Genomic DNA, 57,671 nt, shown 5'->3' with positions numbered 1-57,671 from the left:
TTACCAGCCCCTCGCCAACCTTAGACTGGAAGCCGGTGTACACCTGCTCTACTACAGCGGAGCCAAACACTACCCTTCGGGCGGATACCAAGGACTGCCCTACTGGCAGGACGCCAATGAGAGTAACGGGAAAGGACTCCACGCCCGACCTTTCTTCCGGGCACAACTCAGCGGATTCGACAACAAACTGAACCTGGTATTGGGCAACCTCTACGGAGGTGCCAACCACCGGCTGATCGAACCTCTGTACAACCCGGAACTGAATCTCAGTGCCGACCCGGAAAGCGGACTCCAGGTGCTGTTCAACCTGCCCTGTTTTGATTTGGATGCCTGGATAGACTGGCAGAACTTTATTTTCCGACAAGACAACCAGCAGGAACAGTTCACGCTGGCACTCTCTTCGCGCATCAAGTTCAAGGACAGTGGCTGGTACATCCCCGTCCAACTGGTTGCCCAGCATTGGGGAGGAGAAATACAACAAGGGCAATACCACGGCATATCCAGCCTGCTGAATGCTGCCACAGGTATCGGCTATAACCGGACATTGAACCGCCCCATACTGAAACGCTTCTGGGCAAACGCCCACATCCTCTGCTACAAACAGTTGTCCGGCTCTCACATGCCCTTCGAAAACGGCTATGGACTTCATGCCACGGCGGGCGCCAGTCTGAAAGGATTCTGTCTGCAAGGCGGCTACCTCTATGCCAATAAGTTCATCACCCTGCTTGGCTCACCTTATTTCGGTACCATCAGTGCAGATACGGAAAATACGCTATATCCTCAATCACAAATGGTCTATGAGAAGGCAGAATACACGCACAGTTTCGGCAACGTGTGTTCCGTAGGCATCAACGTAACCCTTTACCACCGACTTTCAGGCCAAGGCACCGATGCATCCGGACAAACATTCACAACCCGGACCTCTACCAGCGTACTGGCAGGAATCTACCTGCGCACCAGTTTCTCTGTACTGCTGGCACGCCTCAGCGGGAAACAACAATAAAAAAGGGTTGTGCCGGTCAGGAAAAGTCACGTAGCTTCAGATAAAACTAAGGTTTAGCGCGCTAAACCTTCATGTTAGCGCGCCAAACCTTTATGTGAGGAATGCTTATTGTGAGGAATCTCAAGATTACCCAATTTTCCCTTTTCACTTATGGTAAGCGTTTCCTCATCATTAAGTTCGCCACAGCCCCTATACCTACCGAAGCAAGAATGTCACCAGCACCCCCTTATGATCTGAAGGCCACACACCCAGCGGGGTCAGAAAGACATCGGAAGTGTGTTCTTCTACCCGCTCACCACGCACAATGGAACGGGAAGGTCCTACAACCTTGGCCGATAAAGGCTGTATGGCAACTCCAGCGTAATAAATAAAGTCAATACGGTCACGCTCGTCGGCTTCCGGAGCCCAAGCTAACTTGTCTACCGGCACACGGTTGTTGTCTGAAGGAAAAGTAAAGCCCGGATGGGTTACAGGATTCGGATAAATCACCCGATAGGCATCCTTATATCCGGCGTTCTGCAACAGGCTGGAACAGTCCCAGTTGACTACTACGCCACGATGGTCCCACAAATGACGCGTGTCTTCCTGCCAGTCCAAATGGGAGGGTTCATTGAAGTCACCGCCCAGAAGCACTACAGCAAAGCGCTCACGGTCTTCTTTCGCCTTCTGCACAAAAAGCCGGATAAGTTCCTCCCGATAAGCAAGACTGTTGGCCTGCAACACCGAATCGGCATCTGTCACCGGAGCATCCATCTTTTTCCACGTAGCCCCATCATAACCGCGGGGCAAGTAGCAGGCGTAATTCTTATAATCTAAATGGGCGGAATAGACAGCTACCTTGCGGTTGCCTACCTGCAACAAAGCCCGCAACAACGAACCGCTGCCTTCTCCCTTATCCGTGGCACGCACATCTTCCTGCTCCAAAATCGGATACCTGGAAAGAATGCCCACGTCCAACGGACTGTATTCACCATAATAGACCACACCTTTCTGCCGCAACGCCTCTATCAGACGGGGCACAAAAGGCACTCCCTCGTAGTTGCGCACCTCGCTAAGAAAGGCTACATCTGCCTCCGCATGTATAATCTCGTCCACAATGGCCTGAAAACCGCCCTCTACCTGCGTACCTTCATGCCAGATATTCAACTGCAACACTTTCAGAGTATCTGTTTCAGCCCTCACTACAACAGTCCAACCAGACAGCAGGACTGCCAGCAAGATAATCGCTATTTTCTTTTGTTTCCACCACATAAGTAAATGTGCAAAATTAAATGAAACAAAACATATTTGATATAAGCTAAATCGAAGAATCTGTTTAATTTTTCCGCTTTTAAGATTTATATTCAGCTTCCTTTGAGCCTCTTTCCGGTCTCTTTTCCCGGCATACTTCGCCACGTAACCCGCTACGCTCCTCAGTACACCCCCAAAATATCCCCGAAACAGCACTCAAAATAAAGCTGAGCAAAATTTAAACAGACTCTAATTGATTACTTATACATTTTCTAAGAAAGGAACACAGAACCTTTCAGCGCTTACAGGCCTTTCGCCCGACACAGTCATCTTCTTCCTTCAAAAAGAAAAAGGGCACACCGAGATTCCGATGTACCCTCACCTTTCTATATTCTCAGATAGACAGACTGTCTGCGCTGTTTACTCAGCACGCAGTGTGTAACGCTTGAAATCGAGCACAGTCAGTTCCTTATCTTGCGCCTTCAGATAGTCGGCAATCGTCATCTTGGCATCCTGGATGTATTCCTGGTTCAACAGGCAGTTCTCCTTGTAGAATTTAGCCATACGTCCCTTGGCGATGTTCTCAATCATCTGGGCAGGCAGGTTGGCAGCCTTCTCGGCAGCAACCTTCTCTTTCAGGTCGCGAATCTCCTGAGCCTGTGCTTCAGTGATGTTGCCTTTCATAATGCCTTCATTCAGATGCTCTTCGTTTTCAGCGATGTAGAGGTTGAAACCGGCTTTCTTCAGAGCAGCCTCCACAGCCTTCTGAATCTGCTCGGCCTTCGTCTTTTCAACTGCCACCTGGAGTTCATTGTTCTTCACATCCTCGGGCACACCGGCTTCGTTCACAGCAATCGGGTTCATGGCAGCTACCTGCATGGCAACCTCATGACCAATCTTATCGTCAACAGCCTTGTTCAGCAGTACCATTGTGCAAAGGAAGTTCTTGTTCTGGTGATTATATACAGAGATAGCGGGACCTTCTACAGTCTGGTAGCCGTCCAGTTCCATCTTTTCGCCCGTGATGCCGCTACGGTCGGTTACAGCTTCAGCCACCGTCATATCGCCCAGTTTGAGCGCCTTCACTTCGTCCAGCGTCTTACACTTGTTGGCCACGGCAGCATCCAGAATATCCTGAGCAAGTTTTACGAAATCAGCGTTCTGAGCCACAAAGTCAGTTTCGCACTTCAAGGCAATCATTGCGCCGAAACCATCTACAGCCTTCGCCAGCACACAACCTTCGGAAGCTTCACGGTCCGAACGCTTAGCAGCCACGGCCTGTCCCTTCTCACGGATAATTTTAATTGCTTGGTCGAAATCGCCTTCTGCTTGAGTCAGGGCGTTCTTACAGTCCATCATACCAGCACCCGTCATTTTGCGGAGCTTGGTTATATCAGCCATTGTTACAGCCATATTCGTCTTCTTTTAAAAGGGTTATTAAAAAAATAAAAGTAGTTAGCAGCATGTAAGACGAGTAGTAAGTAGAGATTACGGCGACATGAGTCCCCCTCCTACCAGGCTACTGACTACTGACTACTAACTACTTTCAGTTATATTTAAGCTTCTTCGTCTTCTTTGATGAAAGCAGCAGCTTTTTGAGCATTGATTGCGTCCTCATCCGACTTGTCTAAGCGGGCCTTAGAAACACGCTTGCGGCCTTTGTTGGCAGCGACAGCCTCACCGGCAGCTTCCATATCCACTTTTTCTGCCTTACGTTCTTCCAGACCTTCCTGCATAGCAGCGCAGCAAGCATCAAGAATCACCTCAACAGATTTCGTGGCATCATCGTTGGCGGGAATCACAAAATCTACATTCGACGGATCAGAGTTTGTATCCACAATACCGAATACGGGAATACCCAAACGATTAGCCTCGCGAACAGCAATGTTCTCCTTCATCACGTCCACTACAAACAGCGCAGACGGCAGACGAGTCAGGTCAGCAATAGAACCGAGGTTCTTGTCCAACTTGGCACGCTGACGGGAAATCTGCAGGATTTCACGCTTAGAGAGGTTAGAATATGTACCATCGTTCATCAGTTTGTCGATGGTTGCCATTTTCTTCACAGCCTTGCGGATTGTGGGGAAGTTGGTCAACATACCGCCCGGCCAGCGCTCGATTACATAAGGCATATTTACAGAGGCAGCCTTGTCAGCCACCACTTGCTTGGCTTGTTTCTTAGTAGCAACAAACAGGACTTTCTTTCCTGATTTAGCGATTTGCTTCAAAGCTTCAGCAGCTTCGTCAATTTTGGCAACCGTCTTATTGAGGTCGATGATATGTATACCGTTGCGCTCCATGAAGATGTAAGGAGCCATTGCAGGATTCCATTTTCTCTTCAAGTGACCGAAGTGGCAACCTGCTTCCAACAGAGTATCAAAATTTGTTCTTGACATAGTCTTTTGTTTCTTTTAATTCGTTTACTTTCTTTTTTGTTTTTCTTCTAAACCAACTGCCGGGTAGCCTTTCCGCTGGGGAAAAGAGTCCCAGTAGTTTAGATACTAAACGCTGTTCAGTTGACGCAGTTATCAGTTGACTTGTCAACAAGGAGAATCTTGTTAACTTGCTAACCTGTCCACGTGTTAACTTAAGTAACTGATTAACGTTTACTGAACTGGAATCTGCGACGTGCTTTGGGACGACCCGGTTTCTTACGTTCAACAGCACGCGGGTCACGCGTCATGAATCCTTCGGCACGCAAAGCGGGCTTGTCCTCCGGATTGATTTTTACCAATGCGCGGGCAATAGCCAAACGCAAAGCCTGTGACTGTCCGGTAAAGCCTCCCCCGCAGAGGTTGACTTTAATGTCATATTTCTCGGCAACGCCCAATTTGTTCAGCGGCTGCTTCACTACATACTGGAGGATGCTGGAGGGAAAGTATTCTGTCAAGTCTCTCTTGTTTATCGTAATCTTGCCGGTACCTTCGCTGACATAAACACGCGCAATGGCGCTTTTACGTCTACCTAATGCATTTACTACTTCCATTATCTATCAATTAAGTGCGTTAATATCAATCATTTTAGGATTTTGAGCCTGATGTTTGTGCTCACTGCCGGCATACACATACATATTACCCAGCAATTTAGCACCCAACTTATTCTTCGGCAGCATACCTTTCACTACTTTTCTCAGCAGTTTGTCTTCGCCGTTGGGTTTTGCCATCAAGCGGGCAGGAGTCATTTCACGCTGACCACCGGGATAACCCGTATAAGACAGGTAGACTTTGTCCGTCCACTTATTTCCAGTCATTTTCACTTTGTCGGCATTGATAATGATAACGTTATCGCCGCAATCTACGTGAGGAGTAAAGTTCGGTTTGTACTTTCCTCTCAACAGTTTCGCAACTTTAGCAGCCAGACGACCCAATACCTGGTCCGTGGCATCTACGATGACCCATTCTTTCGTCACCGTAGCCTTGTTGGCAGAAATGGTCTTGTAACTTAAAGTATCCACTCTTGAAATGTTTTTTTAAATTGTTACTACTAAAAAATATCACCGCAAGCAACGGGGTTGGACAATTCCCGTTAACTTACTATGAATTAATCGCTTATACTTATATGATAATAATCGGCTTGCAAAGGTACTGATTTTCTTACAAACAACAAACGTTTTACGTTTTTTTTTGAGCAGCACAGCCTGTTGCACACCAAGCTGATACACAAGGAGAAAAAGGTTTGTTATCCTACGAAGCCGACAGACAAACAAAACAAAAGAGAGAATGCCACAAATCCTGCCCACCCAAGAAAGACAGACAGCATCTGTGACATCCACACTCAACGGAGCTGTTTCAAGCCCCGGTTTTAGAAATCGGCATTGCGCGGTGTGCGCGGGAAAGGAATCACATCGCGTATGTTGGCCATGCCAGTCACGAACAACAGCAAGCGCTCAAAACCCAGACCAAATCCGGCATGCGGACAAGTGCCATACTTGCGTGTATCCAGATACCACCACATATCTTTCATAGGAATATGCAATTCCTGGATGCGTGCCATCAACTTGTCGTAACTTTCCTCACGGACACTGCCGCCAATGATTTCGCCAATCTGCGGGAACAGCACATCGGTACCCTGCACGGTCTTGCCGTCTTCGTTTTGCTTCATATAGAAAGCCTTGATTTCCTTCGGATAGTCTATCATGATGACCGGCTTGCGGAAATGTTCTTCCACCAGATAACGCTCATGCTCACTGGCAAGGTCGCAACCCCAGTAAACGGGGAATTCAAACTTACGGCCATTAGCCACGGCTTCCTCCAGAATCTTGATGCCTTCGGTATAGGGCAAGCGCACGAATTCCGTATCCACCACGCCCTGCAAGCGTTCAATCAGCCCCTTGTCTACCATCTTATTGAGGAATTGCAGGTCGTCCTGGCAGTTATCCAAAGCCCAGCGCACACAATACTTAATGAATTCCTCTTCCAAATCCATCAACTCGTGCAAGTCGGCAAAAGCGACTTCCGGCTCGACCATCCAGAATTCTGCCAAGTGGCGCGGTGTATTGGAATTCTCGGCGCGGAATGTCGGTCCAAAGGTATAGATGGCCCCCAAAGCCGTGGCAGCCAATTCGCCTTCCAGCTGGCCCGACACAGTCAGGCTGGCCTGCTTGCCAAAGAAGTCATCGTCATAGATTATGGAACCGTTTTCGTCTTTCTTCAAGTCATAAAGGTTCATCGTTGTCACCTGAAACATCTGTCCAGCGCCTTCACAGTCCGAGGCCGTGATGATGGGCGTATGGAAATAGAAGAACCCTTTCTCGTGGAAGAACTTATGGATAGCAATAGCCATATTGTGGCGGATGCGGAATACGGCTCCAAACGTATTGGTGCGGGGGCGCAGGTGAGCCACTTCACGCAGAAATTCCATGGAATGTCCTTTCTTCTGCAACGGATAAGTATTGTCGCAGGCACCCAACAGTTCAATCTCGCGGGCCTGAACCTCCACCTTCTGTCCGGATCCGACCGATTCGGTCAGCACACCGTTCACGCTCAGACAAGCGCCCGTAGTGATGTCTTTCAGCAAGGCTTCGTCAAAATTTGCCACATCCACCACAATCTGCACATTATTGATGGTAGAGCCGTCGTTCAAGGCAATAAAGCCAACTTGCTTGCTACCGCGACGGGTACGTACCCAGCCCTTTACATTGACCATCGTCCCAAAGTCATCGCGCTTCAGGAGATCGCCTATTTTTGTTCTGTTTATCTTTTCCATTGTTGTCTATACATATTTATATATGTCATTCAAACGACCCCATGCGCAGGAAGTTCACCTCCTGTTCTGTGAGGAAACGCCATTCGCCCCGGCGCAAGCCTTTCTTGGTCAGTCCGGCAAAATACACGCGGTCCAGCTTCACCACCTTATAGCCCAGCGATTCGAAAATGCGTCGCACGATGCGGTTCTTGCCCGAGTGGATTTCGATGCCGACATCATTCTTCTTGGCCTCATCCGTATAGCTGATGGCATCGGCGCGGATTTCGCCATCGTCCAATTCAATGCCGGCGGCAATCTTCTCCATATCACCTTTCGTCAGGTTCTTATCCAGACGCACGTGATAAATCTTCTTCTTCAGATACTTGGGATGTGTCAGCTTGGATGCCAAGTCGCCATCGTTGGTCAGGAGCAATACACCGGTAGTATTGCGGTCCAGGCGTCCCACAGGATAGATACGTTCCGGGCAAGCTCCCTTCACCAAGTCCATCACCGTGCGGCGGGCCTGCGGGTCATCCGAGGTAGTCACCGTGTCCTTCGGTTTGTTGAGCAAGATATAAATCTTACGCTCGATGCTGACGAGTTGGTCGTGGAATTTCACCTCGTCTCCCCGTTTGATTTTCGTGCCCAACTCCGTGATTACCTGTCCATTCACCGATACCACGCCTGCCGTGATGAACTCATCGGCTTCACGGCGCGAGCATACACCGGCATTGGCCAGGAATTTGTTCAGACGAATGGGTTCGTTGGGGTCAACAAACTGCTCCTTATACTCTATCTGTTTCTTCTTATTATATTTGGCATTGGGGTCGTAACCGGCAGGACGGCGGCGGGGCGCATTCCCATAAGACGGCCGGCCACCATTGTTCGCATTGAAACGCGGACGCCCCTGGTTGTTGCCGTAAGAACGCTGCGGATGCTCGCCATAGCTGTCATTATTATAACTGTTATAACGCGGACGCAAAGAGCGGTCTGCATTACCATACGCCGGCCGATCGCTGTTATACGAACGCTGCGGGCGGTCGCCACCATTATCGGCATTCGGATTAAAACGCGGACGGTAAGAGCGCTGTTCATTGCCGTAAGGACGCTGTTGCGGACGATACGGACGTTGCGGACGCTCATTCCCGTTTTCGCTATTGGGATTGAAGCGCGGACGGTAAGGGCGATCGCTGTTGAAGGAACGGTCGCTGTTGTAAGAGCGGTCATTGTTGTAAGAACGCTCGTTGTTGTAAGAACGGTCATTGGTATAAACCCGCTGCGGGCGGTCGCCACCATTATCGGCATTCGGATTAAAACGCGGACGATAAGAACGGTCACTGCTGTAAGCTCTCTGCGGGCGTCCGCCATTTTCATTGATAAAACGCGGACGGTACGGACGCGAGCCGCCGTCCCGGTTGTAAGATGCACGCGCAGAACCATTTTCGTTATTCGACTGATTTTCCTCACGTTCGGCGCCCGAGTTCTCTGCTGCAGAAGAAGCATCGCGCCAAGTTTCGTTGTCTGTAGTCATTGTCTTATTCAGATAAAATTAAACCATCGGCCTCACGGCCCTGTAGAATTGTAATTTGAAAAATTAAAGCTTAAGTTTATTTCTGTCATCCCGAGCCTTATGCCCCTGTCACGTCACTTCCTGAAAAGTCCCAGTCCGTCCCGTTCGAAGAGCAGAGGGGGATTCCGGGAAACAGTTCCCGACAGCCCCCTTTTCCGCTCCAGGCTGATATGTCTATCTTCAAAATCATGTTAAGATTCAAATTCCCGTATAATTGTGCGGTGTGATGGCGCGCAATTCGTTTTTCACCTCCTCGCTCACCTGCAGGCCTCCGATAAAATCTCTGATGGAAGCCTCCGTGATATGTTGGTTGGTGCGCGTCAACGCCTTCAGCGCCTCGTAGGGATGCGGGTACCCCTCCCGTCTCAGAATAGTCTGGACAGCTTCGGCCACCACGCTCCAGCAATTATCCAAATCGCTGTAGATAGCCTGTTCATTCAGCAACAGCTTGCGCAGTCCCTTCAGCGAGCTCTGGATGGCAATCATGATGTGCCCCAAAGGCACGCCCACGTTACGCAGCACCGTCGAGTCGGTCAGGTCTCGCTGCAGGCGCGACACGGGAAGCTTTGCAGACAGATGTTCCAGCAAGGCATTGGCCACTCCCAGATTGCCCTCGGCGTTTTCAAAGTCGATGGGATTCACCTTATGCGGCATGGCACTCGACCCCACCTCGCCGGCCTTGATTTTCTGCTTGAAGTATTCCATCGAGATATACTGCCAGAAGTCGCGGTTCATGTCTATCATAATGGTATTGATACGCTTCAGAGCATCGAACACGGCTGCCAGGTTGTCATAATTGGAAATCTGGGTGGTATACTCCTCGCGCTCCAGGCCCAGTTTTTCAGCCACAAACTTGTTGCCGAATGCCTTCCAGTCATACGCCGGATAAGCCACGTGATGTGCGTTGTAGTTGCCCGTGGCGCCTCCAAACTTAGCGGTAACGGGGCAAGCCTTCAGCGTAGCGAGCTGGCGTTTCAGGCGGTAAGAGAACACATAGATTTCCTTGCCCAGACGGGTAGGCGAAGCGGGCTGTCCGTGGGTCTTGGCCAGCATCGGAATATCGGCCCACTCGGTAGCATAGGTATCCAACTGGGCTATCAGTTCTTCCAACTGCGGGTAGTACACTTCCTCCAAGGCTTCCTTGAGAGAAAGGGGCACTGAAGTGTTGTTTATGTCCTGCGATGTCAGACCGAAATGGATAAACTCCTTGTAAGGTTCCATTCCTCCTATCTTGTCAAACTGTTCTTTCAGGAAATACTCTACGGCTTTCACGTCATGGTTAGTGACACCCTCTATCTCTTTGATGCGGGCTGCATCGGCTTCCGAGAAGTTGCGGTATATGTTTCTCAGGGTTTCAAACACACCCCGGTCCACTGTCGTCAGTTGGGGCAGGGGCAATTCACACAGCGCGATGAAATATTCCACCTCCACGCGCACCCGGTATCTCATCAGGGCAAATTCAGAAAAATAGGCGGCCAAGACATCCGTCTTCCCCCTATATCGACCGTCAATCGGAGAAATTGCGGTTAATACATCCAATTCCATACGTCGTATTTATGATGATAATTATCAAGGCGCAAAAATACGTTTTTTTTCCGACCTACAGAAGAAGTTTGCTTTTAAAAATTATGAACGAAATGATTCTATTTCTAAAAACCGGCAGAAACCCGTCTGCCTCTTCAATCACCATCTTCCTGTTAAACAACACATTACCGCAAACAGCAGCCGCATTCCGCTGCCAAGCACTTAGAAAGCCGTTGCCAAGACTTTGGAACGCCGCTGCCAAGCGCGTAGGAATCTGTTGCAGAAAGCAACGGCTGCGACCGGCCGGAATGCAGCAGGCCTGTTCTGCCTCCGAAACAGAGAAATAAAAAGGTCAGGCTGACCGGGACAGCCCGTGTCCGGGTCTTCGTGCCGGCTACCGGCAGCAGTGTTTCAGGAAAAATCTGAGAGCAGCGAAGCTTTTTATCGGATTTTGTATGGATAAGTTTCAAAAAAGCCGTATATTTGCACGCAATAAATTCCTAAAGTACATATTCTATGTCATTTATTGCAGATAAAGTAGTTATGGACGGGCTCACATACGACGACGTACTGCTGATACCCGCTTATTCCGAAGTCCTTCCCAAGACTGTCGACCTGACAACCAAGTTCTCACGCAACATTGAGTTGAAAATTCCTTTCGTAACGGCTGCCATGGATACCGTCACTGAAGCCAAAATGGCCATCGCCATTGCCCGCGAAGGCGGCATCGGCGTTATCCACAAAAACATGTCCATTGAGGAGCAGGCCCGCCAGGTGGCCATCGTGAAACGTGCCGAAAACGGTATGATTTACGACCCCGTCACCATCAAGCGGGGGTCTACGGTGTCCGACGCTCTGGCACTGATGGCGGAATATAAGATTGGCGGCATTCCCGTGGTGGATGACGAACGCCACCTGGTGGGCATCGTAACCAACCGTGATCTGCGTTTCGAGCGCGACCTGAACAAGCACATCGACGAGGTGATGACCAAGGACAATATCGTTACGACCAACCAGACAACCGACCTGGAGGCTGCCGCACACATTCTGCAGGAGCATAAGATAGAAAAGCTGCCCGTGGTCGACAAAGACAACCGACTGGTAGGCCTTATTACTTATAAAGACATCACGAAAGCCAAAGACAAGCCCATGGCCTGCAAAGACAGCAAGGGCCGTCTGCGCGTAGCTGCCGGCGTAGGTGTCACCAACGACACGCTGGAGCGTATGCGGGCCTTGGTGGAGGCCGGTGCCGACGCCATCGTGATTGATACCGCCCACGGACATTCCAAGTTCGTCATCGAAAAGCTGAAAGAAGCCAAGCAGGCCTTCCCACAGGTGGATATCGTAGTGGGCAACGTGGCTACCGGCGCAGCTGCCCTGGCACTGGTAGAAGCCGGAGCGGATGCCGTAAAGGTAGGTATCGGTCCGGGCTCCATCTGCACCACACGTGTCATTGCCGGTGTGGGCGTGCCCCAGCTGACAGCCGTGTATGACGTGGCCAAAGCGCTGGAAGGCACGGGTGTACCCCTGATTGCCGACGGCGGATTGCGCTATTCGGGCGATGTGGTAAAGGCACTGGCCGCAGGCGGATACAGCGTGATGATTGGTTCGCTGGTGGCTGGCACCGAAGAATCGCCGGGCGATACCATCATCTTCAACGGACGTAAGTTCAAGTCTTACCGTGGCATGGGTTCGCTGGAAGCGATGGAGAACGGCTCAAAGGACCGCTACTTCCAGAGCGGCACCACCGATGTAAAGAAGTTGGTTCCCGAAGGCATCACGGCACGCGTGCCCTACAAAGGCACCCTCTACGAGGTTATCTTCCAACTGGTGGGTGGTTTGCGCTCGGGCATGGGATATTGCGGAGCTGCCAATATCGAGAAACTGCACGATGCCAAATTCACACGTATCACCAATGCCGGTGTGCGCGAAAGCCATCCGCACGATGTGGCTATCACCAGCGAGGCTCCCAACTACAGCCGCCCGGAATAAGACATGATTTTTCCTGAATAACCACGGCCGTGCCGGGAGGGGAAAGCCGGTTTGTCCCCTCCGGCACGGCTATTCGTTTCATAATAGCCCGATGCGAAACATAATAAGACATCTTTTGGGCCTGCTGGCTTGTCTATGCCCCATGCTCGCACTGTCTGCCAAAGATGACCCGGTACTGATGCGTATCGGAGGACATGAAGTGCCGCTCTCTGAGTTTGAATACGCTTGCCGCCGTACTCTCCGGACATCTACCGCCGACCCGGTCCCGCTCAAAGAGTTGGCTAGGTCGTATGCAGACTTCCAACTGAAAGTGCAGGCAGCCCGCCGGGCAGGCTTAGATACACTGCCAGACTTCCGCCATAGACTGGAAACCTATCGCGCCCGACTGTCTCTGACTTACCTGACCGATTCTGCTACCTTGGACCGTGCCTTGCACCGACGCTACAGCCGACTGGCAGCACGGGGACCGCGCGTACAGGTAAGGCAAATATTCTGCCGCCTGCCGCAAAACGCAACGGGAGAATCCTTACGGGAAGCAACTGCCCGAATGGACTCTATTTATAAGGCTCTCTGCCAGGCTGGTCCCGATTCTTTCGACAGCTTCGTGGAGCGTTATTCCGACGATAAGGCTGTACGATGGCTGTTGCGCCTGGACGAAACTGCGGAGTTCGAAGACAGCGTATGGGCTATGAAACCCGGCACCTTTTCGCGCCCGTTCTTTACTCCGCGCGGACTGCATATTGTCAAACTGCTCCAACAACAGGCCGTTCCACCTTTCGAGGCGATGCGCGACTCGCTGTTGCAGGCCTGCCCGGAATGTTTGGAGGAAGCTGCCCGCAAGCAGGCTTCCCTCCTGAGTGCTACGCGCCAGACTGCACTGACCGACAAGCAAGTGCGCGAAGTATTGGCTACCGAATGCTCCCGGCTGGAATACCGGGAGGCTGATTTCCGTCTGGCCGTACAGGCATACGCCGACTCGCTGCTGGCATTGGCTGCCACTAAGCGCGAGATACCGGCACACCCCGACTCAACCACCCTGCAGCATTATTTTGGCCGACACCACGACCGGTACGACTGGGATATGCCCCGCTATCGGGGCATCGTATTGCTCTGCTCGTCACGCCGGGTGGCCAAACGTGCCCGCAAGATGCTGAAACACTTGCCGGCACAAGACTGGCTCGATGCTATCCGACTGCTGCTCAACAAAGAAGACACCCTGGTGCTGGCACACCAAGGAACATTTGCACCCGGACAAGATGCCTGGGTAGACGAGCATATCTTCAAGCAGGGCAAGGCTCCCGAAAGACCCGGATATGAGCATGTGGTGCTGTTGGGACGCAAACTGAAAGGACCGGAAAACTACCGGGAAGTGGAGCAGACTGTGGTGAGCGACTGGCAGATTGCCAGCGAATCACGTTGGTTGTCTGCCCTGCGCAACGCCAATAAGGTTGAAATAAACCAAGAGGTTTTAAAAACCGTTAATTATCACAGAAACAAGCGATGAAAGCCGTATCTTCGTGGCTTGTAAGTAAGAAGAAATGCAAGTGCCGATGCGAATAACCGGAATAGGACTATGTCTGAGTCTAAGTCTGTGCCTCTGTGCAGCATGCAGCCATACACCCGACCATCAGGGCAAAACCCCGTTGGTAGAGACAAAGGGGCGTTTCCTTTATCGGGAAGACCTGCAGGCTGCTCTTCCTGCAGGCTTGACGACAGACGACAGTCTATTGTTTGCCGACCGTTACGTGCGCCGTTGGATAGAAGAAACTCTGCTCTACGAGAAGGCCAAGGAGAACATACCCGACAATGCCGCTATCGAACGACAGGTAGAGAACTATCGCCGCACGCTGATTCTGCATACCTACCGCCAGGCACTTATTCACCAGAAACTTGCCGACAATGTCGGCGAAGAGGAAGTGGAAGCTTACTACCATAGCCATGCCGGATTGTTCAGAGTAGAGAGTCCCCTTGTCAAAGGGCTGTTCATCAAAGTACCGCTCAAAGCTCCCCAACTCTCTGAAGTACGCAGATGGTACAAATCAGACAGTCACGAAGCTGTGGAACATCTGGAGAAATACAGCCTGCGCAATGCCGTGAAGTATGAGTATTTCTACGACAAATGGCGGCCGGTTTCTGAAGTGTTCGCCTGGATGCCCCGGCAAGAAGGGATAGCAGCCGAAAACAGACTGCAGGGTAACAGACACATTGAACTGCAGGACACTGCTTTTCACTACTTCCTGCATATCACCGACTATCGCGCGGCAGGCGAAGAAGAACCTTATGAAATAGCTCGTGTCCGTGCCCGCGAACTGCTGCTCAACGAACGACAGGCGGCTTTTCTGAAACAGGCCGACGAAGATTTATACCGGGAAGCAATAGAAAACGATGAAGTGAAGTATTACCAATAAAAGTAAGATAAAGAAGGATATAGGAAATGAATAGGAACCTGAAGACAACTCTTTTATTCGTCTTGCTGCTCTGTTTGGGCACAACCGTCCGGGCACAAGACAACGTAGTGGACGAAGTGGTCTGGATCGTAGGCGACGAAGCCATCATGAAATCCGAAGTTGAAGAAGCTCGCCTGAGCGCCCTTTATCAGGGACGGCGGTTCGAAGCTGACGCTTATTGCGTCCTCCCCGAAGAAATCGCCGTACAAAAACTCTTTCTCCACCAGGCCGAACTGGACAGTATTGAAGTACCCGAAAGCCAGGTCATACAAGAAGTGGATTTCCAAACAAACCAGTACATTGCCAACATCGGTTCGCGCGAAAAGATGGAAGAGTATTTCAACAAGACTTCCAGCGAAATCCGCGAAACCTTGCGCGAGAATATACGTGATGGACTCAGGGTGCAGGAAATGCAAAGGAAACTGGTCGAAAATATCAAAATAACTCCTGCTGAGGTACGCCGCTACTTCCAGGATCTTCCACCTGACAGCATTCCTTACGTGCCCACTCAAGTAGAAGTGCAAATCATTACACAGCAACCTAAGGTGCCCATTGAGGAGATAGAAGCCGTTAAGACCCGCCTGCGCGAATTTACCGACCGTATCAACAAAGGCGAAACCAGCTTTTCCACCTTGGCCAGAATGTATTCCGAAGACCGGGCCTCGGCTATAAGCGGCGGTGAACTGCCTTTTTACGGACGAGGTCAGTTAGACCCTGCTTTTGCCAATGTAGCATTCAATCTTCAATCTCCCGACAAAATCTCCAAAATCGTAGAGTCGGAAATGGGTTTCCACATCATCCAGCTGATAGAAAAACGTGGTGACCGCATCCGTGTACGCCACATTCTGCTGAAACCCCACGTACCCGACTCGGCTTTGGTGGCAGGCATGGCCCGTCTCGACTCTATAGCCGACGACATCCGCAACGAAAAGTTCAAGTTCGAAGAAGCCGCTTCTGTTCTGTCTGACGACAAGGATACACGCAAGAACCACGGCTTACTTCCTAACCCCCGCAACAACACCTCGCGCTTTGAAATGCAGGACTTACCGCCAGAGATAGCCAAGGTAGTAGACAAGATGGAGGTAGGCGAAATATCCAAAGCATTCACCATGATTCCGCAGAGTACCGGTAAGGAGGTATGCGTTATCGTCAAACTGAAAAGCCGTACCAATGGACATAAAGCGACCATTGCCGAAGACTACCAACGGCTGAAAAACATCGTGCTGGAGAAACGTCAGGCCGAAGTGCTGGATAAATGGATACGCGAAAAACAAAAAACGACCTATGTCCGCATCAAGGAAAGCTGGCGCCATAACTGCAACTTCAAATACCCCGGATGGATTAAGGAGTAAAAAGTAGAGATTAAAAGAGCCGCAGACAGTCATCGCCAACTGACCTTTTACGAAAGAAAGCTAAAACGGCTTTCTCAACCAAGGGCAGTATAGCAGCGGAACGGTCTGAACAACTCTTTCTTAATCAGGAAAACGCTTATGCAGAAGAATAAAACGAGAAGTAAATGGTCTCTCAGGCACAGATTCCTCACAGTGGGGATTCTGTGCCTGTTTGGCTTTGCCTGGATGGGAGCGCAGGAACCGCAGCATCCCCAATCCGGGCAACCGCAAGAAAAGAAAAAGACCCGAGTAGACCTGCTTTACGCAGACTCGACTGTGGCCGATAAAGAATTCCGACCGGACGTGCAGGTTCTTTTGGGCAACGTACAGCTAAAGCATGACAGCATGTATATGTGGTGTGACAGCGCACTCATCTTTGAAAAAATAAACTCGGTAGAGGCTTTCGGCAATGTACGGATGGAACAAGGAGATACTCTATTCATTTATGGAGACTACCTTTACTACGACGGCATGTCGCAACTGGCTATGCTGCGCGAACATGTGCGCATGATTAACCGGGACACGGAGCTGACAACCGACAGCCTCAACTATGACCGCATACTCAACTTGGGCTATTACTTCGAAGGGGGCACGCTGGCCGACTCTGTAAATGTACTGACTTCCTGGTGGGGAGAATATAGTCCTGCCACTAAACTGGCCGTGTTCAACGAAGACGTAAAGTTGGTCAACCCGCGCTTCGTGCTTACATCGGACACCCTAAAGTACAGCACCTTGACTAAGATTGCAACCATCTTGGGACCGTCGGACATCGTGAACGACAACAACCACATCTACTCCGAACGGGGCTTCTACAACACCACTACCGAACAGGCTGAACTGCTCGACCGCTCCGTACTGACCAACCAAGGGCGCAAACTGACAGGCGACAGCCTCTACTACGACCGCCAGAAGGGTTACGGAGAAGCCTTCGACAACGTACAGCTCAATGATACCGTCAACCGTAACATGCTGACCGGAAACTACTGCTTCTACAACGAGCTGACCGATTGTGCCATAGCCACAGACCGGGCCGTAGCCATAGATTACAGCCAGGGAGACAGTCTTTATATGCATGCTGATACCTTAAGACTGGTTACATTCAACCTCAATACGGATTCTGTCTACCGGGAAACCCGCGCTTACTATAAGGTACGTGCCTACCGCACCGACGTACAGGCCGTATGCGACTCTATGGTGTACAGCACAATCGACTCCTGCCTGACGATGTATCGCGACCCCATTCTCTGGAACGGCAACCAGCAACTGCTGGGCGAAGAAATCAAAGTCTACATGAACGACAGCACCATAGACTGGGCACACATCATCAATCAGGCCTTAGCCATAGAACAGATGGACAGCGTGCACTACAACCAAGTGTCCGGCAAAGAGATGATGGCCTATTTCGACCACGGCGAAATGCGCAGGGTGGAAGTCAACGGGAATGTGCTGGTGGTTTATTATCCCATCGACGACAAAGACTCTACCATGATAGGAATGGACTATACCGAAGGGGGCTTCCTGCGCATGCTGCTGAAAGACCGGAAGATGGAACGAGGCTCTTTTATCGGCAAAGCCACAGGCACGATGTATCCCATGGACCAGATTCCACCCGATAAGTCACGCCTGCCCTCCTTCGTGTGGTTTGACTATGTGCGCCCGCTCAACAAGGAAGACATCTTCAACTGGCGAGGCAAACGCTCGGACCAGCGGCTGAAGAAAAGCGACCGCGGACCGGTTGTCTCTCCCCGTGAGATGCACATAGAACGGGCCAAAAAATAGCGGACACTATGGACATCAGAGCACTTCTGGGGCTGCGCAGGCCACGCGACTATCACCACACCTACATCTATGTGGATGAACGCCGCGAGCAACTGGAACAAAGGAAAGAGGCTATCCGCCGCGAATTAGGACTGGCAAAGCCATCGCCTCCCCGCCCAGAAGACATCCGCGGCAAGTTTGTAGAAGCCACCACCCACCTCCGACGGACCAAACAGAAAGGCCGGCACCCCACACACATAGCCGTGCTGCTGTTTTTCATAGGACTGCTGTCGTGGCTATGGTATGCCTTGGCAAACGGAAAGCTGTAAACAAAACGTGCAAATCAATAACAAGAACATTCAGAAAGGAAAGTTACATACTATGAGCGATATTATTCATTTGCTGCCCGATGCAGTAGCCAACCAGATTGCGGCCGGCGAGGTCATACAACGGCCCGCGTCCGTCATCAAGGAACTGGTGGAAAACGCCATCGATGCGGAAGCACACGAGGTACACGTACTGGTGACCGATGCGGGAAAAACCAGCATCCAAGTCATCGACGACGGGAAAGGAATGTCAGAAACTGATGCCCGCTTATCGTTTGAAAGACATGCCACTTCAAAAATCCGCCAGGCATCCGACCTTTTTGCGCTGCACACCATGGGGTTCCGGGGAGAAGCACTGGCCTCCATCGCCGCCGTGGCAGAAGTAGAACTGAAAACACGCCTGGCTGGCAAGGAGCTGGGAACACGCCTGGTACTGGCAGGTTCGAAAGTAGAGCTTCAGGAAACCGTGACCTGCCCCCAAGGGAGCAATTTCCTGGTAAAAAACCTGTTCTTCAACGTTCCGGCCCGGCGCAAGTTTCTGAAAGCCAACAGCACCGAACTGAGCAACATCTTGGCCGAATTCGAACGCATCGCCTTAGTACACCCGGAGGTGGCATTCTATCTTTACAGCAACGATACCGAAGTATTCAATCTGCCCGTCATGCCCCTGCGCCAGCGCATCATGTCGGTGTTTGGCAAAAAGATGAACCAACAGTTGCTCAGTGTAGAAGTAGAAACCAGCCTGGTGAAAATATCCGGATTCATCGCCAAACCTGAAACCGCCCGCAAAAAGGGAGCACACCAGTACTTCTTTGTCAACGGGCGCTACATGCGGCATCCTTACTTCCACAAAGCCGTCATGGACGCCTATGAACAACTCATCCCCGCAGGCGAGCAGATTTCTTATTTTATCTACTTCGATGTAGACCCTGCCAACATCGATGTTAACATCCACCCCACCAAAACAGAAATCAAATTTGAAAACGAGCAGGCCATCTGGCAGATTCTATCCGCAGCCGTCAAGGAATCTTTGGGCAAATTCAGCGCCATTCCTTCCATCGACTTTGACACAGAAGACATGCCGGACATGCCCGCCTACGAGCAGACCGATACTGCCGCCCCGCCCAAGGTGCACTACAATACAGACTTTAACCCGTTCCAAGCCTCAGCCCCCACCCACAGTGAACCTTCCCAGCCTGGCTATGCGCGCCGCGCGTCAAACGATTGGGAAGCACTCTATGCAGGGGTATCGCGCGCCAGCAAAATGAACGAACCGGACGACGACCTGCTTCCCGACGAAGAAGAAGTCATCCCGCCCCTGCCGACAGAGGAACCCGTAGTGGAAAAAGGTGCCCAGCACTTCCAGCTCAAAGGCCGCTTTATCCTGACGTCTGTCAAATCGGGGCTGATGCTCATCGACCAGCACAGGGCTCACGTTCGGGTGCTTTTCGACCGCTACATGGAGCAGATTCGTACCCGCAACGGGGTGTCACAAGGCGTGCTCTTCCCGGAAGTCGTAGAATTGCCCCCTTCGGAAGCCACCGTACTCGAAAGCCTGACCGATGACCTCACGGCCGTAGGATTCGACCTGACCCCATTGGGCGGCGGCAGCTATGCAGTGAACGGTGTCCCCGCCGGCATAGAAGGCCTCAGCCCGGTGGAACTGATACGCAACATGGTGCATACGGCTATGGAGAAAGGAGGCAATGTGCGCGAAGAAGTACAAACGATACTTGCTCTCACCTTAGCCCGCTCGGCCGCAATTGTCTACGGACAGGTGCTCAGCGAAGAGGAAATGGCCAATCTGGTAGACAGTCTCTTTGCCTGCCCCACCCCCGGATATACACCGGATGGCAAAACTGTACTCATCACCGTGAAGGAAGAAGATATAGAGCGGCGTTTTGCCTGACGGAACCCAAACTCGCGCCTATTCATATCCTACTGACGACCAGCACCCTACGTTCTAACATATAACGTCCCTGCTGCTTATAGCCTGGAAGCCCGCTCCTTATATACAAGAAGTATGCTTCCCAGAGCTTATGTCCACAACCAGCCGCCCAGACGTTCGGACATGCGGTATAGGGAGCTTCCCCCTTTCCCCTTCCCCCATCAAAAAAGCCATACTTGAACACGCGTCCAAGTATGGCTTTTTGAAATCAGGCTCTACCAATAAGAGCCTCTTGTCCTGACCGGTTGACCAGGCTCCGGGCCTCAAAGCAGCAGGCTGCATCAGGCCTGAAGCCCCGCTACTGAAAGCTGTTTTAATTCGCCATATCCGAGATAAACTTGATGCGCACCAGACGCACCTCCTCTTCCGTAAAGTCCTCGCCCAGTTCTTCCAGCGCTTCCTCTATGTCATCCGTAGTCGATTCTTTGAAATAATCATAGATGTCAAGCATGTGGTCCTCGTCCATAATGTCTTCCAGGAAATAGTCGATATTCAGCTTTGTTCCGGAGTAGACAATGGCCTCGATTTCATCCAGCAGTTCGTCGAACTCGATGCCTTTGGACATGGCTATATCGTCTAACGCAACTTTTCGGTCAATAGCCTGGATGATGGAAACCTTCAGCTTCGACTTGTTAGCCACTGTACGCACACGAAGGTCTTCGGGACGTTCAATCTCGTTCTCCTCACAATGCCGCTTAATCAGTTTACAGAATTCTTCACCATAGCGTTTGGCCTTGCCGGCACCCACGCCCGGAATATTCTGCAATTCCTCCAAAGTAATGGGATAAATGGTAGCCATCGCCTCAAGCGAAGGATCTTGGAAGATGACATAAGGCGGCACTTCCAGTTGCTTGGACAACTTCTTGCGCAAGTCTTTCAGCATCGAGAAAAGTGCCGGGTCAACCGCACAGGCTCCACTTCCTCTCATCGGTGCTTCCTCTTCCACTTCTTCAAAATCAATGTCTTCGGTTATTTTGAAAGACTTAGGCGATTTCAGGAACTTTCGTCCTGCTTCCGTCACCTTGAGCAAGCCATAGTTTTCTACTTCCTTACTCAGGTAACCCGCTATAAGAGCCTGACGGATAACAGAATTCCACGTACGGTCTTCTTCGCCCATGCCCGAACCAAAGACTTCCAAATCTTCATGACGATGAGCCAATACCTCGGTGGTTTCCCGCCCTTGTATGACATCTATAATATAATCAGCTTTGAAATTTTCTTTTACCGCGAGTATAACCTCAATAACGGTACACAATAAGTCTTGAGCTTCCACTTGTTTCTTGGGATTTAAACAATTGTCACAATTTCCACAATTATCTTCTGTATATTCCTCACCGAAGTAATGCAGGAGCGTCTTACGGCGACACACAGAAGATTCGGCATAAGCAGCAGTTTCCAGCAGAAGCTGCTTTCCTATTTCCTGCTCTGCCACAGGTTTTCCTTGCATGAACTTCTCCAGTTTCTGCAGGTCTTTATTCGAATAGAATGTAATGCACAGCCCTTCGCCCCCGTCTCTCCCGGCACGACCTGTTTCCTGATAATAGCCTTCCAGACTTTTGGGCATATCATAGTGGATGACAAAACGCACATCCGGCTTGTCTATCCCCATACCGAAAGCAATGGTAGCTACTATCACATCAATACGCTCCATCAAGAAATCATCCTGGTTCTGGGTGCGGGTAGCCGAATCCATACCCGCATGATACGGACGGGCATTGATACCATTGGCCTGCAATATTTCTGCCAGTTCTTCTACCTTCTTACGGCTGAGACAATAAATGATGCCAGACTTTTCCGAGTTAGCCTTGATAAACTTAATGATATCCTTGTCTACGTTATTAGTCTTGGCACGTACTTCGTAATAAAGATTGGGACGGTTGAATGACGACTTGAATACCTTGGCATCAACCATGCCCAAGTTCTTCTGGATATCGTGCTGTACCTTAGGAGTAGCAGTAGCAGTAAGAGCTATCAGCGGAGCTTTCCCTATTTCGTTGATAATAGGTCGGATGCGTCTGTATTCCGGGCGGAAATCATGTCCCCACTCCGAGATACAATGCGCTTCGTCTACGGCATAAAAAGAGATTTTCACTGTCCGGAGAAACTCTACGTTCTCCTCCTTTGTCAATGATTCGGGAGCTACATAGAGCAGTTTGGTCTTGCCGTTCACGATATCGGACTTCACTTGCTCGATAGCACTCTTATTAAGAGAAGAATTAATAAAATGCGCAATACCGTCTTCTTCGCTGTAGTTGCGCATGGCATCGACCTGATTTTTCATCAAGGCAATCAACGGTGAAATGACAATGGCCGTCCCCTCCATCAACAATGAAGGCAACTGGTAACATAGAGACTTTCCACCGCCGGTAGGCATCAATACAAAAGTATCATTGCCCGCCAACAGATTCTCGATTATTGCCTGTTGATTTCCTTTAAACGTATCAAACCCGAAGTATTTCTTCAGCTGGTCTGTCAAGTTTATATTCTTCCCTGTCATATTCTAAGGTTGTTTATAGGATTAATTAATAACGCGGCTCGCCGACAAGGAATTGTCAGAGCCTAACAAAGTTATAAACAACTTCTCAATATTCAAAAAAAAATAGCCGAATATTTTTGCAAGAATCTCCGAGCAGGCTTTACTGCTGCGCATTATCTATTGATTTTAAGCATTTTGTAGTCTGGCCACATTTGCTTTTTCCAATTGCTGTCTGGCGTAATCCAATGTCACTACAAAAGTATCTTTCTGTTCGGAAGGGATTTCGAACATGGCATCCATCATAATTGTCTCCACGATAGAGCGCAGTCCGCGTGCTCCCAATTTGTATTCGATGGCCTTATCAACCACATACTCATAGACAGCATCCTCAAAAGCCAGCTTCACCCCATCCATCTCGAACAGCTTGACATATTGCTTAATAATGGAGTTCTTGGGTTCGGTGAGGATGGCCCGCATAGCAGTACGGTCCAACGGATTGAGATAAGTAAGTACCGGCAGACGACCAATAATCTCAGGGATAAGTCCGAATGCCTTCAAATCCTGCGGAGCGATATACTGCATCAGGTTATTCTTGTCAATATTGGCAGCGCTACGCACGGCATTATACCCCACCACGTGAGCATTGAGACGTTGTGCAATTTTCTTTTCGATGCCGTCGAAAGCCCCTCCGCAGATGAAAAGGATATTCTTTGTATTCACCGGAATCATTTTCTGCTCGGGGTGCTTGCGTCCTCCTTGAGGCGGCACATTCACCACTGAGCCTTCGAGCAGTTTCAGCAGTCCCTGCTGCACACCTTCGCCACTGACATCGCGTGTAATAGACGGATTATCCCCCTTGCGGGCAATTTTATCAATCTCGTCAATGAAAACGATGCCCCGTTCTGCCTCGGGCACGTTGTAATCAGCCACCTGCAACAAACGGGTCAGGATGCTTTCGATGTCTTCGCCCACATAACCGGCCTCGGTGAGCACCGTGGCGTCTACGATGGTGAAAGGTACGTGCAACAGCTTCGCAATGGTGCGCGCCAGCAGCGTCTTTCCCGTACCAGTACTTCCCACCATAATAATATTGGACTTTTCTATCTCCACATCATCACCGCTGTCTTTCTGCAACAAACGCTTGTAGTGATTATAAACCGATACGGAAAGATAACGCTTGGCATCATCCTGGCCAATGACATATTGGTCCAAAAAAGCTTTTATCTCCTGGGGTTTGGGCAATTCTTTCAGGTTCAAGCTTGAAGCGCCCGCATTTTTTTTCCCCATCGCTTCCTGCGTGATTTCATAGGCCTGCATCGCGCATGAATCGCAGATAAATCCATTCATGCCTGTGATGAGAAAGCCTACCTCATCTTCCGAACGGCCGCAAAAGCTGCAACGGTTTTTATTTCTTCTCGAATCTGCCATACATGCATTTATTTTATTTCTTTACCAGCACTTCGTCCACCATGCCATAATCCTTAGCTTCCTGGGCTGTCATCCAATAGTCGCGGTCGGAATCCGCCCATACCTTATCGTAAGGCGTATGAGAGTGTTCGGCAATGATGGTATAAAGTTCCTTCTTGATTTTCTGAATCTCGCGGGCAGTGATTTCAATATCCGAAGCCTGTCCTTGCGCCCCCCCCAGCGGCTGGTGAATCATGACGCGCGAGTGTGTCAACGCCGAACGTTTTCCTTCAGCGCCAGCCACAAGCAACACTGCCGCCATGCTGGCAGCCATGCCCGTGCAGATGGTAGCCACATCGCTGCTGATAAACTGCATTGTATCATAGATGCCCAATCCGGCATAAACCGAACCGCCCGGCGAGTTGATATAGATAGAAATATCCTTGCCCGGGTCTACAGAATCCAGATAAAGTAACTGCGCCTGCAACACATTGGCCGTATAATCATCGATTTGCGTACCCAGAAAGATGATACGGTCCATCATCAGGCGCGAGAACACATCCAACTGCGTCACGTTGAGCTGGCGTTCTTCCAGGATATAGGGATTGAGATACCCGCCCTGCGACTTTATAACATCGTCGAGCACCATGCTGTTTATGCCCAAATGCTTAGTGGCATATTTTCTGAAATCATTCATATTTTCTTTCTCCTTATTCCACTCGATTTTGCTCCGAGCGAACACAGAAGACGCAGACCCACGCAAATAAACGCAAAAATGACTGATCTATTCTGTGTTTACCTGCGAACTCTGCGTCATCCATGCCCTCTCTTTTTCCCCTCTGAGGGGAGAGGCAAAAGCTATGGTCTGATTACATGATTAGTTAAGCCCCGCCGCATTCAACCTGCTGCGGCAACCTGAAGCGGCAGAGACCCGGTTCTAAGTTACTCAAACATTTTGTTGAAATCGGCAGCCGAGATAGGCTTGTTTTCCAGCGTCACCTGCTCCTTGAGAGCCAAAGCCAGCTTGCTTTCGATGACGCGGTTCACCAGTCCTTCCACGCTACCTTTCTTCTTCAGCATCTCCTTCGCATAATTGTCCAGGAGTTCTTCAGGCACATTCAGCATGCCATACTGAGCGAACTGGGCACGGGTAGCTTCCTTGGCCATTTCAGTGATGTCGCCCTGCTCCACCTTGATGTCGTTGGCTTTTACCAACTGTTCCTTGATGAGGTGCCAAGTCAGTTCTTCGATGCTCTTGTCATAGTTTTCCTCCACGAACTTTTCGTCCTTGTCCTGATTGTTCAGGCGCATGATGCGCTTCAGCAGTTCATCGGGGAATTGCAGTTTACCCACCTTATTCATCAGGTATTGGCGGACATCGAGCAGGAATTTGTAGTCGCTGTCGGCTCCGAACTGTACACCGATAGCCTCTTTCACCTTGGTGCGGAATTCTTCTTCGGATTTCACGACATCCTTACCGAACACCTGATCGAAGATTTCCTGGTTCAGTTCGCCCGGCACGAAGCGGGTAATTTCATTCACCTGGAAGCTGAAGTTAGACTTCAGTTCACCGGCACTTTCCTTGTCGATTTTGAGCAACGAAGCCAGTTCGGCAGCGTTGCCGTCCCAAGCAGTATGGGGGTTGAACACGAGCACGTCGTTCACCTTGGCATTGGCAAAGATAGCCTTCTGGTCGTCGTTCTTCATATAAGAAGGCATCATAATGGCGTCTTCCACCTGGATGCCATCCTCCTTCACGGTGCCGTCGTCGTTGAGTTCGGCCAGCAGACCTTTCAGCATGTCATTGTCTGCATACACATCTACGCTCTCATACTTACCGTTACGCTGGGTGTACATTTTGACCTGAGCATCCACCATTTCGTCGGTCACCTCAATGTCATAGTAGTCCACCTTATCTTCCTTAGACACTTCCACCTTGAATTCGGGTGCCAGGGCGATGTCGAATACGAACTCAAAATCTTCCTGCGTGTCGAAGTCAATGGTTTTCTGGTTTTCTTCATTGGGAAGAGGTTCTCCCAACATATTCACCTTATTATCCTGTATATATTTGTAGATGGTTTCAGAAAGCAGTTTATTCACTTCCTCAGCCAATACAGACTTGCCATACATTTTCTTTATCAAGCCGACGGGAACCATCCCCTTGCGGAAACCCGGCATCTGCACCTTACGACGGAGATCCTTCAGTGCCTTGTCTACTTTTTCCTGGTAATCAGCCTTTTCAAGCTTCACAGTAAGCAATGCGCTTACGTTGTCCTTGTTTTGTAACGAAACGTTCATTCTGACGATTATTTATTTGATTTATTACTTATATTTTTCCAAACGAGCGTGCAAAAGTAGCGTTAATCTTTTAATTATCAAAAAAGAATATGTGAAAAAAATGAAGAGCAGGCAACTAAAGGGACTTGCCACACGCCACAAACAAGCATTTGCTCTCTACATCATTTTCTTAACAGGCGTATTCAACTGATTGACAACAATTATCATCCGCAAAGTCCTCCTATCTGCCTTCTCCTTTCTCCTCTATGATGGTAGCTTATATAGAAAAAGCAAACTTGAAAGGTACAAGAAGCAGGGTCGGTATCTATAAGGAGCAGGGCCGAAATACCTTTCCAGTCCGGACGATGCAGACGGGCACATGCCTTTTCTGCGCTCCTCCTTACACCATGAAATCCTTGCGCCGCAAGACGAAACTGTTACTCAAGTACTTCTCACGCACAACCTGGTTCGCTGCCAATTCCTCGGGCGTACCCTGGAAAAGGATTTTCCCTTCAAACAGCAGGTAAGCGCGGTCGGTGATGCTCAGCGTCTCCTGCACGTTGTGGTCGGTAATGAGGATGCCGATGTTCTTGTCCTTCAGTTTCCACACAATCTGCTGGATATCTTCTACGGCAATAGGGTCGACACCGGCAAACGGCTCGTCGAGCATGATAAATTTGGGGTCAATGGCCAGGCAACGGGCAATTTCAGTCCGTCGCCGCTCGCCACCGGAAAGCTGGTTGCCCTTGTTTTTGCGCACTTTCTGAATACGAAATTCCGACAGAAGGCTCTCCAGTTTCTCCTTACGGTAGGCCAAAGGCTTGCCGGTCATCTCAAGGACAGACATGATATTGTCTTCCACACTCATCTGGCGGAACACGGAAGCTTCTTGCGCCAGATAGCCGATGCCGGACTGGGCGCGTTTATAAACCGGATATTTAGTAATGTCGAGGTCGTTCAGGAAGATACGTCCTTCGTTGGGGGTAATAAGTCCTACGGTCATGTAGAACGATGTGGTCTTGCCCGCACCATTAGGTCCCAGCAGACCAACGATTTCTCCCTGCCTGACATTGATGGAAACGTGGCTGACGACTGTGCGCTTGCCGTACTTTTTCACCAAATCCTCTGTGCGGAGCACCATTCTGTTGTCTTCTTCCATATATTTAATCTTTCTAAATCTATGCCCTATTTGGGTTGAAACCGGGGCAAATGTAGCAAAAATAAGCTGAAAAGCCGTACATTTGCAGACAAAATCATTCATTATGAGCAAAGCACTTCAAACCATAGGCCGATATTTCATGCTGATGGGACGCACTTTTACGCGGCCCGAGCGTATGTATATGTATTTCCGGCAATACCGGGCCGAGTTGTCCAAACTGGGTGTCGACTCCATAGGCATCGTGCTGCTGATTTCATTCTTCATCGGTGCCGTAATTACCATACAAATCAAACTGAACATCGAAAGCCCGTGGATGCCGCGATGGACAGTAGGCTACGTGACGCGCGAAATCATGCTGTTGGAATTCTCCTCGTCCATCATGTGTCTTATACTGGCGGGTAAGGTAGGCTCGAACATCGCCTCTGAACTGGGAACCATGCGGGTGACCCAACAGATTGACGCGCTGGAAATCATGGGCGTCAACTCGGCCAACTACCTCATCCTGCCCAAAATCACGGCTATGGTGACCATGATTCCCATCCTGGTGGTGTTCAGCATTTTTGCAGGCATCATAGGCGCCTTCTGCACCTGCTGGTTCGGACACATGATGAATGCCGTAGACCTGGAATACGGCCTGCAGTACATGTTCGTGGAATGGTACGTATGGGGTGGCATCATCAAATCCGTCGTCTTCGCTTTCATCATCTCCAGCGTATCTGCATTCTTCGGCTATACGGTAGAAGGCGGCTCCATCGCCGTGGGCAAGGCATCGACGGATGCGGTAGTAACGAGCAGCGTGCTTATCCTGTTTGCCGACCTGGTAATGACGCAACTGCTCAGCTGACATCTTTCATTATTTAACAATCAAAAAAACTATTATGATAGAACTAAAAGGACTCTATAAGTCGTTTGACGGTAAAGAAGTACTGAAAGACATCAGCTCTACTTTCGAGAACGGAAAGACCAACCTCATCATCGGACAAAGCGGCTCGGGAAAAACAGTGTTGATGAAATGCATCGTCGGGCTGCTCACTCCGGAACGCGGCGAACTGCTGTACGACGGGCGCAACTTCCTGGCTATGGGCAAAGACGAAAAGAAAGCGCTGCGCCGTGAAATGGGCATGATTTTCCAAAGTGCCGCCCTGTTCGACTCGATGACCGTACTGGAGAATGTGATGTTTCCGCTCAACATGTTCTCCAACGACACACTGCGCGAACGTACCAAACGAGCCCAGTTCTGCCTGGACCGCGTCAACCTTACCGACGCAGGCAGTAAATTCCCGGGCGAAATCAGCGGTGGTATGCAAAAGCGAGTAGCCATAGCCCGGGCCATAGCACTGAACCCGCAATACCTCTTCTGCGACGAACCCAACTCCGGTCTCGACCCGAAGACATCACTCGTCATAGACGACCTCATACATGACATCACCCGCGAATACAACATGACCACGCTTATCAATACGCACGACATGAATTCAGTGATGGGCATCGGCGAAAATATTATCTTCATCCACCGGGGCTGCAAGGCATGGGAAGGCTCGAAGGACGACATCTTTACCTCGACCAATAAGGAGCTGAACGACTTTATCTTCGCATCAGACCTCTTCAAGAAGGTCAAGGAGGTGGAAGTGCGAAACATCGAAGGATAAAAAGGGGCCTCTTCCTGCGGATGCTCCCACCTGCTTGCAATTGCACCTCCCTATTGGAAAAGCCGGGACTGGGAGACAGGAAACGGACGGTTTAGTGCGACGACACCAGTTTCAGTCCGATAATCGAAGCTATCAGGGTCGTAATGAAAAACAGCCGAAGAAACGAGGCAGGTTCATGAAAGAACAAAATGCCAAGCAATACCGTGCCTACCGCACCGATGCCAGTCCACACGGGATAAGCAGTACCAATGGGCAAAGTCTGAACAGCCTTCGCAAGCAATATCATGCTCAACGCCAGGCTGACCAAGAATCCGGCTCCCCACAAATAGTATTCCGTGCCAGAAGTTTCTTTCATCTTTCCCAAGCAAAATGCGAAACCGGACTCAAAAAATCCGGCAACAATCAGAATAATCCAGTTCATACGGCTTTCTTATGATTACAGATAATAATAGAAAACGGGGACAAAGATAGTGATTTTCCCCTATACACAGGACCGGCAGAAAGAAATAAGGCAACTCTTAGAGAAAGGGCAGCGATTCTTGACGAAATATCACCTTAAAGTGCAAAAAACAGCAGGCAGAAACATATTTTCTCGACATTTTGTCGTATATTTGCCCAAAAACCGACGCCATGGAACCCATACGAAATTTCAAACAGCTTACATCACACTTGCAGACCCTGAACCGGCGGAAACGTATCGCCGTAGTCTGCGCCAATGACCCGAATACGGAATATGCCATCGCACGCAGCTTGCAGGAAGGCATCGCTGAATTCTTGATGATTGGCAATCCTGCCATTCTGGAACGTTATCCCACGCTGAAGGAATATCCGGACTTTGTACACGTCATCCCCGAAGACGACCCGGACAGGGCCGCCAGACGCGCTGTACAAATTGTCCGCGAAGGTGGAGCCGACATTCTGATGAAAGGTATCATCAACACCGACAACCTACTGCATGCCATCCTCGACAAAGAGCAGGGATTACTGCCCAAGGGCCGAATCCTAACACACTTGGCTGTGGTGCAGATACCCACGTATGACAAACTGCTGTTCTTCTCCGACGCAGCCGTCATACCCCGCCCTACCCTGCAGCAACGCATTGAAATGATTCAATATGCCATCCGCACCTGCCACCACTTCGGCATCCCACAACCACGTATCGCTCTTATCCACTGCACGGAGAAGGTCAGTGCCAAATTCCCGCACTCGCTGGACTATGTAAACATTGTGGAACTGGCCGAGGCAGGCGAGTTCGGCAATGTCATCATTGACGGTCCACTGGACGTAAAGACTGCCTGCGAAAAGACAAGCGGTGACATCAAGGGCATCGTCTCCCCCATCAATGGTGAAGCCGATGTGCTCATATTCCCCAACATCGAGAGTGGAAATGCTTTCTATAAAACCGTTTCACTGTTCTGCCACGCCGACATGGCAGGGCTCTTGCAAGGTCCGATATGCCCGGTAGTGCTGCCCTCGCGCAGCGACTCTGGCTTATCGAAGTACTATAGCATTGCCATGGCCTGTCTTACATCTAACGAAAACAAACTGTAACTATGAAGATTCTTGCCATCAACCCTGGTTCTACCTCGACCAAGATAGCTGTTTACGACGATACGACTCCCCGCCTGGTGCGTACCCTCCGTCATTCCGTGGAAGAGCTCGCAGCCTTTCCGCACGTTACCGACCAGTTCGATTTCCGCAAAGATGTTGTCTTGCACGAACTGGAAGCCGACGGCATTCCCCTGCAGTTTGACGCTGTTATTGGCAGAGGCGGTCTGTTCAAGCCCATCCCTGGCGGTGTCTATGAGATTAATGATAAAATGCTACATGATGCCATACACGCTCCCCGCCCCCATGCCTGCAACTTGGGATGCCTCATTGCTGCCCATCTGGCCGAGCATATTCCCGGGTGCCGGGCTTTCATCGCCGACCCGGGCGTAACCGACGAGCTGGATGAAATTGCCCGCATCACCGGTTCACCTCTCATGCCCCGTATCACTACTTGGCATGCCCTCAACCAACGAGCCGTGGCCCGGCGTTTCGCTGCCGGACAAGGCTTGCGTTACGAAGACCTCGACCTCATCATTTGCCACTTGGGAGGGGGAATATCCATCGGTACGCACCGGCATGGACGGTGTATTGACGTGAACAACGCACTGGACGGCGAAGGTCCTTTTTCTCCGGAAAGAGCCGGCACCCTGCCCGCAGGTGCCCTCATCGACCTTTGCTATTCGGGACGCTTTACCCGCGAAGAACTGAAGAAACGCATATCAGGTCATGCCGGACTGGCCGCACATTTGGGAACTACAGACATCCCTGCCATTACCGACCGCATCAGGAAAGGCGATGAACACGCCCGCCTGGTACTGGATGCCATGATCTATCAAGTGGCCAAGAGCATCTGTGCTTCGTCTGCTGTGCTGTTCGGCCGCGTGGATGCCATCCTGCTGACGGGTGGCATTGCCCATTCTGATTATGTCATCTCCCATCTGACAGAGCGCATCTCGTTCCTGGCTCCCGTCCATGTTTATCCGGGTGAAGACGAATTGGAAGCCTTGGCACTTAACGCCATAGGAGCTATACGCAACGAACTGGAGGTGCAGGAATATTGCTAAATGAACTTAAAATGCAACACTCCCGACAAACAAAAGCCCCTCCCACACGTTATTTGTCACAGAGAGTCTGATATTTTATTATTAACTAAGACAAATAAGAAAGAATATGGAAAAATACGTCTGCACTGTATGCGGCTATGTTTACGACCCCACACTGGGTGACCCGGAAAACGGTGTTGCACCCGGAACTTCCTTCAACGACTTACCCGACGATTGGTTATGTCCTCTTTGCGGAGTAGGGAAGGAAGACTTTGAAGCAAGCGAATAAATAAGGGAACAAAAACAAAAAAACGGTTGGCACAAGGGGAGAAGCGGCTCCCACTGCCAACCGTTTTTGTATGGCTTGACGGAATCAGGCCGATTTTTTCTCTTTCACATCGGTGCTGGCTTCTATCACATTCACCACATAGTCGCCCAGTTTCTCGCACTCGGCAACAATATCCATGTAGTAAACTCCCATCTGATAACTGTATTCCTTGTTGTTTACGTCTACAATGTTCTGATTCTTCAGCTGGTTGCGATAGTTGTTGATTTCATTCTCCAGATTGAATGAACGGTTCACGTCCACCTGCTGGTGCTCCGTGCGCTCTACAACAAGAATCATCTGCGAAAGCGCATCGTCCACCAGCTTCATCATGGTATGAATATGCTGATACTGTCCTTCGGTGAAATCTTCAGACGACTGCCGCTTCCGGTTAATGGTCCGTGCCAGGTTATAACAACTGTCGCCGATACTCTCTATTTCCGTTACTTCACGCAACATACCACGGATTTGCAATTTACTCTCCGAACTCAAGCGGCCTTCGGACACCTGGTTCAGATAGTTGGCAATCTCCAGTTCCATGCTGTCGCTGATGTTCTCATATTTCTCCACACGGCTGAAGAGCTTATTGAAATCATCGTCTTTCTCCGTATGCAACAAATCGCGCACCATGCCGAACATACGCTGGATACGCTCCGCGAAAAGGTGAATCTCCTTGCTGGCCTGCAAGATAGACAACTCCGACGTAGAAAGCATGCCGCCCGTAATGAAACGCAAACGATATTCCTCGTCCTGCTCCTTCTGCGGAATGATGGCACACACTGTCCGTTCGATGAAACGAACAAACCATATCAGAACCAGCACGTTGCACACATTGAAAGCTGTATGGAAAGCCGACAGTTTGAAGGGAACAGCTACAGACATCTCAGTCACTCCCATCACGTTCTCCACAAACCATGACACGGCTCCCGTGAAAAAGGGGAAAAGGCACAACACCCAGATGACACCAAACACATTGAACACCAAATGCGCCAAAGCAGCCCGACGCGCCTGCGTATTACCCGTCAAAGCAGCCAAATTAGCCGTGATGGTCGTGCCGATATTCTCACCCAGCACCAATGCGGCCCCCAACTCAAAACTAATCCAGCCGTTGGCGCACATGATAAGCGTTATGGCCATCGTGGCCGATGAAGCCTGCACCACCATGGTCAGCACCGTACCGATAAGCACAAACAGCAACACCGAGCCGAAACCCATATCCGTATAATTCTGCACGAAAGCCAGCATTTCGGGGTTCTTCTCCAAATCGGGCGCGTTGGCCTGCAGCATAGCCAGCCCCATGAAAAGGAAAGAAAAGCCGAAGATAAACTCTCCCACCGACTTGCGGGAACTTTTCTGTGAGAAAAGCAACGGAATGCCGAAAGCAAGCAAAGGCAAGGCAAAAGCCGAAATATCTACCTGGAAACCCAGGGCCGAAATAATCCACGCGGTCACCGTAGTACCGATGTTGGCACCCATAATGACACTGATAGACTGCAAAAGAGTGAGCAAGCCCGCATTGACAAAACTCACTACCATCACCGTGGTAGCCGACGACGACTGTACCAGAGCGGTTATCAACATACCGGTCAGCACGCCCGTCACACGGTTGGTCGTCATCACGGTGAGAATCTTACGCAGGCGGTCGCCCGCAAACTTCTGCAAGCCCTCGCTCATAATCTTCATGCCGTAGAGGAACAAGGCCAGCGAGCCGAGCAGCTTTAACAAATCATAAAAAGAATATTCCATCTTTAATTATTTAAGGAGTTTCTTTGCACCAAGTCTTTTTCCTCCTATCTTTAACGGACAAATCACTTAAAAGAAGAGGACGAATGAAACACATGTTACAAATCTGTTGCAAAAATAATAATATTTCAAAAGACTTCCCTGCTGGAAGCACACTTTTGGATATTTATTATGGATTTAATCTTGATTTTCCCTATCAAGTGGTAAGCGCCAAGGTCAACAACCGTTCCGAAGGACTCAATTTCAGAGTCTATAACAACAAAGACGTCGAATTTCTCGACGTGCGCGACCCATCGGGCATGCGCACTTACGTCCGTTCGCTCTGTTTCATCCTCTATAAGGCTGTCAGCGAACTCTTTCCCCAGGGAAAACTCTACGTAGAGCATCCGGTGTCGAAAGGTTACTTCTGCAATCTGCGCATCGGCCGCCCCATCGAACTGGAAGACGTGGCTGCCATCAAACAGCGCATGCAGGAAATCATCGCACAGGACATCCCCTTCCACCGCACCGAATGCCACACCACCGAAGCCGTGCGCGTGTTCAGCGAACGGGGCATGAACGACAAGGTGAAACTGCTGGAAACTTCGGGAGCGCTCTACACCTTCTATTACACGCTGGACGGCACTGTAGACTACTACTACGGCAACCTCCTGCCCAGCACCGGATTTATCTATCTGTTCGACCTCGTGAAATATTACGACGGCCTGCTGCTGCGCATCCCCAACAAAGAGAGTCCCAATAAACTGGACGAGATGATAAAGCAGGAGAAGATGTTGGATATATTTAAGGAACACCTGCGCTGGAACCACATCATGGGACTGAGCAACGTGGGCGACTTCAACCGCGCCTGCGAACAGGGACACGCTACCGACCTCATCAACGTGGCTGAAGCCTTGCAGGAGAAAAAAATTGCCCAAATCGCCGACGAAATCTTTTCCCGCAACCAGGAAGGAGGACACCATGCCTCGCTGGTGCTCATCTCAGGACCTTCTTCGTCGGGCAAAACCACGTTCAGCAAACGGCTCTCGGTGCAGTTGATGACCAACGGACTGCATCCTTACCCTATCTCGCTGGACGATTACTTCGTGAACCGCGAAGATACTCCGCTGGATGCCGACGGCAATTACGACTATGAATCGCTTTACGCCCTTGACCTCGGACTCTTCAACCGACAGCTGCAAGCCTTGCTGCGCGGCGAAGAGGTGGAGTTGCCCCGCTTCAACTTCAACACGGGGAAACAGGAATTCCGCGGCGAAAAGCTGCGCATCGACGACCGTACCATCCTCATCCTCGAAGGCATACACGCCCTCAACCCGGAGCTGACCCCACAAATTCCTGCCGAAAACAAGTACAAGATTTATGTTTCCGCACTGACGACTATCTCGCTGGACGACCACAACTGGATTCCTACCACCGACAACCGCTTGCTGCGGCGCATTATCCGCGACTATAACTACCGCGGCTACTCGGCACGTGAAACCATCTCACGCTGGCCCAGTGTACGTGCCGGCGAAGACAAATGGATATTCCCCTACCAGGAAAACGCCGACGTGATGTTCAACTCGGCCCTGCTGTTCGAACTGGCCGTACTGCGTGCCCACGTAGAGCCCATCCTGAACACTGTGCCGCGCAATTGCCCGGAATATGCCGAAGCCTACCGCCTGCTGAAGTTCATTAAATACTTCACTCCCGTGCAGGACAAGGAGCTTCCCCCCACATCACTGTTGCGCGAATTCCTGGGCGGAAGCAGCTTCAAATACTGACAGGGCAACATATAAAGAATTGCCAGCCGCTAAGCAGCCGGGTGCCAAGCGCCCGGCAACGGCCTTCCAAGCAACAAGCAGCAGGCCCGTTATATACATGAATCCGGTCGCTAATTATCAGCAAGATAAAACGCCAAGAGGGAAAAAATAAGGAAAAAGAGAAAAGAGGGAACGGAAGAGAAGAATGGCACCCACAAACAAAGGGCCAAGCAAAAAATCAGGGGATGCACCGCATCTTGCGGAGCATCCCCCTCTTCATTTAGTTTATAAAGTCTAAAGAAAATTATTCGAGGATAACCACACGGTTCAGCATATCCTTGCCAAACATGTTTTCAGTACCACCGAAGCCTACGAGTTCAAGCTGGTCTTTGTTAACGCCTTCAGCAATCAAAGCATCGTAAACCACCTGAGCACGCTTTTCAGACAACTTCTGGTTGATAGAAGCACTACCCGTAGCCTTATCAGCATAACCGGCAATCTTGTACTTCTTGTCGGGGTTAGCCTTCAGGATCTTGGCAGCCAACTGGATGTTAACCTTGCCATAGTCGTCCAGACGAGCGCTACCGAGTTTGAAGAAGATAGCACGCGGACCAGCCACCTGTACTTCAGTAACCACTTCCTTCACCTGAGGTTCAGCCGTAGCTACAGCGTTCTTCGTATTGGCCAGGTCAGTCTGAGCCTGTTCGAGTTCGCTTCTGTACTTGTTGATTTCTTCGTTCAGAGCATCGATGTCCACCTTAGACATATAGGGAACGAACTTCTTGCCGCCGAAGGTGTAAGTAACACCGGCACCGAAGTACAGACCACCTACTGTGTTGGCAGCAGACAAGTAACCCAAGTAAGAAGGTGCGAGTTCGCCGCGGGCTTCTACGTCGATGTCCACATATTCGCTGACATTGAACTTACCTTGCAAACCGATAGAACCGTTGATGAAAGCCTTACCCTTGGATTCATTGGCGGGAACACGCTGCCATGAATTGGGAGTGGTCTCAATGCGCGCATTGGCAGTCTTGGCAATCGTCAGACCCGGACCTGCGAATACCGACAGGTTGAACAGACGATCGGGATTGTAACCCCAGATAGCATTGGAGATATTGAACATACCATCCAAACGCAACTGACCTACATTCTTGTGATAGCTGGCTTCCTGACCAACAGCAACACCGTTGACAAAAGTACCATAAGAATTGAAAGAATCGAAGTTGGCTCTCCACAGACCACCTTGTCCACGGATACCCCAAACGGGGCTGAACCACTTACCTACTGAAATCGTGATGTGGGGAGCAGGACTTCCAAACTTGCCTTCGCTCTTACCCGCATTCACCATAGAAATGCCGCCGGTAACGCTTACGAATATGTTATCCGTAGCTTTCTCGCTGACGTATTTCTCTTTCGTCTGGGCATTTGCAGACATTGTTGCACCTGCCAGCACTAAAGATAATATTACTAATTTACTTTTCATTGTTTTTTTGTTTTTAAACTTTTTCTGTTTATTTGCTCCGACCATTTCCTTACTTCAGATGAATCACAAAAGTAAGGCCGCCGGTAAAGTACTTCATTCTTTGCAATTCTACCTGCGCGTGCAAATGGTTGAAAAGCAAATAGGTGGCACCCACAGCGAAATCTTTCGCATCATATTCGGCTATGAGCCTCAATGGAGTGTGGAAAGAAGGATTCCACGTAATGCCTACACCTGGTCCGTTCAGCGGATAGTCATTGCGGTGGTTGAAAAGCCAAGAGAGGTGAACACCAATCTGCTCTTTTCCTATCGGGATAAATTTGGTTGCCGCCACATAGAAACGGCAGAAATACCCATTACCGTCCGTCGATGAAATCTGTCCGTCGCCCGATTCGGTGTAAGGGTCCGAGGTCCCCACTACCACAGCAGGCATATACTTCCAAAATTGGCCCTCCTTCAAAAGCCGCAACCGGAACGAAAAATATCGGTCCTGGTTCGTAAACTTACCTTTCCCAACCTTCCAGTCAATCCCGATGTGCTGCGATTGAAACAAGGTGGCCGTATAAGCCACTTCCAGCCACGGGAAGATGGTCACATTCAGGAAGTAGTTGTACGTATGATAGGTCCAACCGGCAGGAGTAATCTCCCTGTTTAAAAAGTTACCACCGATCAGCACCGTCTTGTCACGCTGCATCTCTGCCGAAGGCGCATGGAGCAGACCGGTGGTACCATAAGTCAACTGAGCCAAAAGCACAAACGGAGAACAGATGAACAGACTAATCAATATGATTTTGCGTATCATTCTTCTACGTTTTAATGCTTTTATTTTGATAACTTACAAACGTCAGATTAAATTAATAACCCATGTTGTTGTTACCACCACCGGCACCGTTCACAGAACCGTGATTGTCATGCCAATCGTGACCATCGTGAGATTCGTAAGAGAAGGTGATAACCCAGTTAGACTGATAAGTTACAGTACCTACTACGCCACCGAAAGACAGAGGTTCAACAGCAAATACCTGAGTCAAAGTCCAAGTAGAGATAGAGCAACCAGGACGACCCGGCAGAATAACAGAGCGTTCACCCAGCGTCAGGCCATAAGGCAAGCCCAAAACATTAGAAGCAGATGCATTCCAAATCCGGCCATCAGTAAGAGCTTTTGTGAAGATGTCATCAGCATCTTGAGAAATCGTAGAAGCAAAACCAGAATAGTAAGGAGCTGTGATTTCCAAATCTTCACCAATAGCAGAATTAGTTACCTCTTCAGCTGCATAAGTAGCTACAATATTACCATCTTCGTCAGTTGTCAGAACAACGCTTTCAGGAAGAACATTCTCCAATTCGGTCTTAAGAAGAGTATACTCTTCATCGCTCACCGGATAATTATCCTGCAAAGGATCTTCTTCCAGCAAATCAGAAGCCGTAACACCAACCAAAGCGAAATCTGCATTACCAACAGTTACAGTACCATTGCCCATAGCGGGGAAGAAAATAGTACGAGAAACATCACGATAACCATCAGCAACTACAGCCACTACGAAAGATGCGCCAGCATCACCAACCGATACTTCTTGATTGAAAGCACCATTGGTAAGAGTTACCGCTGTACCATCAATAGTCACTGTTGCATTCGTAACAATATCGCCAGTTTCTGCATCAGTGATGTTACCTGCGATGTAATACTTCGGAGCAACAGGCTGATCCGGCTGAATAATGTCCACGTTCTCAGAATCATAGCAGCTTGTAACTGTCATACCCACTGCTAACAAGGCCAGCGCCATTTTAGCGCCGAGACCAAACAACTTACTTTTCATTTTCATCTCAATAAAAAAATTAAAAATTTAACAATTCACTCTTTATAAAATATGGATTAAAACTATTTTCCCTCAAGGTGTTGTCATTCGAGTTGTTGCGGAATCCGCTGCCATAATACAGTTCATTTCCTGCATTATAACGAATGCCAAAATCACCTCCAACCACACGCGGGATGTATCCTTTGCGTTTATATTTATACGGCGGCAAGGCTATCTGAAACAAGAAACCTGCATTAAAGCCGTTATTTGCCGCATCATCTTTTCCGAACACCTTCAAGCCGTAGAACCCGATAGAGGCATAACGGAAATGACGGACCATCTCGCCACGCAATCCGAATTCTTCCATGAGGAAGCGTTCCGCCTTGATGGAGAACTGGGTATTGTATTTCGGCCAATAAAAGCTTCCACCCACATGCCCGGTCAGCGTCCACTTATGGCCGTGATAATAAGCCCAGTGATCAAACCAGCCACGCCCGGTGTATGCCAACCGCGCATCTATATAGAAACGCTCATCTTTAAAATGATGTTTGGCACGAACGTCTACTCCCCAGCGGAAATTATTAAAAAAGCCGACGCTTGCCGTCAGAAATGTATTCTTCGGCAAACGCACCGACTGCGACAGCGTCACATAACCGGGTCGTATCTGTTCGTAACGCGCCCCATAATCATTTACTATCGGGAAAATGACTTGTGCCGTAGCTTTCATACCTTTCCACAAAGAGATTTCAATGGCAGGAGATAGGTTAAGGACAATGTCATACATCCGCGAGAGTTTAAAATTCTGGAACATAAACTCCGGATACACCACAATATCAACCTTGAACAAAGAACTATTCTTTCTCTTCACCCTCCTCACCTTCTGCCAGGAATCTTCCAAGTCATAGCTGACATTCCAGTCGCGACGTTCAGCCACTGCGGCGGTATCCCCTTTCACAGGTTGGTAGTAAAGAGAAATCTGAGGCACATTGTTATCCAGCACAATAATGCGGCAAGCCTTTTCTTCCGGCAGGCCCATATTCTGAATAACATCCACAGCCTTTCCGATACCGACTCCCTGCAAACGATATGCCGAATTCTGCAACACGTACACACGTTCATCCGCATCTTCCGTGCACCCGACATTCTCAAAGCCCATCTCTACCAAAACATCCACTGTGCTCTCTCCCGTCACGGATTGCGCCTTGGCAATCACCACACCTTGCAAGAAAAACACTGCAAGCAGGATTATTGTTTTAGCAGTTAGGCACTTTGTCATGTCTAAGTATCTGTTATACCTCATTCTTTTCATTTATTCTTGTATCTAAACGATACAAAATACGGTGCAAAAATAGGCACATTTTTTATAACGCCAAAGAAATAGCAAAAAAAAATAAAGACTGACGCGGAAATCGGCAAGAATATGTCATATTGGAACTATCTGCCTGACAACAAGGACCGACAGAATGTCACAGAAGGACATACGGTCATCCGGTTCCGGATGAGAAAGCCAAACCTGCATTTGGGAAAGCTAAACCTGCATTTGAGCAAGCTAAACCTGCATTTGAGAGAGCCAAACCTGCATTTGAGCAAGCTAAACCTGCATTTGAGCAAGCCCGATGCCCCGTGAAGGGAGACAAACTTCCGGCACCAACCGGAAACTCCCCCACCCATGCCTTCACGCTTTCACGCCATTCCAACAGGTTAACTATAAGTCAGTTGCTGTGAAAGATAAAACATTCACGCTGCTTTCACACACCTTTGCCGGAAAGGTATAAGAAGGCCGCTTCCAAGGTATAAGAATCCTGCCTCTAAGGTATAAGAAACAGGCACCAAAGATATACGAAACGGCAGTGAAAGGTAGGCAGAAGCACTATCTTTCACCACAAGCGGCTATATTTCAAACCGTTACACGACGTTGAAAGCGTGAAGGCTGTTTTTGCGACTCCACAACGCTCCTTGCAGGAAGCGGCGTGCAGTCAATACACAAATTTCACATTGTCTATCCAAAAAGAATTGCCCGGCGAACCGATGTATGCGCCGCCATGACTGGAAGTAAACTGGAGCTGGATGTGGGTAGGCATCTCATCGGCCGTCCCCCAGCCCACCTCTTTGATGGGCACGCTTTCCCCCTTGCTGTTGACGGCATAGCGTTCCTGCACCTGCAGGCGCATCATGTCGGGGTTGTAGTCCGGATGATTGGTTATATCACCATAAAGAATGGTATAAGTGGCATTGTTCTGCCAGCCGGCTGTGGTCTTGTCATAACGCACCACCATGGTTCCGATGCGTTTGGCATAGATGTTTCCGTCTTTGTCTTCCCAACGCTTCTGCAGATACAGGTTGACTTCCGGATAATCTTTCCCTTCCACGTCTTTGATTCGGCTGAAGCCCGTGGCGCGTATGCGGTTGGGGCGGTCGGACATCTTCACCTTGTAGTCAAAGCGAATGGCTTCCGGCTTCTTGGTGAAGGGGATGCCAGTATCAAGCATCCGCATCGGGTTCTTGGTGCCGGTAATAGGTTCATGCATTTCTCCCAAGAACACGGAGCCGGCAGCCAATACCGTAATATTGATGAAACCCAATGCTTTCACGCTCTCCATGCGCGTATCCATGCGGGCACAATAGCCATCGCCGCGTTTTTCGGGGAAAACCGATGTGTTGGTTTTGGTAATGCCTGCCACCCGTGCCATCACATTAGACGAGGCCCAAGGCGAACCTCCCATATTCCGATAGGCTTCATTACTGTTCAGCGTTTGTGTCGGCCCTATGGCATAGACATGCTTGGTTTCTCCACCAATGATGCCCGACTCTTGAATCTGGCGGTCAATCCACTGGTCCATGTTGCCAAAGGGAATTTCCTCCACGACTTCATCGTCTTGGGCGGCCAGGCGTCCGCACGCCAGGAAGACGAAGAGAAGGCTTAAGAGATAAAATCTTGCTTGCATACTCATGAGTTCTTTGTAAGTTCTTTCGTTTTATGGTAGAACAAAAATGGTTTTGCGACAAAAGGAATGGAACGCAGAGGCGCGAAGGCACAAAGCATCTCTCCGTGTATCAGTGTGCCTCTGTGTTCCATGAGAAGTCAGAGTTCGTAATTCCACTGCTTCAGGGCAAATCCCCAGTTATCCTGCACCAGACGCACGGTGCGGTCATCGTATTTATACTTATTCTTCTTATACCCTTTCTTGCCGCCTACATATTTTTCGATGGCAGCTTTCGACTCCGTGAAACCGGGCAGCGAAAGAGCCTGATAGATATGCTCGGTCATCCCCATGGCATCGGCCTCGAAATCCTCAAACTTCACCTCTATCAGATTGCCGGCAGGAATGCAGGCTTTGTCGGCCTCGTACTTGTGGTAAAGCTTCGCATAGATGGAAAGGATGTTGCTTTCCAACTGCTCAGGGGTGATGTCTTCCAGTTTTAAAGGCTGGATGGTATTGGTAAAAAAGCTCCGGGTACTCTCGAATACCGTATAGGGATTGCGCACCAGATAGATGAACTTGGCATTGGGAAACATCTTGACCAGTTCGCGCACCCGCCCCGTATGCGGAGGGTTCTTGCTGAGAAACTGCGTGCCGTGGGTATTCCACAAAGAAATCTTTATCAGCTTCATGAAAGTTTCTTCAAACACCTTCAGCTCGTCCGGCTCAATATCATTGAACAGCAAATATTTGTCGGCATACTCTTGCTGGTATTTGGGGAAGAACCAGAAGTTATAATAGGTATACGGCATCATATTGGCCAATGCGAACTCTTCTTCCTGCGGCAAATCCACAGCCAGCTCCATGTTGTCCGTAGGACGCTTGTCCGGCATCAGCCAGCTCATGTTCTTTTTGAAGAACGGCTGTCCCCACATCATCAGATGCGGGAACACAGTCTGGTACGTGGTATTATAGCCGAAATGGGCATCACAGGAAAAGACATTGTGCACAAAAGTAGTCCCGCTTCGCCAATGCCCCAGTATAAAGAGAGGGTCATGCTCCAGCGGCTTGTCTGCCAGCAATTTTTCATAACGCCGGTCCTGCAGGGAAACCAGCGTAGAAAGCAAGCGGCAGACAACCTTCGTCAGCCTGTACTTATTCCGATACGCCGGATCGACCACACGGCCGCGCGTCACCTGCCTGAAAGTCTTCCAGTCTGCACCGACCAAAGTATTGATGGGTAGTTTGTTGAATTCTAATAAGCCCATATTCCATTAACAATTAACGATTGACAATCGGTTCGATTCTATCTTGGCCTCCTTATTTCCGCACCACAATTTCCAGTCCCTGACGGTTCAACTCCTTCACAGCCTTGTCTATAGCCTCATAATGTTCGGGAGCAATACCCAACCGGGGCAAATCGAGCACCGGCAGGCCGGCATCGGCATGCATCTCCTCCTCTGGTACCGGGCCGATAATCATTCCCACTGCACTTGTATTGTTGCTGATAGGATCTATCAGGATAAAAGCTCCCGTCGCCTTGTTCTGCCGGTAAGGATCGAAATAGAGTTCCTGCGCAGTAGTTATGACCACATGGGCAATCTGGTTGAGCTGCATGGGCAGGGATTCTTTGGTAAGCTTGCCGTTTTCCAACGACAAATGCTCCATCGTGTTTACATCCACCTTGTATTTGATGCTGTCCACGTGCGAGCGGCTTGTATGTGTAGTCTGCTTGATAAAAAACGATTTGTTGAAATCCATCGGCTCCTCGTCCATCCACACCAGCATCGCTTCAAAATTACGTCCTGTCACGGGCAAGGCATCCGGATGCACCAGCATCTCGCCACGTGAAACGTCAATTTCATCTTCCAGCGTCAACGTGACAGATTGCGGCGGGAAAGCGTAATCCAACTCACCGTCATAAGTCACAATACTCTTGATATGCGATTTCTTGCCGGAGGGCAAAGCCACTACTTCGTCGCCTTTGTGCACCACGCCCGATGCGACCTTGCCGCAGAATCCCCGGAAATTAAGGTTGGGGCGTAACACGTACTGCACAGGAAAACGGAAATCTGTCAGGTTGTGGTCGTTGCCGATGTGCACCGTCTCCAGAAAATCGAGCAAGGCAGGCCCCTGATACCAAGGCGTACGGTCGGACTTCTGCACCACATTATCGCCATCCAGTGCCGACAACGGGATGCACACCACATCGGATACTCCCAACGGCTCAATGAAACTCCTGTATTCTGCCACAATCTCATTGAAACGTTCTTCAGAAAAGTCCACCAAATCCATCTTGTTCACAGCCAGCACCACGTGCTTAATGCCCAACAGAGATACCAGAAACGTGTGACGGCGGGTCTGCGTGATAACTCCCAGACGGGCATCAACCAGAATCACAGCCAGATTGGCCGTAGAACCGCCCGTAATCATATTGCGTGTGTATTGCTCGTGTCCCGGTGTGTCGGCAATGATAAACTTACGCTTGTTGGTCGAGAAATAGCGATAAGCCACATCAATGGTGATGCCCTGCTCGCGCTCGGCTTTCAGTCCGTCCAGCAAAAGGGCATAATCAATATGATCACCGGCATTACCCACGCGCTTGCTGTCGCGTTCCAACGCATCCAACTGGTCCTCGTATATCTTCTTGCTATCGAACAGGAGGCGGCCGATTAAAGTAGACTTGCCGTCATCCACGCTGCCTGCCGTCAGGAAGCGGAGCAAATCCTTCTGTTCATCCCGGTCAAGGAATGCTTTTATATCTAATTTATTGTCTTCCATATTCTTCATTCTTAAATCTTCGTTCTTCATTTAGAAGTACCCCTCACGCTTCTTCTGCTCCATGCTGGAATCCTGGTCGAAATCGATGACACGTGTGGTGCGTTCGCTCTTGGTGGTAGTCATCATCTCTTCCACAATCTTTTCGATGGTATCCGCTTCACTTTCAACGGCACCGGTCAGCGGCCAGCAACCCAAGGTACGGAAACGGATTTTCTTCATCTGAATCTTGTCGCGGTATTGTTCGGGCAGGCGGTCGTCATCCGGCATAATCAGATTACCGTCAATCTCCACGCACGGACGCTCCTTGGCAAAATAAAGCGGAACGATAGGAATATTCTCCAGACGGATATATTGCCAGATGTCCAGCTCCGTCCAGTTGCTCAGCGGAAACACACGGATGCTCTCCCCTTTGTGTATGCGGGCATTGTAAATGTCCCACAGTTCCGGGCGCTGGTTCTTGGGGTCCCACTGGTGGAAGCGGTCGCGGAAAGAGAAAATACGTTCCTTGGCACGCGACTTTTCTTCGTCGCGGCGGGCCCCGCCAAAAGCCGCATCGAACTTATACTTATCGAGAGCGTGCAGCAAAGCCTGGGTTTTCATCAAGTCGGTATGCACCTTGCTGCCGTGCGTAAAAGGTCCTACACCTGCCTTGAATGCCTCCATGTTGCTTTCCACAATCAGGTTCCAGCCATACTTCTTGGCATACTCATCACGGAACTGAATCATTTCCTTAAATTTCCACTTTGAATCGATGTGCATCAGAGGAAAAGGCACCTTGCCAGGATAGAAAGCCTTCTCTGCCAGGCGCACCATCACCGACGAGTCTTTTCCAATGCTGTAGAGCATCACCGGATTCTCAAATTCCGCGGCCACCTCGCGGATTATGTGTATAGACTCGGCTTCGAGTTCTTTCAGGTGGCTCAATTTATATTCTTCCATTTTGCAGACTATAGTCTTTGGTTATTTCTATTTCCTGTCCGGCCGAATTTTCGGCAATACAAGCGTTAGCAGTTCATTGACCGATTCTTCCACGCTGAGCACGGAAGTATCCAAAGTAAGAGACGGGTGCAGAGGAGCCTCAAAAGGAGCCGAAATGCCGGTAAAGTTCTTGATTTCTCCCCGCCGGGCCTTGGCATAAAGCCCTTTTACATCACGCCTTTCACACTCTTCCAGAGGCGTGCTCACATACACTTCCACAAAGTCGTCTTTCCCGATAATGCGGGCGGCCATTTCACGGATGTCATTGTTCGGGCTGATGAATGCCGCCAATGTCACAATGCCAGTATCTACAAACAGCCTGGACACCTCGGCAATGCGACGGATGTTTTCCACGCGGTCGGCCTCTGTAAATCCCAAATTGTTGTTGATGCCACTACGGATGTTGTCGCCATCCAGGATACGGCACAAGATACCGCGACGGTGCAATTCACGCTCCAAAGCAATGGCAATGGTGCTCTTGCCCGAGCCGCTCAGTCCCGTAAACCAAATCATCAGCCCCCGCTGACCTAACAGGCTTTCTTTGTCTGCCCTCGTCAGCATTTTGTCGAATATCGGATAAATGTGTTCCATAAAACAAATCAATTAAAGTTGCAAGCCCCTCCATGCTCCCACTTGGGGAGGCGGTTCTCCCTCAGCATCGAGTTTCCTTCCCGGCGGGAGGAGCCTATACCATCTTCGTAAACGGCCATATCAGCGGAATCAGCCCTACGGAAATAATCATCACAATAAAATCCATAGGAAGACCTATCTTCACAAAATCCGTAAACTTATAATTACCGGCGCCCTGCACTATCAGGTTGGTCTGATAGCCGATGGGAGTGGCGAAACCTGCCGATGCGGCGATGCAGATGGCAATAAAAAAAGGCATCGGGTCGACCCCGAACTTTGCCGCCGTCTCCAAAGCCAGCGGGAAAGCAAGCGCTGCGGCAGCATTATTGGTAATCAACTCCGTAATAAGAAGCGTCACCATATAAAGCAATGCCAAAGCTCCCCATGCTCCCAGCGAACCTGCCACACTCTTGATAAAATTGGCAATCAGTGCCGCCAGTCCCGACTCTTCCATCGCCGAACTGATGGCAAAAGCACAGGCTATGGTGATAAGGATGTCCCAACTGATGTATTTCGTATATTTCTTAGGCGGAAACATCTTAAGCCATGCCATCACCACAGCAGTTACGGCTGCAAAGAAAAACATATCCATCTTCACTTTGGGGAAGTGCTCCTGAAAATAAGGCAACTCGCCAATAGTGGCTCCTACAATCATGACAATAAGCAGTGAAAAGGCCGTCCACTTCTTCCATGACGGGACCGGATTGGCCGGGATTTCCTGCCCATTGGTCATCATCAGGAAAACGGACGAATCTCCCCACGTGCGGGTAAAGGCATCATCGGCCAGCAGTACCAGCGTGTCACCTTCCTGCAGCCGGACCTCACCCAGGTTCTCCGTAATCACTTGTCCATTCTGGCGTATCTCCTTTACTTCTGCCCCATAACGCCGCTTAAAATCGAAAGTCTTCAGTTTGCGTTTCAACCCCGGAAAGCGCGAGGCCAATACCACTTCTACGATATGGCGCCCGGTATCTTCTGCCGCATCTGCCTCTTCCTCCTCGAAATTATCAGAGCGGTCGGCCGGCAACAGTTTCTTGGAAGCCAGCACAATGAACAACAGTCCCACTACCGTAATGGGAATGCCGATAAAAGCCAAATCGAACATTTTCAGTCCACCCAGCCCACGGTCTATCATCATACCATGCACCACCAAGTTGGTGGATGTCCCGATGAGGGTACACAGACCGCCCAGAATAGTGGCATAGGACAAAGGTATAAGGAACTTGGTGCAAGACAAACCGACTTTTCTTGCCCAGTTCTTCAGTATAGGAGCAAAAATAACCACGACCGGAGTATTATTAAGAAAAGCAGAAAAGGCACTTACCACCGGCAAAATGCGCAGCTGCGCTTTAGTGACCGACGTACCTTTCTCCGGCAGAAGTTTCTTGACCACCGTCGTCAACGCACCGCTTTGCCGGATTCCTTCGCTTACCAGAAACAGCAACGCTACAGTAATCATGCCCCGGTTGCTGAAACCGGCCACCATCTGTTGAGGAGTGATGATGCCCGCCACCATGAACAGCACCACCAGACTCAGCAGTACAATACCCGGGCGCATCTTGTCAAGAATAAGCGCCACCAGCATTCCGACCAATCCCAACAATACAAAAATTATCTCGAAACTCATAACCTCAGATCTATGTTATATCAATCGGCCATGCGACCTGCTTCTGCAGGGAGCACAATGAACCACGGATTCAACAAATCTCCTTTATTATAGCGCAACGGTCCCTCACCTCCTGCCTGCCAGATTTCTCCGCCCACGGCACGCATGATAGCATGCCCTGCTGCCGTGTCCCACTCCATCGTAGGTGCAAAACGAGGATATACATCAGCCTTGCCTTCGGCCACCAGGCAAATCTTCAGTGAACTTCCACTGGAACACAATCTTACAGTTGCATGTTTCTGCCGCATACGTTCTATATACGCTTCCGTTTCCGGGGTAGAATGCGAACGTGAGGCCACAATGACAAACTCATCCCGCTGTTCTTTCAACGGCAAGCGTACAGCCCGGGCTGTCAAATCGCCCAACGAAGCGCCATCCAGCCGGGTTATGTTCTCTATCTTGAAAGCCCCCAAGTCTTCGGAGGCAAAATACAGACACTGCTTTACCGGCACATAAATGACCCCTGCAACCGGAACACCCCGGCGCACCCAGGCGATATTCACGGTAAACTCTCCGTTCCGTTTAATGAATTCCTTAGTACCGTCCAGGGGGTCCACTATCCACAGTTCTTCCCACGCAGCTCTCTGTTCATAAGGAGTAAGTTTTCCCTCTTCGCTCAACAGAGGATAAGGGCTCCCTTGCCGGAGCAACCGGCTGATGGCCTGATGGGCACGTTTATCAGCAATGGTCAGCGGAGAATTGTCAGCCTTTCTTTCCACTTGGAAGTCGGACTTCGGGTCAGTATAAACCTCCATAATCTCCGCTCCGGCCTGCAGAGCGGCGTCTATCGCGCAAAGTATATATGCTTCTTCCATATTCAGTATTGTATGAAGTCGCAAAAATAAAAACTTTTCTATCTTCAAAAGTTTTCATTATCAGAATTATAACTTCTTTTAACTTCATCCTATCCTCTTTTTCGGGAATAATTGTCCCTATGTAAGATAAGGCAGACACCTGAAAGGCCATAAAAAAACCAGATACCGGGCAATACTCTCCGCATTCCCGGAATCTGGCTCCTACAATCTTTCAGACATTTCCAGCCTGATTACTCCTTCATCACTTCACACGATACAGCAACCAGGAGCCCTGAAAATCTTTGCGGTTAGGATATTTGGCCTTGAAGGCATCGCGAGCCGCAGCCGCCGAAGCGCGGTCGGCATAAGTGCTGACAACCACACGATACATGGCGGCATCAGCATTGAACACGATAGCCGGCGAATAGCCTTCGGCTTCCAAGAAGCTTTTCAGCCCTTCGGCATTGGCCTTGATACCGAAACTGCCGCACACTACGCTGTAATCAAGCAGACCGTTGTCGCCCGACACAACCGTTACCTTTTCGTGACGCACATCGTCATTCTGCACAGCCACCGGAGTGCTTTCCACCACTTTGGGTTCTTCGGTAGGAGCTGTCACCACCGGAGTTGTTTCCACCGGAGCCGGGGCTGCCTGCTGTTCAGCCAATTCCTGTTGTTTAGCCTTCTCATAAGCTTTGCTATACGCACTTTGACTCGACTTGCAAGAAGAGAATGCCAAAGTCATGCACACTCCGATACCTAACAAAATTGTCTGTTTCTTCATTTTATATTCCTTTTGCGTTAATAATCTTTCGGATAAGGCATTCCGCCTCCTTCTATTCGTTTCAGACAACAAAATAATAGAAAATCTGTCAGCCTTCAAAGGATTATGCACAAAAAAAATGCACCTTCTACCAACAGCGACAAATACACATTATTATATATAGACTACACATACTCCATACACGAACACTGCCGGAATTTCCGGTATTGGCTTTTCACTTGCTTTGTAAGTAATCAATCAGATTTGGTTTATATCAAACACAAAGACACAGAGGCACAAAGTTTCCGTAATCCGACAAGTCCTCGCAGGAAACAGCCAAGCGATAACGAGCATACTGCCAGGCGATAAGCAGGACGCTCGTTATATATAAGAAGCAGCAAACTGATTATCAGCCAAGTACCATCTTATAGAAATAGCCGTCGGAAAGTAAATATCACTCCGACAAGGCACCCGTATCCAACATGACAAGTAGAATGTCAAGAGAGAAATTATACATCTTTTCAATGATATTATACATTGCATGGGTATTTTGCAATTTCTAAATTTGCAGCGGTTAACAAATCTATAACAGTCCTATTGGCAGGATTAAATGCACACTGAATGAATCCTGCCAATGGGTTAGGCAACGGAAAAAGTATGGAAAACTCAAGAAGAAAATTTCTGAAACAAAGCCTGTTGGGCGCTGCTGCCTTAGGGGTAGCCTCCACGCCTGTCGCTCCCTTGTTGGCGACCGATAAGCCGAAGAAGAAAGGAAGAAACAGGAAAGAAGCCAAACGGGTCATCCTGCTCTCTCTGGACGGAATTTGTGTGGAAGGTTTCAAGCAAGCCCGCACGCCGAACCTGGATAGTCTGCTGGCGCAAGGTTCACTTTCGCTGGAAACCCGCGTGGTGATGCCGTCGGTCACCCTACCCAACTGGACCAGCCACCTTACCGGCAGCGGACCTGAGTTGCACGGCGTGGTAGACAACGGATGGACAATCGACCAATTCAAACTTCCGGCTATAGAAACGGATGCCGATGGCTATTAACCGTCGGTATTCAAGGTGCTGAAGGAAAACAAGGCAGACATGAAGACGGCTTTCTATTACAACTGGCCGAACCTGATTTATCCGTACAACAAGAAATACCTGGACGATATTTGCTTCCTGGAGGACGACGCTTATGTGCCTTATTACGAAAAGGCGTTCTCGTTCGTGAAAGCCCACAGGAACGAACCAACGCTGGTTTTCCTTTATACGGTGCATACCGACCACGCCGGACATAAATACAAATGGATGTCTCCCGAATACATCCGGTCCATTGAAGAGGCTGATACGGAGATAGGGCGACTGCTGGACAGGCTGAAAGCCGAAGGGCTGTTCGACGACACCCACTTCTTCTTCCTGACGGACCACGGAGGCATCAACTACGGGCACGGTGGGGTCAGCGTGGAAGAGATGATTGTGCCTTGGGGCATCGCCGGACCGGGGATTACCAAGGGGCTGACCCTGACCGAGCCCAACAATACGGTGAACACGGCGGCTGTCATCCTGCGGCTGTTCAACATCGAAAAGCCATTAAGCTGGACGGGAGAAGTGCCCGAATCCATATTTGAGTAATCGTTACGTAATAACACAACTATAATCCATATATATCATGAGAAGAACTGTTTTATACCAGATTTATATCTTACTCACAGCATTGAGTCTGTTTTCCTGCACGAAGAAAGATGTGCAACCCGTACGCTTTGCCATTGTTTCCGACCTGCACGCACCGGACATCCCGGACGGCTTGGAACGCATGCAGGCGGTAGTAGAGGCGGCCAATCGCGAGAACGTGGATTTCCTGATACAGCTGGGCGACTTCATCCGGCTGGACAGCACCGACATTCCATACCGGAAAGTGTGGGACGAATTCAAGGGAGAGAAATATCATGTGCTGGGCAACCACGATTTGGACAGATATACTAAAGAAGAATATGTGGCAGGACTTAATATGCCGGGCCGCTATTACTCGTTTGACAAGGGTGACTTCCATTTCATCGTTTTAGACGGGAACAACCTGTACGACGGAAAGGAATACAAGCCGTATGCCAGGGCAAACTATTATGTCGACTCCAAAATGCGGGCATTCATGGACCCCGAACAGATGGAATGGCTGAAGAAAGACCTCGCCGCGACCGACAAACGCTGTATCATCTTCTCGCACCAAAGCATCGACACGTCCATGAACAATGGCAGTGAGGTGCGCAGCATACTGGAGGAAGAAAACAGACGGAGCGGATTCCAGAAAGTGGCGTTAGCTTTCAGCGGACATGACCATAGCAATTATACCAAAGAAATAAACGGTATCACGTATGTGCAAATCAACAGTGCCTCTTACGTCTGGATAGAGCAGCCGTCGATGACAGAAAAGCGTTATCCCCAGGAAATCAACGAACGTTATTCGCTGCTCAGCCGGTCCATTACGTACGACAAAGCTCTGTATGGCATCGTGACCCTTACGGGCGAGGGAGCCGAGATGAAGGGTACGAAAGGGAATTTTATGCCTCCTACTCCCAAAGAAGTCGGACTGGGTGACTCTATAGGTGTCTTCCCGCTGGTGTCAAGCATTGAGGACGTAAAGGTGACATTCAAGGATTGACCGCTCAACAGACAGTAAAGAAATACTTTATAGATATTCTCAACTTTCCATTTATGAAAAGACATTGCATATTCTTTTTATGCAGCATGGCAGTTTTATCAGCCTTTGCTGCTCCCTATAAAGGGACAGTTTTTATAGACTCCAACGGCAACGGAACCTTCGATAAAGGTGAAAAGACACTGAAGGGAGTCATGGTGTCCGACGGACGCCATGTGGTGAAGACACAGGGGGACGGAACGTATGAATTGCCCGGACATGAACGGGAACGGTTCCTTTTCGTCACAGTCCCCAGCGGCTACAAGACCACACGCCATTATCACGCCATCGGGCAGGGACGCGACAGCTATGATTTCGCCCTTCGCCCCTACAATGCCCACATCGGGCGGGGAGGAGCACATCATTTCGTGCAAATCTCGGATACGGAAATATCGACCGCTACCGGACAGGAAGAGTGGGTGGCAGCTGTACGCTCGTATGCCCTGAACGAGAATGCAGCCTTCATCATCCATACGGGGGACATCTGTTACGAGAAAGGATTGAAAGCCCACAAGCCCATGTTCAACACCGAGAATATGGACGTGCCCGTGTATTACTGCATCGGCAACCATGACCTGGTAAAAGGGAAGTACGGAGAAGAAGTTTTCGAAAGCATCTACGGCCCTGTCTACTACTCATTCGATGCGGGCAACGTACACTACATCGTCACGCCCATGTGGGGAGGCGACTACCGGCCGGGCTATACCAAAGAAGATGTTTATCACTGGCTGGTGAACGACTTGGCACAGATTCCCGAAGGAAAGCCGATTGTGGTCTTCAACCATGACTATTGGACCAGCGAAGACCGGCATGTGTTCAAAGCCGGTGAGAACATGACCATCGACCTGGATGCGCATAATCTGAAGGCTTGGATTTACGGCCACGTGCACATCAACCACATCACCCGTCATGGCAACGCGTTGGCTATATGTACTTCTACCCCGGCACGGGGAGGCATAGACCATGCCGCATCGGCTTTCCGCTCCATACGGGTGGATGCCAACGGCAATCTGGCTTCCGAACTGCGGTATACTTATATGGACAAGGTGGTGGAAATCGCTTCCATACAAAACGAGCAGGCACCGGTGACGGAGCAGGGCGAAGTGATGCTTTCGGTCAATGCTTACCATACGGTGTCGGAAACAAACGCCGTGACCTGCACATTCTGGGCAGAAGGTAAAATGATACGGCCGGAAGTCAGACTGAAGCAGCAGACCGACTTCAACTGGTTTGCCACAGCCAAACTTCCTGCTGCCTACGAGGGAAAGACTATAACGGTGGAAGCCAAAGTCGCCTTTGCTGACGGAGAAACGGCCATACGCCAGTCTTTCTTCACGTATTCTCCTCACTCTTTGTCCGGGAAAACCGGCAGTGAATGGAACAACTTAGGAGGAAATGCCCAACACACTTGCATCAGCCCCGATACGCTCGCCTTGCCTTTCTCTCTGGCATGGACGGCCAACTTAGGCTCCAACGTCTACATGGCTTCTCCCGTAATACAGGGAAACAGCGTGTTCGCTGCCTCCATCGACGAGAACGCCCAAGGAAAAGCGGCTATCGTGGCCATGGACACCCGTAACGGCAGTGTACGCTGGAAATACCCGCTGCGCGCATCGGTCAAGAACAGCCTTGCCATCGCACAGGATTTGGTCTTCGCCCAGGATATTTACGGTTATCTGTACGCGCTGGACATCCACACCGGAAAGCTGGCTTGGGAAAAGAAACTGGATGTGGCCCGTGTGCCGGGACTGAATGACGGACTGGCCGCTTCTGCGGACAAAGTCTTTGCCGGTTCCGGAAAGGGACTGGCCGCCTTCGATGCCCGCACCGGCAAACAGCTCTGGCAGAACACGGAGTGGTCGCAACGTGAAGGTACGACTGCCACTCTCTCGTTGAGTCCGGACGAGACGGTACTGATAGGCGGGGTGCAATGGAGTGCCATGTATGCCAACGATGCCCGTACCGGCAAACTGTTGTGGGGAAAGAGTGAAAACGGTATTCGCAACCGTGCCTCTTCACCCGCCATGTACGACGGTGCCATGTATTTTCTGTCGCTGAACTCTCTCTTCATCCTCTCGGAAAAGACGGGACGTGTGCTGACCAGAAAGGAACTCCCTTATTCCGTCGATGTCACCTCTACTCCTTTGGTTACGAAAGGAGAAATCATCTTCGGAACAGCCACGGAAGGACTGGTGGCGCTGGACCGCGAGACACTGGAGGAAAAATGGAAGCTGCGCACGGGAAAAGCCCTGATATATACGGCACCTTATGTCAATGAAGAGGCGGCTCAGATTGAATGCAGTCCGGTGCTTACGGGTGATGTGGTCATTGTTGGCGCATCCGACGGGGTGTTCTATGCCGTCGACCGCCGGAATGGCACTCTGCTGTGGCGGCACCAGACCGGCGCCCCCATTCTGACCACCGTAGCCGTTTCAGGCAATATGTTCTTCGGTGTAGACTATGCCGGGAATGTGTATGCCTTCAAGGCTGCCAACGAATAAACAATCTGAGTTTATCAGTCTGTAAGTGGTCTGCATCTCATGCCGGAGCAAGCAGAGGTTGGCAAGGGGCTTATAGACTGACAGACTCAGAATCACAAGAAGCAAGAATCAAGTAGTTATTAAAATAAAGAACAGATTATGCACAAACTGATTACTATTTCGTGGTTGTTCCTATTATGGGTAGCCCCCCTTCAGGCACAGACCCAATGGTTCAACCCACAGGACAACGATGGACAAGCGCATTACATCCAGAACCAAGCTTGGAACGAGGATGGAGGCAACTATAACCGACTCCCATCCAGAGCCAAAGAGAAGGTCAGAAGTGACGTATGGAACCTGTCAAGAGAATCTGCCGGGTTATCTGTACGTTTCCAGACAGATTCGAAGAGAATTCAGGTGCGCTATCAGGTGACAGGAGGATACAGCATGCCCCACATGCCTGCCACTGGCGTATCAGGGGTAGATTTGTATGCCAAGGTCGGCGGGAAGTCACTCATCTGCTACGGAAGCTATGCCTTCGCAGATACCATTCGCTACACCTATACCGTCGATAAGGAAATCTCTCCCAAGGCAAAAAAGGAGTATGAATTGTATCTGCCTCTATATAATGGAGTAAAATGGCTGGAGATAGGAATTGAAGAAGGAAAAGAACTGACCTTCGTGCCGGCCAGAAAAGACCGCTGCATCGTAGTCTACGGCACCTCCATCGCCCAAGGAGCCTGTGCTTCGCGTCCCGGCATGGCATGGAGCAATATCGTCAGCCGCGAGTTGGACGTACCTGTAGTGAATCTGGGCTTCTCCGGCAATGGCAAACTGGAAGAGGAGGTCATTGATTTCATCTGTGAGATAAACGCCAAGGCGTATGTGATAGACTGCATGGCCAACTTGCAGGACCGGACGGCGGAAGAAGTGAAATCCCTTGCGGTAAAGGCCGTAAAACAAATCAGGGGGAAAAGCAGTGCCCCCATCCTGCTGGTGGAACATGCCGGCTATAGCAATGCCCCGACCAACGTAGGAATGGACAATGCCTACCGGACGCCCAACAAGGGCCTGCGTGCCGCTTATGAGGACCTGAAGCAACAGCACACGGAAAACCTCTATTACCTGTCGAACGAGGAAATCGGTCTTCACCCGGACTCGTGGGTTGACTACGTTCATCCTTCCGACTACGGCATGGTGCAGCAGGCGGAAGCCGTGGAACGCAAATTAAAGGAAATGGGGCTCGTCAGACTCCGGGAATGAAGGGGGCTTTTTTCAGCCTCAGCAAGTCAATAAAGTTAAATAAATATTACATTAAAATTACATCATAACAGACCGTATATTTTAATGGAAAATTAATAAAAAAACATTTCCGAGCCAGAGCGAAAGACATATATTTGCGCCCGAAAGAGCTAAAAACAGCAGAGAAATAAGATAAATCCGATGTTTAATTTTAACTGTAGCAATCATAAAAAATATTCATTTTTGCAACTAAAAAAGCCATTATACAGCATGCCTACTACCTGTATTTCTACACTTAGGAAGCACTGAATACGCAAAAGATTTCTTACATTCATCTATTATAAACTCAAATTAATTGCATTATGAAACACCTAAAAATCATGAGCATGTTGCTGCTCGCTATGGGAGCCCCGATACCACTCGCTGCCCACATAGCCACAACAGCCAAAGTACAGAAGATTGAGTCGGTGCAACAGCAGAATGCCTGCACCGGCATAGTAAGTGACGCCAGCGGACAGGCCATTATCGGTGCCTCCGTTGCGGTGAAAGGAAGCAACCAAGGAACCATCACAGACGTAGACGGCAAATTCCACATCGCAAATGTAAAAAAGGGAACCACCCTTGAGATTTCCTACATCGGTTACAAGACCCAGCAGGTGACTTGGAATGGACAGACACTGAATATTGTGCTGACAGAAGACACCGAAATGTTGGACGAAGTAGTAGTGGTAGGTTACGGTGTGCAGAAAAAGGTAAACCTCTCCGGTTCGGTATCTACAGTCAACACCCAGCAGATCGAAGACCGCCCCGTAGTGAACCTCGGTCAGGCCCTGCAAGGTACGGTAGCCAACTTGAACATCACCATCGGCAGCGGTCAGGCTACGGACTCGCCTTCTTACAACATCCGCGGTACCACATCACTGAATGGAGGTAGCCCGCTGATTGTCATTGACGGTGTAGTTTCAGACAATTCCACGCTGAATACACTGAATCCCAACGACATTGCGCAAATCTCCGTATTGAAAGATGCCGCCTCCAGTGCCATCTACGGTTCGCGTGCTGCCTATGGCGTGATTCTGGTAACGACGAAAATGGGTACTTCCGAAAAGCCGGTTATCCACTACAACAACAATTTCCAGATGCGCCAGCTCACGCAGAAGCAAAACATTATCACCGATCCCTATCTCGTTGCGCAGACACGTAACATAATGAGTACGCCATGGTATAACCTCTACAATGAGGAACAATTGGCCTATGCCCAACAGGTATCTGAGGATCCCAGCATGTCGCCGTATTACCTGAATCCGGATGGCAGCTATACCTATTTCGGCCATACAGACTGGGTCGGTGAGGCCTACAAAAATATCGGTTTTGCCACCACACACTCCATCGACGTATCGGGCAAGACCGAACGCGCCAGCTACTTCCTATCGGCCGGCTATACCTTCCAGGATGGTATGGTCAAGTATGGCACGGATAAATACAACCGATACACCGTGCGCAGCAAAATTGATTTCAAAGTCACAGACTGGTGGACGATTGGCAACAATACACAGATGATCTTCTCAGACTATGACTACCCTACCTCTCTGGATTCAGATTACTACTGGGGTATCAACCGACTGAACCCGATGGATGTGCCCAAGAACCCGGACGGGACATGGACAGATGCAGGTGCACAATGGCTGGGAACTTTATCGGAAGGCGGACGTGCC

The 57,671-nt window shown here is 49.9% G+C and carries 47 protein-coding genes and 1 pseudogene (2 of these 48 cut by a window edge); 21 read left to right on the top strand and 27 right to left on the bottom strand.

Annotated elements, in window-relative coordinates; translation table 11 throughout:
* Positions 1–1,003 carry the 3' portion of a hypothetical protein gene (locus B5F34_RS02115; RefSeq protein ID WP_087334568.1) on the top strand. The gene continues 239 nt to the left of window position 1, outside the view, so only the last 1,003 of its 1,242 coding nucleotides appear in the window; its start codon lies off the left edge, out of view; the stop codon is at positions 1,001–1,003.
* A 195-nt stretch (positions 1,004–1,198) separates the two neighbouring features.
* Here B5F34_RS02115 and B5F34_RS02110 read toward each other — a convergent pair whose 3' ends face one another.
* The 8 genes from B5F34_RS02110 to purB form a co-directional block, all read right to left on the bottom strand.
* The gene (locus B5F34_RS02110; protein WP_140392935.1) at positions 1,199–2,254 is read right to left on the bottom strand and encodes an endonuclease/exonuclease/phosphatase family protein; all 1,056 of its coding nucleotides are present in this window, start codon (positions 2,252–2,254) and stop codon (positions 1,199–1,201) included.
* 399 nt (positions 2,255–2,653) lie between these two features.
* Positions 2,654–3,646, bottom strand: a complete 993-nt coding sequence (gene tsf, locus B5F34_RS02105; RefSeq protein ID WP_087334565.1) for a translation elongation factor Ts — start codon at positions 3,644–3,646, stop codon at positions 2,654–2,656.
* Positions 3,647–3,789: 143 nt separating this feature from the next.
* On the bottom strand, positions 3,790–4,629 hold the full coding sequence (rpsB, locus tag B5F34_RS02100; protein ID WP_087334563.1) for a 30S ribosomal protein S2: 840 nt from the start codon (positions 4,627–4,629) through the stop codon (positions 3,790–3,792).
* A 203-nt stretch (positions 4,630–4,832) separates the two neighbouring features.
* Positions 4,833–5,219, bottom strand: a complete 387-nt coding sequence (gene rpsI, locus B5F34_RS02095) for a 30S ribosomal protein S9 (protein WP_087334561.1) — start codon at positions 5,217–5,219, stop codon at positions 4,833–4,835.
* A 6-nt stretch (positions 5,220–5,225) separates the two neighbouring features.
* Entirely contained in the window at positions 5,226–5,687 is a 462-nt protein-coding gene (rplM, locus tag B5F34_RS02090; protein WP_087334559.1) for a 50S ribosomal protein L13, read from the bottom strand.
* 347 nt (positions 5,688–6,034) lie between these two features.
* Entirely contained in the window at positions 6,035–7,438 is a 1,404-nt protein-coding gene (asnS, locus tag B5F34_RS02080) for an asparagine--tRNA ligase (protein ID WP_087334555.1), read from the bottom strand.
* A gap of 25 nt (positions 7,439–7,463) precedes the next feature.
* Positions 7,464–8,948, bottom strand: coding sequence for a pseudouridine synthase (locus B5F34_RS02075; RefSeq protein WP_087334553.1), 1,485 nt, complete (start codon positions 8,946–8,948; stop codon positions 7,464–7,466).
* Between the two features lie 237 nt (positions 8,949–9,185).
* A complete protein-coding gene (purB, locus tag B5F34_RS02070; RefSeq protein ID WP_087334551.1) occupies positions 9,186–10,532 on the bottom strand; it encodes an adenylosuccinate lyase in 1,347 nt (448 codons plus the stop codon).
* Between the two features lie 11 nt (positions 10,533–10,543).
* On the opposite strand from purB, the gene B5F34_RS17255 reads away from it, so the two are divergent.
* The 8 genes from B5F34_RS17255 (at position 10,544) to mutL (ending at position 20,334) form a co-directional block, all read left to right on the top strand.
* Positions 10,544–10,858: a hypothetical protein gene (locus tag B5F34_RS17255; RefSeq protein WP_140392933.1), complete on the top strand. Its 315-nt coding sequence runs from the start codon at positions 10,544–10,546 to the stop codon at positions 10,856–10,858.
* A 169-nt stretch (positions 10,859–11,027) separates the two neighbouring features.
* Positions 11,028–12,503 (top strand): IMP dehydrogenase, encoded by a 1,476-nt coding sequence (guaB, locus tag B5F34_RS02060; protein WP_087334547.1) that lies wholly within the window; start codon positions 11,028–11,030, stop codon positions 12,501–12,503.
* A 91-nt stretch (positions 12,504–12,594) separates the two neighbouring features.
* A complete protein-coding gene (locus B5F34_RS02055) occupies positions 12,595–14,007 on the top strand; it encodes a peptidylprolyl isomerase (RefSeq protein WP_087334545.1) in 1,413 nt (470 codons plus the stop codon).
* A gap of 46 nt (positions 14,008–14,053) precedes the next feature.
* The gene (locus tag B5F34_RS02050; protein WP_087334543.1) at positions 14,054–14,911 is read left to right on the top strand and encodes a hypothetical protein; all 858 of its coding nucleotides are present in this window, start codon (positions 14,054–14,056) and stop codon (positions 14,909–14,911) included.
* Positions 14,912–14,937: 26 nt separating this feature from the next.
* The gene (locus tag B5F34_RS02045) at positions 14,938–16,302 is read left to right on the top strand and encodes a peptidylprolyl isomerase (protein WP_087334541.1); all 1,365 of its coding nucleotides are present in this window, start codon (positions 14,938–14,940) and stop codon (positions 16,300–16,302) included.
* A gap of 138 nt (positions 16,303–16,440) precedes the next feature.
* Positions 16,441–18,120, top strand: coding sequence for an OstA-like protein (locus tag B5F34_RS02040; RefSeq protein ID WP_087334539.1), 1,680 nt, complete (start codon positions 16,441–16,443; stop codon positions 18,118–18,120).
* An 8-nt stretch (positions 18,121–18,128) separates the two neighbouring features.
* Positions 18,129–18,428 (top strand): hypothetical protein, encoded by a 300-nt coding sequence (locus B5F34_RS02035; RefSeq protein ID WP_087334537.1) that lies wholly within the window; start codon positions 18,129–18,131, stop codon positions 18,426–18,428.
* 52 nt (positions 18,429–18,480) lie between these two features.
* Positions 18,481–20,334, top strand: coding sequence for a DNA mismatch repair endonuclease MutL (mutL, locus tag B5F34_RS02030; RefSeq protein ID WP_087334684.1), 1,854 nt, complete (start codon positions 18,481–18,483; stop codon positions 20,332–20,334).
* A gap of 352 nt (positions 20,335–20,686) precedes the next feature.
* Here mutL and recQ read toward each other — a convergent pair whose 3' ends face one another.
* The 5 genes from recQ to lptB all read right to left on the bottom strand — a co-directional run bounded on the left by recQ (position 20,687) and on the right by lptB (position 27,692).
* The gene (gene recQ / locus B5F34_RS02020; protein WP_087334533.1) at positions 20,687–22,870 is read right to left on the bottom strand and encodes a DNA helicase RecQ; all 2,184 of its coding nucleotides are present in this window, start codon (positions 22,868–22,870) and stop codon (positions 20,687–20,689) included.
* A 165-nt stretch (positions 22,871–23,035) separates the two neighbouring features.
* The gene (gene clpX, locus B5F34_RS02015; RefSeq protein WP_087334531.1) at positions 23,036–24,277 is read right to left on the bottom strand and encodes an ATP-dependent Clp protease ATP-binding subunit ClpX; all 1,242 of its coding nucleotides are present in this window, start codon (positions 24,275–24,277) and stop codon (positions 23,036–23,038) included.
* Between the two features lie 13 nt (positions 24,278–24,290).
* Positions 24,291–24,953 carry an ATP-dependent Clp endopeptidase proteolytic subunit ClpP gene (gene clpP, locus B5F34_RS02010; RefSeq protein WP_087334529.1) on the bottom strand — a complete coding sequence of 221 codons (663 nt, stop codon included), beginning with the start codon at positions 24,951–24,953 and terminating at the stop codon, positions 24,291–24,293.
* A 245-nt stretch (positions 24,954–25,198) separates the two neighbouring features.
* Positions 25,199–26,554 (bottom strand): trigger factor, encoded by a 1,356-nt coding sequence (gene tig / locus B5F34_RS02005; protein WP_087334527.1) that lies wholly within the window; start codon positions 26,552–26,554, stop codon positions 25,199–25,201.
* A gap of 379 nt (positions 26,555–26,933) precedes the next feature.
* On the bottom strand, positions 26,934–27,692 hold the full coding sequence (gene lptB, locus B5F34_RS02000; RefSeq protein ID WP_087334525.1) for an LPS export ABC transporter ATP-binding protein: 759 nt from the start codon (positions 27,690–27,692) through the stop codon (positions 26,934–26,936).
* Positions 27,693–27,795: 103 nt separating this feature from the next.
* Between lptB and B5F34_RS01995 the strand changes: the two genes are divergently transcribed.
* Both B5F34_RS01995 and B5F34_RS01990 read left to right on the top strand, forming a co-directional pair.
* Positions 27,796–28,536 carry an ABC transporter permease gene (locus tag B5F34_RS01995; RefSeq protein WP_087334523.1) on the top strand — a complete coding sequence of 247 codons (741 nt, stop codon included), beginning with the start codon at positions 27,796–27,798 and terminating at the stop codon, positions 28,534–28,536.
* A gap of 34 nt (positions 28,537–28,570) precedes the next feature.
* Positions 28,571–29,341 (top strand): ABC transporter ATP-binding protein, encoded by a 771-nt coding sequence (locus B5F34_RS01990; RefSeq protein ID WP_087334521.1) that lies wholly within the window; start codon positions 28,571–28,573, stop codon positions 29,339–29,341.
* Between the two features lie 91 nt (positions 29,342–29,432).
* Here the strand turns inward: B5F34_RS01990 and B5F34_RS01985 are convergent, their stop codons facing one another.
* Positions 29,433–29,762, bottom strand: coding sequence for a multidrug efflux SMR transporter (locus B5F34_RS01985; RefSeq protein WP_087334519.1), 330 nt, complete (start codon positions 29,760–29,762; stop codon positions 29,433–29,435).
* A gap of 209 nt (positions 29,763–29,971) precedes the next feature.
* On the opposite strand from B5F34_RS01985, the gene B5F34_RS01980 reads away from it, so the two are divergent.
* From B5F34_RS01980 to rd, 3 genes are all read left to right on the top strand, one after another.
* Positions 29,972–30,892: a phosphate acyltransferase gene (locus B5F34_RS01980; protein WP_087334517.1), complete on the top strand. Its 921-nt coding sequence runs from the start codon at positions 29,972–29,974 to the stop codon at positions 30,890–30,892.
* A gap of 2 nt (positions 30,893–30,894) precedes the next feature.
* Positions 30,895–31,956 (top strand): butyrate kinase, encoded by a 1,062-nt coding sequence (gene buk, locus B5F34_RS01975; RefSeq protein WP_087334515.1) that lies wholly within the window; start codon positions 30,895–30,897, stop codon positions 31,954–31,956.
* Positions 31,957–32,062: 106 nt separating this feature from the next.
* Positions 32,063–32,224 carry a rubredoxin gene (rd, locus tag B5F34_RS01970; RefSeq protein ID WP_087334513.1) on the top strand — a complete coding sequence of 54 codons (162 nt, stop codon included), beginning with the start codon at positions 32,063–32,065 and terminating at the stop codon, positions 32,222–32,224.
* 84 nt (positions 32,225–32,308) lie between these two features.
* Here the strand turns inward: rd and B5F34_RS01965 are convergent, their stop codons facing one another.
* Positions 32,309–34,006, bottom strand: a complete 1,698-nt coding sequence (locus B5F34_RS01965; RefSeq protein ID WP_087334511.1) for a Na/Pi cotransporter family protein — start codon at positions 34,004–34,006, stop codon at positions 32,309–32,311.
* Between the two features lie 83 nt (positions 34,007–34,089).
* Here B5F34_RS01965 and B5F34_RS01960 point away from each other — a divergent pair, with 83 nt between their 5' ends.
* Positions 34,090–35,766: a nucleoside kinase gene (locus tag B5F34_RS01960; protein ID WP_087334509.1), complete on the top strand. Its 1,677-nt coding sequence runs from the start codon at positions 34,090–34,092 to the stop codon at positions 35,764–35,766.
* 283 nt (positions 35,767–36,049) lie between these two features.
* On the opposite strand, the gene B5F34_RS01955 is transcribed toward B5F34_RS01960, so the two are convergent.
* Genes B5F34_RS01955 through B5F34_RS01940 form a run of 4 tightly spaced genes read right to left on the bottom strand, consistent with a single transcriptional unit; the run spans position 36,050 to position 40,321 of the window.
* Positions 36,050–37,228, bottom strand: coding sequence for an OmpA family protein (locus B5F34_RS01955; RefSeq protein WP_087334507.1), 1,179 nt, complete (start codon positions 37,226–37,228; stop codon positions 36,050–36,052).
* A 49-nt stretch (positions 37,229–37,277) separates the two neighbouring features.
* Positions 37,278–38,027 (bottom strand): YjbH domain-containing protein, encoded by a 750-nt coding sequence (locus B5F34_RS01950; protein ID WP_087334505.1) that lies wholly within the window; start codon positions 38,025–38,027, stop codon positions 37,278–37,280.
* Between the two features lie 52 nt (positions 38,028–38,079).
* Complete coding sequence (locus B5F34_RS01945; protein ID WP_162609270.1) at positions 38,080–39,042, bottom strand: DUF3869 domain-containing protein; 963 nt, start codon at positions 39,040–39,042, stop codon at positions 38,080–38,082.
* A gap of 19 nt (positions 39,043–39,061) precedes the next feature.
* Positions 39,062–40,321 (bottom strand): hypothetical protein, encoded by a 1,260-nt coding sequence (locus B5F34_RS01940; RefSeq protein WP_140392932.1) that lies wholly within the window; start codon positions 40,319–40,321, stop codon positions 39,062–39,064.
* 120 nt (positions 40,322–40,441) lie between these two features.
* Here B5F34_RS01940 and B5F34_RS01935 point away from each other — a divergent pair, with 120 nt between their 5' ends.
* Positions 40,442–40,648, top strand: a complete 207-nt coding sequence (locus tag B5F34_RS01935; protein ID WP_087334502.1) for a hypothetical protein — start codon at positions 40,442–40,444, stop codon at positions 40,646–40,648.
* A 349-nt stretch (positions 40,649–40,997) separates the two neighbouring features.
* On the opposite strand, the gene B5F34_RS01930 is transcribed toward B5F34_RS01935, so the two are convergent.
* From B5F34_RS01930 to B5F34_RS01895, 8 genes are all read right to left on the bottom strand, one after another.
* Positions 40,998–41,966: a PCMD domain-containing protein gene (locus B5F34_RS01930; protein WP_087334500.1), complete on the bottom strand. Its 969-nt coding sequence runs from the start codon at positions 41,964–41,966 to the stop codon at positions 40,998–41,000.
* A 137-nt stretch (positions 41,967–42,103) separates the two neighbouring features.
* Complete coding sequence (locus B5F34_RS01925) at positions 42,104–43,210, bottom strand: sulfotransferase (protein ID WP_087334498.1); 1,107 nt, start codon at positions 43,208–43,210, stop codon at positions 42,104–42,106.
* Between the two features lie 52 nt (positions 43,211–43,262).
* The gene (gene cysN, locus B5F34_RS01920) at positions 43,263–44,723 is read right to left on the bottom strand and encodes a sulfate adenylyltransferase subunit CysN (RefSeq protein WP_087334680.1); all 1,461 of its coding nucleotides are present in this window, start codon (positions 44,721–44,723) and stop codon (positions 43,263–43,265) included.
* A 30-nt stretch (positions 44,724–44,753) separates the two neighbouring features.
* On the bottom strand, positions 44,754–45,662 hold the full coding sequence (gene cysD / locus B5F34_RS01915; RefSeq protein ID WP_087334496.1) for a sulfate adenylyltransferase subunit CysD: 909 nt from the start codon (positions 45,660–45,662) through the stop codon (positions 44,754–44,756).
* A gap of 27 nt (positions 45,663–45,689) precedes the next feature.
* Positions 45,690–46,292 carry an adenylyl-sulfate kinase gene (cysC, locus tag B5F34_RS01910; protein ID WP_087334495.1) on the bottom strand — a complete coding sequence of 201 codons (603 nt, stop codon included), beginning with the start codon at positions 46,290–46,292 and terminating at the stop codon, positions 45,690–45,692.
* Between the two features lie 94 nt (positions 46,293–46,386).
* The gene (locus B5F34_RS01905; protein ID WP_087334492.1) at positions 46,387–47,958 is read right to left on the bottom strand and encodes an SLC13 family permease; all 1,572 of its coding nucleotides are present in this window, start codon (positions 47,956–47,958) and stop codon (positions 46,387–46,389) included.
* Between the two features lie 20 nt (positions 47,959–47,978).
* Complete coding sequence (gene cysQ, locus B5F34_RS01900) at positions 47,979–48,812, bottom strand: 3'(2'),5'-bisphosphate nucleotidase CysQ (protein ID WP_087334489.1); 834 nt, start codon at positions 48,810–48,812, stop codon at positions 47,979–47,981.
* Between the two features lie 241 nt (positions 48,813–49,053).
* Entirely contained in the window at positions 49,054–49,575 is a 522-nt protein-coding gene (locus tag B5F34_RS01895) for an SPOR domain-containing protein (protein ID WP_087334487.1), read from the bottom strand.
* Positions 49,576–50,211: 636 nt separating this feature from the next.
* Between B5F34_RS01895 and B5F34_RS01890 the strand changes: the two are divergent.
* From B5F34_RS01890 to B5F34_RS01870, 5 genes and pseudogenes are all read left to right on the top strand, one after another.
* Positions 50,212–51,174, top strand: a pseudogene (locus tag B5F34_RS01890) (ectonucleotide pyrophosphatase/phosphodiesterase).
* 37 nt (positions 51,175–51,211) lie between these two features.
* Positions 51,212–52,198 (top strand): metallophosphoesterase, encoded by a 987-nt coding sequence (locus B5F34_RS01885; RefSeq protein ID WP_087334485.1) that lies wholly within the window; start codon positions 51,212–51,214, stop codon positions 52,196–52,198.
* An 86-nt stretch (positions 52,199–52,284) separates the two neighbouring features.
* Positions 52,285–54,735 (top strand): PQQ-binding-like beta-propeller repeat protein, encoded by a 2,451-nt coding sequence (locus tag B5F34_RS01880; RefSeq protein WP_239448751.1) that lies wholly within the window; start codon positions 52,285–52,287, stop codon positions 54,733–54,735.
* 138 nt (positions 54,736–54,873) lie between these two features.
* On the top strand, positions 54,874–55,977 hold the full coding sequence (locus tag B5F34_RS01875) for an SGNH/GDSL hydrolase family protein (protein ID WP_087334479.1): 1,104 nt from the start codon (positions 54,874–54,876) through the stop codon (positions 55,975–55,977).
* Positions 55,978–56,318: 341 nt separating this feature from the next.
* Positions 56,319–57,671: the 5' portion of a TonB-dependent receptor gene (locus B5F34_RS01870; RefSeq protein WP_087334477.1), read on the top strand. 1,818 nt of this gene lie beyond the right edge of the window; 1,353 of the gene's 3,171 nt are visible here — the first part of the coding sequence; it begins with the start codon at positions 56,319–56,321; its stop codon lies off the right edge, out of view.

It is taken from the genome of Mediterranea sp. An20, assembly GCF_002160055.1.
Taxonomy (GTDB): Bacteria; Bacteroidota; Bacteroidia; order Bacteroidales; family Bacteroidaceae; genus Bacteroides; species Bacteroides avicola.
Note: the sequence above shows the minus strand (reverse complement) of the source record. Positions and strands in the feature narration are given on the sequence as shown.

Coding starts and splice junctions, on each gene's coding strand:
- rd (WP_087334513.1), top strand. CDS start 32,063: ATGGAAAAATACGTCTGCACTGTATGCGGCTATGTTTACGACCCCACA.
- B5F34_RS01905 (WP_087334492.1), bottom strand. CDS start 47,958: ATGAGTTTCGAGATAATTTTTGTATTGTTGGGATTGGTCGGAATGCTG.
- B5F34_RS01885 (WP_087334485.1), top strand. CDS start 51,212: ATGAGAAGAACTGTTTTATACCAGATTTATATCTTACTCACAGCATTG.
- mutL (WP_087334684.1), top strand. CDS start 18,481: ATGAGCGATATTATTCATTTGCTGCCCGATGCAGTAGCCAACCAGATT.
- B5F34_RS02110 (WP_140392935.1), bottom strand. CDS start 2,254: ATGTGGTGGAAACAAAAGAAAATAGCGATTATCTTGCTGGCAGTCCTG.
- B5F34_RS02040 (WP_087334539.1), top strand. CDS start 16,441: ATGCAGAAGAATAAAACGAGAAGTAAATGGTCTCTCAGGCACAGATTC.
- lptB (WP_087334525.1), bottom strand. CDS start 27,692: ATGGAAGAAGACAACAGAATGGTGCTCCGCACAGAGGATTTGGTGAAA.
- cysQ (WP_087334489.1), bottom strand. CDS start 48,812: ATGGAAGAAGCATATATACTTTGCGCGATAGACGCCGCTCTGCAGGCC.
- B5F34_RS01955 (WP_087334507.1), bottom strand. CDS start 37,228: ATGAAAAGTAAATTAGTAATATTATCTTTAGTGCTGGCAGGTGCAACA.
- buk (WP_087334515.1), top strand. CDS start 30,895: ATGAAGATTCTTGCCATCAACCCTGGTTCTACCTCGACCAAGATAGCT.
- purB (WP_087334551.1), bottom strand. CDS start 10,532: ATGGAATTGGATGTATTAACCGCAATTTCTCCGATTGACGGTCGATAT.
- B5F34_RS01875 (WP_087334479.1), top strand. CDS start 54,874: ATGCACAAACTGATTACTATTTCGTGGTTGTTCCTATTATGGGTAGCC.
- B5F34_RS02050 (WP_087334543.1), top strand. CDS start 14,054: ATGCGAATAACCGGAATAGGACTATGTCTGAGTCTAAGTCTGTGCCTC.
- B5F34_RS01965 (WP_087334511.1), bottom strand. CDS start 34,006: ATGGAATATTCTTTTTATGATTTGTTAAAGCTGCTCGGCTCGCTGGCC.
- guaB (WP_087334547.1), top strand. CDS start 11,028: ATGTCATTTATTGCAGATAAAGTAGTTATGGACGGGCTCACATACGAC.
- B5F34_RS01990 (WP_087334521.1), top strand. CDS start 28,571: ATGATAGAACTAAAAGGACTCTATAAGTCGTTTGACGGTAAAGAAGTA.
- B5F34_RS02075 (WP_087334553.1), bottom strand. CDS start 8,948: ATGACTACAGACAACGAAACTTGGCGCGATGCTTCTTCTGCAGCAGAG.
- cysD (WP_087334496.1), bottom strand. CDS start 45,662: ATGGAAGAATATAAATTGAGCCACCTGAAAGAACTCGAAGCCGAGTCT.
- B5F34_RS01995 (WP_087334523.1), top strand. CDS start 27,796: ATGAGCAAAGCACTTCAAACCATAGGCCGATATTTCATGCTGATGGGA.
- B5F34_RS01935 (WP_087334502.1), top strand. CDS start 40,442: ATGTCATATTGGAACTATCTGCCTGACAACAAGGACCGACAGAATGTC.
- tsf (WP_087334565.1), bottom strand. CDS start 3,646: ATGGCTGTAACAATGGCTGATATAACCAAGCTCCGCAAAATGACGGGT.
- B5F34_RS01940 (WP_140392932.1), bottom strand. CDS start 40,321: ATGAGGTATAACAGATACTTAGACATGACAAAGTGCCTAACTGCTAAA.
- rpsB (WP_087334563.1), bottom strand. CDS start 4,629: ATGTCAAGAACAAATTTTGATACTCTGTTGGAAGCAGGTTGCCACTTC.
- B5F34_RS01960 (WP_087334509.1), top strand. CDS start 34,090: ATGAAACACATGTTACAAATCTGTTGCAAAAATAATAATATTTCAAAA.
- B5F34_RS17255 (WP_140392933.1), top strand. CDS start 10,544: ATGATGATAATTATCAAGGCGCAAAAATACGTTTTTTTTCCGACCTAC.
- clpP (WP_087334529.1), bottom strand. CDS start 24,953: ATGAATGATTTCAGAAAATATGCCACTAAGCATTTGGGCATAAACAGC.
- B5F34_RS02035 (WP_087334537.1), top strand. CDS start 18,129: ATGGACATCAGAGCACTTCTGGGGCTGCGCAGGCCACGCGACTATCAC.
- cysC (WP_087334495.1), bottom strand. CDS start 46,292: ATGGAACACATTTATCCGATATTCGACAAAATGCTGACGAGGGCAGAC.
- tig (WP_087334527.1), bottom strand. CDS start 26,554: ATGAACGTTTCGTTACAAAACAAGGACAACGTAAGCGCATTGCTTACT.
- rpsI (WP_087334561.1), bottom strand. CDS start 5,219: ATGGAAGTAGTAAATGCATTAGGTAGACGTAAAAGCGCCATTGCGCGT.
- B5F34_RS01985 (WP_087334519.1), bottom strand. CDS start 29,762: ATGAACTGGATTATTCTGATTGTTGCCGGATTTTTTGAGTCCGGTTTC.
- B5F34_RS02055 (WP_087334545.1), top strand. CDS start 12,595: ATGCGAAACATAATAAGACATCTTTTGGGCCTGCTGGCTTGTCTATGC.
- B5F34_RS01895 (WP_087334487.1), bottom strand. CDS start 49,575: ATGAAGAAACAGACAATTTTGTTAGGTATCGGAGTGTGCATGACTTTG.
- B5F34_RS01945 (WP_162609270.1), bottom strand. CDS start 39,042: ATGAAAAGTAAGTTGTTTGGTCTCGGCGCTAAAATGGCGCTGGCCTTG.
- B5F34_RS01925 (WP_087334498.1), bottom strand. CDS start 43,210: ATGGGCTTATTAGAATTCAACAAACTACCCATCAATACTTTGGTCGGT.
- cysN (WP_087334680.1), bottom strand. CDS start 44,723: ATGGAAGACAATAAATTAGATATAAAAGCATTCCTTGACCGGGATGAA.
- B5F34_RS02045 (WP_087334541.1), top strand. CDS start 14,938: ATGAATAGGAACCTGAAGACAACTCTTTTATTCGTCTTGCTGCTCTGT.
- asnS (WP_087334555.1), bottom strand. CDS start 7,438: ATGGAAAAGATAAACAGAACAAAAATAGGCGATCTCCTGAAGCGCGAT.
- clpX (WP_087334531.1), bottom strand. CDS start 24,277: ATGGCAGATTCGAGAAGAAATAAAAACCGTTGCAGCTTTTGCGGCCGT.
- B5F34_RS01950 (WP_087334505.1), bottom strand. CDS start 38,027: ATGATACGCAAAATCATATTGATTAGTCTGTTCATCTGTTCTCCGTTT.
- B5F34_RS01880 (WP_239448751.1), top strand. CDS start 52,285: ATGGCAGTTTTATCAGCCTTTGCTGCTCCCTATAAAGGGACAGTTTTT.
- recQ (WP_087334533.1), bottom strand. CDS start 22,870: ATGACAGGGAAGAATATAAACTTGACAGACCAGCTGAAGAAATACTTC.
- B5F34_RS01980 (WP_087334517.1), top strand. CDS start 29,972: ATGGAACCCATACGAAATTTCAAACAGCTTACATCACACTTGCAGACC.
- B5F34_RS01930 (WP_087334500.1), bottom strand. CDS start 41,966: ATGCAAGCAAGATTTTATCTCTTAAGCCTTCTCTTCGTCTTCCTGGCG.